This is a genomic window from Lysobacter capsici (assembly GCF_018732085.1).
Lineage (GTDB): Bacteria > Pseudomonadota > Gammaproteobacteria > Xanthomonadales > Xanthomonadaceae > Lysobacter > Lysobacter capsici_A.
This window is the reverse complement of the sequence record NZ_CP076103.1, coordinates 1,610,832-1,668,502: the sequence shown is the minus strand read 5'-3', so window position 1 is coordinate 1,668,502 and position 57,671 is coordinate 1,610,832. Positions and strand designations below refer to the sequence as shown.

Genomic DNA, 57,671 nt, shown 5'->3' with positions numbered 1-57,671 from the left:
GGTTTCGAACGCCGGGTCGAGTTGCTGTCGGGCACGCTCAACGCCGCCGGCAGCGTGATGCGCCGCTACACCGGCGATGGTTCGTACCAGGACTTCGCGTTCGTCAGCGCCGACCTGTACCGCTCGACCACCGGCGATGGCGCGCACGACACGCTCAACCGCGACGGCGCGACCAGCACCTGGACCTGGGTCGAAGGCAGCACCCGCCGCGAGGAGCAGTACGCCAATCATGCCGACGCCACGCTCAAGGGACGGCTGACGCGGATTCGCGATTTGAAGTCCGATGGCGTGTCGGCCGCGACCTGGAATGTCGTGTACGACGCCAGCAACCGCATCAGCGAAGTGCAGGCGGTCGAAGGCGGGCCGCAGGAAGCGCTGATCTTCGGTTACGACGCCAATGGCCGGCTGAGCACGTTGTCGACCCGCATCAATGGCGTGGTCAATGAGCAAGTCACCTACGGTTACGACGGCTCGGGTCGGTTGAGTTCGGTGCTGGTCGACCTGACCCCGGCCGATGCCGCGGGCGATCGCGACGTCTGGGACACCAGCAACTTCGCCAACAACGACGGCTACCGTTTCCACACGGTCTATACCTATGTCGACGTCAGCAGCCTGCAACTGAGCCAGGTACGGCAGAGCGACGGCACGCTGGTCAGCTACACCTACGACGCGCAAGGCCGGGTGCGCACGCTGACCCGCGGCGACGTCAACACCGACGACAGCGACGGCGCCGGCCAGACCCTGACCTTCACCTACGACACCGCCAACCGCAGCACCGAAGTCGCCGACTCGACCGGACGCTCGTGGGGCTATGTCTACGACGCAGCGGGGCAGTTGATCGAAGTGCGTTCGCCGGCGGTGTCGGGCGTGCGCGACCTGACCCAGTACAGCTACGACGCCAGCGGTAACGTCACCCGGGTCAAGGCCGTGCGCGGCAGCGCCACCTTGAGCGAGACCGTGTACCAGTACGACGCCAACGGCAACGTGCTGTGGCAGTGGAATACCGTCAACCCCGCTTCGGGCACGGCAGCGACCGCGGTGCAGCGCACCTACACCGCGAGCAACCAGCTGGCCAGCGAGACGGTCTACACCGGCCTGGACGCCGACCGCGAACTGGGCGCGCAGGCACCCAGCGGCGGCCTGACCACCTCGTATGTCTACGACGCGCAGGACCGCGTGCGCTTCGTGATCGACGCGCTCGGCGCGGTGCATGAGTTCGAGTACGAGACCGTTGGCGCCGGCGCGGGCCAGGTGTCGAAGTCGCGCCAATACCTGGGCGCGGCCTACAGCGGCGTGATGACCCTGGCCGGATTGACCGCCTGGGCCACCACGGCGCAACGCGCGCAGAGCACGCTGAGCGAATCCAGTTACGACCTCAAGGGCCGGCTGTCGGGCACCAAGGTCTATGCCGCGGTCGACGGCTCCGGCAACGGCGTCGAAAACGACGCGACCGAGATCGTCCAGTACCAATACGACGCGCATGGACAGCTGACCCAGCGCCGCGCGCTGCGCAGCTCCACCGTCGCCGCCAACGACGGCCGCGACATCGTCCAGACCACGACCTATCTGTACGACGGCATGGGCCGCCTGCTGTCGGAAGTGATCAGCGAAAAGGTCGGCGCCGGCAGCGACGAGGTACGGCGCACGACCTCGCGATGGACCTACCAGGACTCCGGCGCCAGCGTGCGCATGGTGATCGAGGGCGGCACGGTCAACGACGGGGTGACCAGCAACGACCTGCTGCGGGTCGAAGTGCGCGACAAGGCCGGCCAACTGATCAGCGTCACCGATTCCGCATTCAGCGGCGGCGCGGCGCGGACGGTGTCGAAGAACTACTACGACACCGCCGGGCGCTTGCGCGCGAGCGAGGATGCGGGCGGTGCGCGCAGCTATTTCTTCTACGACGAAGAGGGTCAGCTGGCGGCCCAGGTCGATGAAACCGGCGCGGTGATCGAATTCATCCGCGACGACCTGGGCCGGGTGATCCAGACCAAGGCCTACGCAACCCGGGTCGATGCCAGTACGTGGTTGACGGCCGGCAAGGTCGTGCCCGCGACGGTCGCCGCGATCCGGCCGGCCGCGACCGCCGACGACCGGACGAGCACGAACACCTACGACGCACTGGGCCGCCTGCTCACCCAGAAATCCGGCAGCGACGGCGCGACCACCACCCACAGCTACGACGGCGCGGGCCGCCTGTTGCAGACGACCGCCCAGGACAGCGCCGGCAACACGCGCACGATCCGCTATTTCTACGACGCCAGCGGCCGCCAGACCGGCGCGCTCGACGCCGAAGGCTATCTAGTCGAACACAGCTACGACCCCGCCGGCCGCCGCATCGCCAGCAGGGCCTACGCGACCGTGACCGCGAGCGCGCAGCGCGCCGCCGGCACGCTCACTCAATTGCGCCCGGCGAACGCCGCCGCCGATCAACTCACCCGCTGGTTCTACGATGGCCGCGGCAACGTCGTCGGCCAGTTGAACGCCGAGGGCTACCTGACCGAGTTCGTGTTCGACGAAGCGCGCAACGAACGCGCGGTGCTGGCCTACGCCAAGCAGCTGACCGGCCTGAGCGGCAGCGAAACCCTGGCGACCCTGCACGCGTCGGCGATCACCGGCACGCTGCAGGAAACCCGCCGCAGCTACGACAGCCTGGGCCGGCTGAGCACCGAGCGCAACGCCGAAGGCACGGTGACCCGTTATACCTACGACGTGCAAGGCCACTTGGTCCGCAGCGAAACGGCGGCCGATACCAGCGAGGTGCGCGAAGGGCGCTTTCGCTACAACGTGTTCGGCGAACTGATCGGCGAGCTCGACGGCGAAGGCGCGATCCGCGTCACCGCCGGCATGACCGAGGCGCAACTCGACGCGGTGTATGCGCAGTACGGCGTGCGTCACAGCTACAACACCCTGGGCCAGCGCATCGAAAGCATCGACGCGGCCGGCAACAAGACCTGGTACTTCTACGATGCCAGCGGCCAGCCGACCTTCACCGTCAAGGGCGTGGCCAATGCCAGCGGCGTGGCGAATGCGCTAGGCGAAGTCACCGAGATCCGCTACAACGCCTTCGGCGAAGTGCGCGACACCACCAATTACACCGGCCGCATCACCCTAGCCACCGCCGGCAGCCGCGACAGCGCCGCCACCGCCATCACCACGCTGGCTTACGTGGCCGCCAGCGATAGCCGACGCAGCATCACCTACGACCAGCGTGGCCAGGTCATCGACTCGGTCGACGCCGAAGGCATCGCCACCCGTTACACCTACAACGCGTTCGGCGAGAAGGTCCGCGAAGAGCGCGCATATCCGATGACCGGTGCGCCGACGGTTGAATTCGAATACGACAAACGTGGCCTGCTGATTGCGCGTACCGACTCGCGCGGCCACGCAGTGCAGCGCGGCGAAGCGTGGACCTACGACGCCTTCGGCCGCGTGACCACGGCCGTCGATGCGCGCGGCATCGCCACGACCTACAGCTACGACCGCCTCGGCCGCCAGCTGACCGCAAGCCAGACGGTGATGGGCCGCCAGGAACTGGTCAGCAGCAGCTACGACGCCTACGGCCGCGTGCTGAGCGTCACCGACGCGATGGGCCGCACCACCACCAGCGCCTACGACACCGCCAACCGCACCACCACGATCACCACGCCCGAAGGCGTGAGCGTGACCACGACCTTCAATCGCCACGGCCAGCAGGTCAACGTCGCCACGCCCTTGCCCGGCGGCACCGTCGCCAACACCAGCTACCTCTACGACCGCGACGGCAACCTCAAGAGCACCACCGACGCGCTCGGCCGCGCCGATTCCAACGAATACGACGCGCGCGGCCTGCTCAGCGCCACGGTCGATCGCACCGGGCGCCGGGTCGAGCTGCGCTACGACGCGGTCGGCCGCCTGCTGCAACGGATCGAAGATCCCGCGGGTCTCGCGCTGACCACGACCTACCGCTACGACGGCCAAGGCCGCCAGAGCGAAGTCACCGATGCCAGCGGCCGCAAGACCGCCTACAGCTACGACCGCGAAGGCCGCCTGACCCAGGTCGCATTGGACCCGGCCGGTTTGAACCTGCGCACGGCCTACACCTACGATGCGCTGGGCCGGCAGATCACCGTGACCGAAGGCGCCGGGACCGCGCAGGCGCGCACGATCCAGTACGACTACGACGTACTCGGCCGCCGCACCGCCGAACGCCTCGATCCGTCCGGCCTGAACCTGATCACGAGTTACGCCTACGACGCCAACGACAACGTCGTGCGTCGCACCGACGCGACCGGCAACGTCACCCGGTTCTATTACGACGAAGCCGATCGAGTGATGTATACGGTCGATCCGCTTGGAGTGATGACGCGCAACTGGTACAACCTCGCCGGCAAGGTCGTGGCCACGCGCACTCTGATCGTCGCGACCGACGCATCGACCCTGACCGACGCGACTACCATCGCCCAGTTGGATGCGCGCATCACATGGAACTCGCTCGATCCGGGCAGCTACACCGTCTACGACCGCGACGGCCGTGTACGGCTGGTGCTGAGCACGGCCAGTACGATCCAGGAGTACAGCTACGACGCCGCCGGCCGAGTCTCGTCGATCCGCCACTATGCCGCGCTGTGGCCCGACTTCGGCACGACCATGCTCGGCAAGCTGTTCGACGGTACGGCGCTGCCCAGCGACTTCAATCTGGCGGCGCTGCGCAACGACGCTAGCGACCAGATCACCTATCAAGTCTTTACCTCGCTCGGCGAACTGCGCACCACCGTCGACAATGCCGGCACGGTGATCTCCTACGTGTACGACGCCGCCGGCCGCCAGACCGTGCATAAGCGCTACTCACGCGCGGCCCAGCTCAATCCGACCCTGCGCGCCAAGCTGACCGCCGGCACTGCTTCGCCGCAGGACGTCGTCGACGTCACCGCGGTCGACAACGCCGCCGACCTGGTCGGCTATACCACCTACGACAGCGCCGGCCGCGCGCACTTCAGCGTCGATGCCTATGGCGCCGTGGTCGAATTGCTGTACGACGCCGCTGGCCGCACCGTCGACACGCGCGCCTACGCCAGCGCGATCACCATCGACGCGACCCTCAAGGCGCAATTGATCGCCGGCGATCCGGCCGCTGAAGCGACCCTGCGCTCGCGCACCACGGCGATCGCCAGCGATGCGCGCGATCTGCGCAGTTACCAGGTCTACGACAGCGCCGGCCGCATCGCCGCGACCGTCGACGGCGCAGGCTACGTCAGCACGCGCAGCTACGATGCCGCCGGTCGCGTCACCATGGAGCGACGTCACGCGCAAGCCGCAACGATCAATGCCGCGCTATGGACCAAGCTGGCCGCCGGCACCGCCACGGTTGCCGACATCACCGCCGTCGCTGCCCAGAACGCCAGCACCGACGCGGTCGTGCGCCGCATCTACGACGCCGCCGGCCGCGAGCGCTACACCCTCACCCAGAACAGCGCCAGCACCTATCTGGTCAGCGAACGCCGCTATGACGGCGCCGGCCGGGTGATCGCGCAGTACCAATACGTCGTGCCGATCGCACTCGGCCCGGTGGCGACACCGGCCGACGTCAACGCCGCGCTGGGCGCGGCGGGCGCCTACGCCAGCGCCGACCGATATCGCTCGACCCAGTACGTGTTCGACGCCGCGGGCCGCGTGCGTTTCACCGTCGACGATCTCGGCGCGGTCAACGAACAGCGCTACGACGGTGCCGGCCGCCTCGTCGAGACACGACGCTACGGCGGATACATCTCCATCGTTACGCCGATGAACGAGGCCGCGGTGTCCGCCGCGGTCGCCGGCATCGCCGACGTGCGCAAGACCACGACCGCCTACGACGCGATGAGTCGTGTGGTCCGCGTCACCGACGCGCTGAACCAATACGAGGACTACACCTATAACCCGCTGGGCCAGGTCACCGCCTTCCGCAACAAGAACGGAGCCATCTGGAACTACGAATACGACGCGGCCGGCCGCCGCACCGCCGAGATCAGTCCGGACGTATGGCTCGCCAGCGTCGATTCGGCTGGCAACCACAGTTATGGCGTGCGGCGCGTCATCACCCGGACCGCCTACGACGCACTGGGAAATGTCGTCGCCCGAACCGAGAACGCCGACACCACGCAAAGCCGCATCACCCGCTACGAGTACGACAACCGCGGCAACCAGATCCGCACGATCTTCCCCGACGCCGGCAAGATCGATCCGGCCAACGGACAACTGGTCGCCTCGGGCATCCAGCCGACCATCGAAATCGTCTACGACGCACTCGGCCGCGCCGTGGTGCAGAAGGACGTACGCGGCAACTACAGCTACAAGGTCTACGACGCGCAGGGGCAACTGGCCTACGACATCGACCAGGAAAACTACGTCACCCGCAACAGCTACGACGGTTTCGGCCAGAAGACCCAGCTGCGCCGCTACGAAGCACGCCTCAACACCGCCGCGATGGCGGGATGGGCGGTAGGCCAGCCGATCACGCTGGCGCAGATCGAAACCGCCGGCGCGGTCGTGGCCGGCGCGCAGGACCGCACCATCACCACGCGCTACGACCAGCGCGGTCTCGCCGTGCAGATCGAACAGGCGCAGGTCACCTACTACACCGCCGCCGGCGCCGCCGCGACGGGCTCGCCGACCGTGCGGGTCGAGTACGACGGCTTCGGCAACAAGGTCAAGGAGTCGATCCTGCTGCAAGGCACCGCGGGCCAGGCCGATGCGCGCTGGGCCGACAGCTACACCTATTACGACCTGGTCGGCCGGGTCACGATGACCGTAGACGCCGAAGGCTACGTCACCCGCACCCAATACAACGCCACCGGCGAAGTCACCGAAACCGTCGAGTTCGCCCGCGCCGTGTCGACCATCGGCCTGACCACGCTGGCACCGCCCAACCCGCCGCCGGCCGGCGACGACGTCAGCGGCTACGATCGCGCGATCCGTTACGGCTACGACGCATTGGGCCGCAAGTCGATCCAAGCCGTGGTGCGCCACTTCCAGCGCAACGACGGCAGCTCCGGCGTACGCGATGTGTTCACCCAGTTCCGCTACAACGGCGAAAACCGCGTCACCGAAGTCATCGACGATACCGGCATCACCAAGACCGACTACGACTCGCTCGGCAACGCGGTCAGCGTGACCGAGCCGGTGCGCGCCGTCATCAACGATACGACCTTCTCCTTGCTGGGCAGCGGCACCGATCGGGATTTGACGACGTCGTGGATGTACGAATACGTCTCCCCGTTTACCAACATGATCTACGACGCGTTCGGCAATATCGTGCTGACGCGCCGGTTCGCCAATGGCAAGAATGCCGCCGGGAACGTAATTGCGGACGACAACAAGGACCAGATCGATCGTGTCCGCTACGACTGGCAAGGTCGCGCGGTCGCTACGATCAACAGCAACGATCAGAGCACGTATAGCGACTACGACGCGGCCGACAACGTCGTCCATCGCTGGACCGTCCTGTCCGGCAGCGAAGCCACCTACGACGTGCGCGTCCACTCGTGGTACAGCTACGACAAGGCCGGTCGCCAGACCGGCAGCAGCCAGACCCGCGACCTGCTCAACGGCCTCGGCTCCGGCACCGACACGTCCGAAGCGGTGGTCTACAACGCATTCGGCGAAATCGTCCAGAAGACCTACGCGGGGATCCAGGGCACGTTGAACTACGGCTACGACGGCGCGGGCCGTCTGGTCACGTCTAACGAAGCATTCGTGCCCAAGAACTTCGGCTACAACCTCGCCGGACATCAAGTGCGCGAAACCCACGTGGTCGCCACGTCCGACGGACAGAAAGTAGACGCGATCACCTGGAACACCACCGATCGCCTGGGCCGCACCACCGCCACTCGCCTGCCGTCGCACACCGCCGACCCGAACGCCACATCCAACATCCAGCAACGCCTGGACCGCTGGGGCAACGTGCTGGAAGTGATCGACGCACGCGGCTACCGCACCAACTACCAGTACAACGAAGCCAATCAGGTCGTGCGCGACGAGCGCCCGATCGTCCAGGTCGTGTCCGATACCGGCGCGGTCAGCTGGGTGCGCCCGGTCAACCAGTGGTTCTACGACGCGCTCGGCCGCCTGATCGGCACCCGCGACGCCAATGGAAATACCCGTACCAACGAATACGATGCGGCCGGGCGCCTGATCGCCACGCGCGACGCGCTGGGCCAGACGACCCGATTCGCGTTCGACGCGCTGGGCAACCAACGCATCACCCAGAACCCGCTCGGCTACCTTACCTACCAGGACTACGACCGCCTGGGCCGCGTGGTCGAGATCGGCGACTACCTTGCGAACGGCGCTGGCGGACGCACGCGTTCGGCGCTGCAGCGTTATGTGTTGAACCAGAACGGCGACCGCGTCCAGGTGTTCGACGCGCTCAACAATCTGGCGCGTTACGAGTACGACAGCCAACACCGGTTGCTGCTGTCGCGCACGGCGATGGGCGTAGGTACCGGTTACGTCTACGACACGCAGGGCCGCAAGATTTACGAAACCCTTTGGTCGATCAATGCGGCGACGATCGTCGATCGCGATGGCGAGACGGTGCGTCTGCATCAGTTGTCGTGGGACTACGACGTCTACGGCCGTCTGACCGACCACAACAACCTCAGCGGCCGCGATTTCAACTACGCCTACGACGCCACCACCGGACAGATCACCGCCGAGACCCAATCGGGCGGTCCGGCCGGGGATGCCATCCGCTACACCACCTACTACGCCAATGGCCTGATCAAAGCGCTGCATGAGAACGGCGCCGCCCCGACTTATCGCTACGAGTACGACGCCGCCGGCAATCGCACGCTCGAAGAAATCAACACCACCGACGCCGGCGGCAAGGTCGTGCATACGATCACCCGCACCTGGTACGACAGCAACAACCGCGTCCAGCGCGTGGTGCAGGACGACCTGTCCAACGGCGCGGCCAAGCGCGCGTTCGACCTGACCTACAGCTACGACGCCGTCGGCAACCGGCGCCGCGTGCAGGCCTCGGCCGGTTACGGCGCCGACTCGGCCGAAGTGCCCGCGATCAACACCGCGCCGCAACTGGTGCAGTCGCCGCCTTCGCGCTCGGTCCACAAGGGCGCGACCACCGAGTTCGCGCTGGTGTTCAACGAGATCTTCCTCGATGCCCAGCAGGACCCGCTGACCCTGCAGATCAGCCTCGCCGACGGCAGCCCCCTGCCCGCGTGGCTGACCGCGCGGCGCGACGCCGCCACCGGCCAGATCATCTTCACCGCCCAGCCCGCCGCCAACGCCGCCGACCAGGACCTGTCGATCCGCCTGCTCGCCTCGGAAACCGGCAACCCCGGCAATGCGGCCGCGACCACGTTCACCCTGTACGTGCGCAGCAACGTCGGCCCGCAAGTGTTCAACACCGCGCCGGAGACGATCCCGGTCAAGGTCGGCACGAACCTCACCAAGACCCTGCGCGCCAGCGATTATTTCTACGACCTCGACATTGGCGACCAGCTGCGGCTGAGCATCGACAACCTGAGTTCGCTGCCGGCTTGGTTGCAGATCGATCCGACCACGATGCTGCTGCGCGCCGACCCGACCGCGGTCGGCGTGTTCGCGGTGATGCTGCGCGCGACCGACCAGAACGGCCTGTCGGTGGTCAAGACCATTCACGTCAACGCCGCCGCCAACAGCGCGCCGACCGGTCCGTCGCCGCTGCCGGCCGTGGCCGCGATGCACAACAGCGACTTCAGCTGGTCGAGCCCGCTGGCGCAAGTGTTCACCGACCCCGATGGCGACAGTTTCACCGTCACCGCCAGCGGCCTGCCGGCGTGGCTGTCGTTCCAGCGCATCGACAACCCCGCGCGCCCGGAGCTGCGGCTGATCGGCCGCGTCCCCGGCGACATTCCGTCGGGCACCGTCTACACCGTCAGCTTCACCGCCACCGACACCAGCGGCGCGGTCAAGACCACGACGATGGCGATCACCGTGCGCGCGAACAACCAGGCGCCCAACCCGCCGGCCACGTTCTCGATGCCGTGGGCGGCGGTCGGGCATGGGTACAGCTATCAGCTGCCGGCCTTCACCGATCCCGAAGGCGATGCGATCACCTACCAGCTGACCGGCCTGCCCGCCGGGCTGAGCTTCGACGCGCAAAGCCGCACCATCAGCGGCGTGGCCAGCGGCGCGAGCAACGTGCGCCTGTACTACACCGCCACCGATGCGTTCGGCGCCAGCAAGATCATCGACTTCGGCTTCGGCAGCTACGTCAACCACCCGCCGGTCGCCTCCTCGATCCCCAACCAGACCGCCGGCGTCGGCACCGGCTTCGCCTACCAGATCCCCGCGTTCACCGATGCGGGCGGCGGCCAGGTCGCCACCTACACCGCCACCGGCCTGCCGCCGGGCCTGAGCATGAGCAGCACCGGCGTCATCAGCGGCACGCCGAGCACCGCCGGCAGCTACACCGTCACCGTCACCGGTTCCGATGGCTACGACTCGGCCTCGACCAGCTTCGTGATCACGGTCAATGCGGTCGCGCCGCCCAACCGCGCGCCGATCCGCAACTACACCCCGCAAGACGTGAGCATGTCGATCTCGCCGAGCGAAGGCGCCGCGGGAGAAGCCAGTTGGCCGGTCGATGCCTTCGTCGATCCCGATGGCAATCCGTTGAGCTATCAACTGATCAACTCGCCGAGCTGGGTGTACTACAGCTACAGCAGCGGCACGTTCGGCGGCCACCAGTTCAATCTGTACCCGCCCGGCCAGAACGGAACCTACACCGTCACCGTGCGCGCCACCGACAGCTTCGGCGCGTCCGTCGACATGAGTTTCGTCGTCCGTGTCCACTACAGCCCCGGCGGCGGCGTACCGCTGTCGCAACCCGGCGGCCCGGCGCAAAGCAGCCTGAGCTTCGACATGGCGCCCGAGTCCGAGAGCGCCGCCACCGCAACCACCGCCAGCGCCATGGCGAGCACGCCCACGCCGATCGACGTGCGCGACTACTGGTTCACCTACGACGCCGAGAACCGCATCGCGATCAACAACGGCCGCATGGTCAACGGCCAGATCGTGCTCACCGAGCAAGGCGGCGACTCGTACCAGTTGGGTTACGACGCCGCCGGCCATGCGGTCACCCGCACCTTCTACCGCTTCAACAACCTCAAAGTGCAGCGCAGCGACTACGACCTGCGCGGCAACCGCACCGTCGAGTTCCAGGAGCAACTGGCCGGCAGCAGCTACTTCGGCGGCATCAATCGCGTTTTCAGCTACGACGCCAACAATCGCCAGCTCGGCAGCCGTACCTACATTGCCGCGGGCGATACCTACACCTACACCTCCAATCCCGGCGGCATCCACGAAGAATACGAAACCTACGAAATCGGCGGCTGGCTCTCGCAGGCGGAAAACTTCGCCTACGACGCCGACGGCCGCCTGATCTACCAGGAACAATGGACCCGCAACGGCGACCTGGCCAACTGGGTCCGCCAGGCCGCGCGGAATAACGAGAACGGCCGCCAGGCCACCGACACCAGCGTGCTCGACGTGCGCAAGAGCCGCGTCGACTACCTCGACAACAACAATCAGAGCACCTACGACGGCTCCGGCAAGGCCACGAGCTACCGCACCTTCGCCCCCGGCTACATGCACACCTACACCGTCACCTACGAAGGTTGGGAGAGCTACCAAGAAAAGAGCGTCAGCGGCTCCAGCACCGACAACAACTACAAGGCCACCACCAACACGCTGAGCTACGACGCCTACGGCCGCCTGATCTCGCAGGTCGAAAACACCCGCCTGAAGAACGGCACCCTCGACGACCGCGTGCGCTACTACGCCTACAACGGCGACGGCCAAGTGCAGACCCGCCGCGAAGGCACCCTGAGCAACGGCCAGTTCACCCAGACCGGCACGACCAAACCGAACTACCTGTTCGCCTACGCCGGCGGCCAGCAGATGGCGCAAGTGCGCGAAGGCGCACTCGGCATCGTCAGCCTCAACGGCATGGGCCTATACGAAGCCGGCGGCGGCAAGGTCACCGCGCTGGCCGGCGAAAGCCTGCGCGACCTGGCCCGTCGCGTGTACGGCAACGAACAGCAGTGGTACGTGCTGGCGCAGGCGAACGGCTTGGGCGATCCGGATCAGGAGATCGGTGGCGGTTTGCAGTTGGAAGCGCCGAACGTTGATGTCAGTCGCAACGATGCGGGTACGTTCAAGCCGTATAACCCGTCCGAAGCGATTGGGTCGACTACGCCGAGTTTGCCCCATATACCGCCGCCGAAGGCCGCCTGCAGCAGCGTCGCCAAGGTGATCGTCTTAGTCATCGTTGTAGCCGTTGCTGTCTTTACGGGCGGCACCATCCTGGCTGCGCTGCCTACAGCAGGCACGCTAGGACTAGGTACCGCCATGTTCATTGGCGGCGTCGCTGGTGCAGCTGGCGCTCTGGCTGGCCAAGCCGCCGGCAGCTTCATGGGAATATCCAGTTTCAGCTGGCGGGCGGTTGCGGCCGGAGCAATTACAGGCGCTATTACAGGCGGCATTGCCGAGATCGCTGGTGGAGCCGCTGCAGGATTTGGTAGTACCGTCGATGGCGCAGAGCAGGCGGTCAGTGCAACAGCTGGATTTGGCAGAGTGGCCGCTCAAGCCATCGGTAATCCGCTGGCAGCGTATGCCGGTGACAAGATTGCCGGGCTGGATACCAGCTTCAGTTGGCGAAATATCGTTGCAGGTACCTTTACGAATCTGGTCGCATCTTATGCAGGTCCGGCAATCAGCGATCGACTCAAACTTAATTCGAACTTCAGCAGAAGCTTTACCAAAGGCATGACCGCGGGTGTGGTCAGCGCCGCAACTCGCAACGTTATGGGTATCGGCGATGGGGTCGACCTGCGTTCAATTGTCACCGACGCCTTCGGCAATGCGTTGGGCAGCATGATCGGCGATGCCAGCGCCGTCGCGTACGAAGCAAGCGCGGCGGGCGACAGCGATAGTTCGAACTGGGAAAGCTCGGATTCGTTCTCGACTGAGTCGTGGTTGAATGAGCCCGATTACGCTTCAAGCTGGGATGGCCTCGGACTGGCGCTTGGGTACGGCTTCGAGACAGGCAGCGGCTTGAGCGGTATGGCCGGCTCCACCGTGCAGAACAGTCGCTCTCTCGCGTCCGGCTATGTCGTTGGTGCATACGAGAATGGCGCAGAGAATCTCGACCGTCTGGTGGTAACGACCAATGAGCATTTCAACCGATTCTCCATGGACCTGTGGGATTGGACCACCCGCTACAAACAGACCGGGCTGACCGCCGCCACTTACCAAGGGGTGGCTGGGATGGTCAATTACTGGGCCGATAAGACCGCCTCGATGGCTCCAGCGTATACAGAGTGGCTCCACAGCGCAGCACCGATCCGCATCGGCGGCGGTCCTGTGGAGAGCCAGAATACGCGGGATGCGCGTGGCTTCGAGCAGAGCAGGAACAACACCAAGGAGTATTACGACGGATTCCGAGGTTCGATTTTGGGGGACTTGGGGGCCAACGCCGGCACCATCTTCAGTCACGCCGGCATCGGTATCGCGCAAGGCGCCAATTCCGTCTACAACCTCTTCACCGACAAACGCTCCCGTGATGAGGCCATTGAAGGTGGGGTGCAAGTAGCTTTCAATCCGGGCGATACGTATTGGAAAGCGGTTGGCCTCACTTCTGACTTCATGGGCATGTCCTCCGACGACCAGTGGCGCATTATCGGCACCGGTGCGGTGGCCTTTGTCGCGACAGCAGGCCTGGAGGGCTTGGCCGCGAAGGGCGTCGGCATGGGCGGTCGAGCGCTGACCGGAGCGGTGGATGCGCTCGATGCCGCTTTCGACACGGCCAATGTTGCCGACCGCACTGTCTCCAGGGCATATCAGCGCGCACAGATTCTGGCTAACATAAGGAAGATTCGGGAGGGCAATCTATCAAGCGACTTCGCTGTCCATATCGTTAGCGAGGAACGAGCCCTTGCAGACATTGCTGTACGAGCAAGTGGCAACGCTGACATTTCGGGAGAATTGTTGACCGTGTCGGGTGCGAACGACCTTACGCAACTTATGCGGAAAGGCGGTATGACCAAAGAAATTCACGGAAGGATAGACGAAAGTTTTGTTGATCTTCCGGCGGCAGAAAAGGTGGCTCAGTCCTTCAAGAGCATCGAGCGTGTCTTCGGGAAGAAGTACTCCGACAAGATTTATGAGATCTATAGCTCAGCCCGACACAGCGATTTCGTGGATGGTGATGTGATGGGGGAATTCGAAGTGAGAGGCAAAAGTCCGGCGATTAGCATCGCGAGTAATTTCGGAAATGCCGAACTCCAAGGACTCACAATATTGCACGAAATCAGGCACTTGCGCCATTTCAACAAGGTCATGAAAAAGAGTTTTACCCCGGCTGGCGTAGAGATGAATAGCGCCACCAGAAATCTGGCATTTCATCACGCAAAGAAGTACTGGAACAACCCCACCAATATAAGCACATACGAAAAGGAAGTTTTTGCGGCTTCGACCAATCAGTGGCAAGGGAAGCGATTTGGCTTGACGCCTGATGAAATATCGATATTCGAAAGATACATGAATTACAATCGGAAGCAGTTACACGCGTCGAAATCAAAAAGGGGGTTGTGATGCTACAAGTCAAACGAGTGGACGGCTTCGACTATCGTGCGGGAATTACCGAACTTCCGCTCTTGGTCTCGCTACACTTCAGCGATAAGATGGAAATAGCAAGGACCATCGATGTCAATGTTGTCTATTTTCAGGCGGTCGATGACGAAGGTCCGTCTTTCGGTTTTAACAGAAGTACGTTGACTTCTCCGAAGGCATCGATAGACGTAGGCCCTGATCGAACACACGATATTCTGGTTGATGCCCTGGCGGGAGAGGATGATCATGATTATGTTGAGGCCGGAAGCTACGACCTCACTATTCAGGTCGTGATCTATAAAAAAAAGGAAAATGGTACTTTTGAACCAGTTACGCTCGCGGCGAAAACTTTGTTCACGATAGAGTGAAGGAAAACAGGGGTCAGAGTGGACTTTCCATTCCACTCTCCGAAACAGGGGTCAGAGTGCACTTTCCAAGCTCTATCGAGCCTTAGACGGACGCCCGATCTTTGCCGGACCTGCGCGCCGCTGCAACTGGGTTTCGATCATGGCTCGGAACCGGTCAGTACCGAGTGCGTGTTGGCGCTGCAGTCGCAGCCGAATAAGCGCCACTTCGTCTGGATTTAGTATCTCTGCAACCAAGCCCAAAACAGGGGTCAGAGTGGACTTTTCGCTCCACTCTCCGACCCCCAGCCGATTCTTGCACGGACGCCCTGAAAATAGGCGTCAGAGTGGACTTTTCATTCCACTCCCCGGCCCCGGCCGATCTTTATACGGACGCCCAATCTTTGCCGGACCTGCGCGCCGCTGCAACTGGGCTTCGATCATGGCTCGAAACCGGTCAGTACCGAGTGCGTGTTGGCGCTGCAGCCGCAGCCGAATAAGCGCCACTTCGTCTGGATTTAGTATCTCTGCAACCAAGCGGGCATAAGCGTGTTGACGATATGCGCTGCCCGTACCCAGCGCCAGATAGGTGGGATGCGGAGTGAGCAGAGCACTGGATTGGCCAGACGCATTCGCGTGATAGCTGGACCAGCGATAATCGCCTGGTGTGCTCGCCATCCCTGCACGCACGGGATTGAGTTCTATATACCGATAGCAGTGCAGCAAATAGCTATCTGTGTCGACAGGGCACGCCTTGTACCGCCCTTCCCACAGGGTACCGGTGCGAGGATAACGATCATTAACATAGCGGACATAACGTCGTCCCAGCGCCTGCATGATCGCACTTACCTGCCCCGCCTGAGATGGCGTGAGCAACAGATGGACATGATTCGTCATCAGCACGTAGGCGTGAATCGCGCAGCCGGCCCGCGTGGCCAGTTCGCGCAGTTCACTCAAATAGCGAAGGTAATCTACGTCCTGGAAGAAACACGGACGTCGATCGTTACCGCGTTGAACGACATGTTGCGCGATGTGGGGCGCATCAATTCTAGGCTGTCGAGGCATACTGTGCTTCCTTGCGGGGGACAACACACAGCCTGTTTAGCTTGGCGCCGACCACCATCGGTCCATTACGGATACGGGGCTAAGGAAAGCGCACTCTGCCCCCCTGTTTCTGACCCCTGTTTCTGAATGCCGGCGCCGCCAGATTGGTTAATCGACCTGATGAGAAAGAAACCATGACTCAAGTGGAAGACGCGCTTAATAACTACCAAAGCCTCAGCGATTACGATCGCGACGGGTTATTGGATCTCATTTACAGAAGAATTGAACGGGGCGACTACGAAGAATTAGAAGTAAACAATTTAATATTGAAATTAGACGATCTGGTGATCAACGGAGAAAACCCTGATATTGAATACAGTTATTTTATGGTCCTCGGCTTAGCGGCGACACTAACTACGGCTCAAGCTGTTGCTATAGCCATAACAACGAGGAGGCTTGATAAGCTACATCCAGATTCACTTTATCAAGCCTTGGAAATAATTTCCGAGTCCGACAAAGCGGATAAATTAATAATATTATCCAAGTTCACACACCACAAAGAAGAGTCAATCAGCAATTTAGCAAATAAGCTATTAAATCAAAATAAACATGATCGCTAAAAATGGAGCAGAGATTTCCAAAACACGCAAAACAGGGGTCAGAGTGGACTTTACTTGGAAAGTTCACTCTGACCCCTGTTTTGGGCTGTCGAGGCATACTGTGCTTCCTTGCGGGGACAACACACAGCCTGTTTTAGCTTGGCGCCGACCACCATCGGTCCATTACGGATACGAGGCTAAGGAAAGTGCACTCTGACCCCTGTTTCTCAGCCGGCCCGCGTGGCCAGTTCGCGCAGTTCACTCAAATAGCGAAGGTAATCTACGTCCTGGAAGAAACACGGACGTCGATCGTTACCGCGTTGAACGACATGTTGCGCGATGTGGGGCAGATCAATTCTAGGCTGTCGAGGCATACTGTGCTTCCTTGCGGGGACAACACACAGCCTGTTTTAGCTTGGCGCCGACCACCATCGGTCCATCACGGATACGGGGCTAAGGAAAGTGCACTCTGACCCTGTTTCTGAAAAAGGCAGCGAAACAATGAACAACACGACAAACACCAAGAAAACAGGCGCATTTATATGCTTTTCATGTTTAAAAGAGTCCACAGATCCTAAAATATGCAGCAACTGCGGCGAAAAAATTGAAGAAATAACTCTTGAAAACTCCTTTTTTCTGCCGCCGCAAAAAATAAGCTATAGCGTCCTTCTCTCAAGCATATCTGAGAGCGAGATCATCCAAGCCATTAAGTTTGTGGAAAACAACTTCTCTCAAACATTTAAATATGAAAAAACAAATAATCGACTCAATATTGAATCAACCGATATAGCTCTAACGAAATTGACTGAACAGATTGAATCGATGAAGGGCATTTCCCAACCGGATGTTTTCTCCAGGTTTATAGAGATAAATAACGCAAATAATTCGTAGCAAAAGAGTGCATCTTCCAGCCGTTAAGCTATCTGCTCCATCAAAATGTGAGCCGCTCCATGGCGGCGATGCCGATAAAAACACGGAGCAGAGTGGACTTTCCATTCCGCTCCAAACAGGGGTCAGAGAGTACTTTCATATTCACCCTCCGAACCAGTCGAACCTTAGACGGACGTCCAATCTTTGCCGGACCTGCGCGCCGCTGCAACTGGGCTTCGATCATGGCTCGAAAGCGGTCAGTACCGAGTGCGTGTTGGCGCTGCAGTCGCAACCGAATAAGCGCCACTTCGTCTGGATTCAGCATCTATGCAACCCCAAGCACGCATAAGCGTGTTGACGATATGCGCTGTCCGTACCCAGCGCCAGATAGGTGGGATGCGGAGTGAGTAGAGCATTGCAAAACAGGGGTCAGAGTGGACTTTACTTAGAAAGTCCACTCTGACCCCTGTTTTGCAAAGAATCCGTATTCGATTTTGAAAAGACCGGCGAATATCACATCATATCGAGCACAGGCAAGAGTCGAGATATTTCAAAATTAATGAGACGCCTCTCCAAAATATTACAGCAATCCCATTGACCCCCAGCAAGAATGGGGGCAGCAAGGGGCGAAACAGAACCGCAAACACAGGCCAGGGCGACTTTGCTAAACAAGTACACGCCGCCCCTATTTTCAAGGCCCAAGGAAGCGCGCCCTGCCCGCTTGCTTCACCGCCCCTTGCTTGTCGCAAAATTCCAGAGCTGATATATGTTTGAAAAATTTGATGAATACATCAGCAAGGATTGGGGCATAGATTACTGGTCGGACGTTGGTGTCGATGATGCTGCCCGGATTTTAATTTGCTTCGACGATGAAGACTGGAGCGCATTGGCTGGCAACCTTCCGTCCCGGCCCTTTTACTGGTTGAAAAGGTGCGCTGAGGTACTGGGTCAATTGCCTTGTGACAAATCGCTCAGTGGATTGGTCCACATTGCATTGATGGATGATCATGAGGCCGCTGTCGCGGCTCTTGATTCCTTGAGGGATTTTGAAGCCGAGGGAGTGTCTCTGGCAGGGCATAAGAACATTCTCATTGAGAGAATAGATGCGCTGATCCCGCATGCGGACCCGATAGAGCTAATCGTGCTTCATATCTTCAGGAAAGATCTCTTCGCCTGATGTCTCGGCAAAATCATTGTCCGCAAATATCGATATGTAACTTACCAAGCCTGGGCGCATCGATAAATTCCATGCCTCAAATAAGCGAGTAGATTCATGCTCAAGGAAAAAATAATCTCCGCAGGCCTTGACATCAAACGCCCCATACTTGGGTTGAGCGACGAGGAGATCGAGGAAATAGAAAGGCATCAGGCAGTGAAGCTTCCAGCGCAGTACAAATTATTTCTTAAGGAATGCGGGAAATCGGCAGGCCTACTCTTCAACGACGTTGATTTTTCTTTCCCTTCGTTAAAATACCTAAAGCAAGAACTTAAGGTTGCGATCGAAGAGAATGGCGCCGACTTCCTTATTGCTGACAACGCTTTCGTTTTTTCCGCCTATCAAGGATCGCAATATCTTTATTTTATTTGCGACCAAGACGACCCGCCTACTTTCAGGGTTTATGACGATGGCACGGTCGAATCCGGAGCTGACTCCTTTTCCGAGCTCATTGAGAAGGTCATAGAAGATTGGCGCTCGACTCTTTCAGACGAGCACTTGCCTGAAATTGAGAAGAAAGCGTAATAACCGGGCAGCTTGGCATTTGGTCTTATCCACGCCGCGGACGAGAACTGTCGTATAGGCGCAGTAATCGGCCGAAGGCTGCGCGAGCCCCTCAGCCACGCGCGCGATGCGCCGATTGCCGACCGCAAAGCTCCGAACCTTGCGCGCAAGCTCGCCGGCCTGATCGCAAGGCTCCGAGGCTTGCGATGGCAAGGCAAAAAGCGTCGTGCGCCGGGCTCGCGACTTCGCGGGCCGAGTTCAGAGCTGCGCGCGCAAGGTTCCCAGCCCGGTCGCAAGGCAAAAAGCTTTGCGAGCGCAAGCCTCCGAGCCTCGGGGGCGGAGCTTTTGGCCTTGCGGTCGGAGCATGGGGCTGCGATCGCAAGGTTCCGAGCTTTGCGATCGCGGTTGCGCGCTCGGCGCTTGGCCTCTTGGGGGCTGACCGCGAGCCTTCAAACGCGGGGCGTTGGGCGATGTAAGGCTCCCACCGCCGTTGTCGGTACGCGCGGGGCCTGATTTCGTTCAGGCCTTGGCCAAAACAGCGCGTGCGCGGGCATTGGCGCCTTGCGTGCGTTCGCTTGCTCGGTGCGGCCGCCGTCGCGGTCGACGACGGCCGGGGCGCGACGGTGTTACGCCGGTCGGATCGCCTTGAGGCTGCGATCCATCTGCTCGGCCCATAGCCGGAAGACTTTGGCCAGGGCGCGGCGGCGGGATTGTTCGGCCTTGCGGGCCTTCAGGGTCGGCGGCGTGGCAGGATCGATAGTTCGCGCGAGACTTATCAGCTCGTCGTGGAATGCCCGCAATTCTAAGAATGCATCGACGGGTAATATCAGTTCGCCCACACACGTAGCAGGCGGGGTCTTGCGAGACATAAGCAGTGCTCCAATCCGAGACTTGTGGTCCGCGCCGCGCGCAAGCGCAGGCGGAAACTCCACTCATTTCGGAGGTGGGACCGCTATGTAAGGAGATTCTAGGCTCCGAGGCAAAGATTGCTACCGCCAAATCGGCGTGTCAACTGACCCATTAGGCGTTGTCGCCGCGCAATGGACCGCCACCGGATCGATAGCGATACTGCTTTCAAATGAGCGCACCACTCTTCCCTTCACGCAAGAGCCGAAACCCACCATGGAAACTACCGCTGAAGTGCTCGATCCGACAATCAACTGCGCGATCGTCAAATTGTCAACGCGCGCCTTCCCCGGCGTGCTATTGCAGGGCGACACGTTATATAGCCTGTATCGCGGCGTGCAGAAAACCCTCACGACACTGAATCCGGATGAACAACCAGAGGCTTATGACGAGCTCGAATTCGTTGTCGATTCGCTGAAAGGTTATTTGGATTTGTACGAGAGCGTTCTGACCCGCAATGGCTATTCGCTTCCCTACTTCTAGGGCCGGACTACGGCATGTTGTTTGCCAGAAATCGTTATGCAAGCCCTTCGACAAAAACCCATGCGAGAACGAGCAATGTTCATCGGCGTCACAGTGGACGAGGCATCGCTTCGCTTCTCAAGGAACGTAACCGGCACCGTGTTCTTCGAGTTCGGCGCGTTCCAATTTCCCGAGCGGAACTGGAATGACTTCGTCGTCGTCATTCTCGGCTGGTGGCTCGATGCAACGACAAAGCTCATGTCAGCCGGCGAAGGCGAAACCGAGCTGTATTTCATGGATGGCCCCTACTCATTGCGGATAACCATCGTGGGCGACTCTTTTATAGTCAGGCGCGGACGCGATGACGTCGCAACGGAAGCCGAGTCCTTCGAGCTGGAAGTCGATGCATTGGCCTTTCTACAAGCGATCCGCGATGCATCAAAGTCAGTCCTTTCGGCTTGTGCGAGCCGAGCTTGGGCGACCGCGGACATTGAAGCGTTACGGCTTAAAGTTTCGCGATTGGATGCGCGGCATTGATACGGGCATCGAGTGATGCTCTGGGCGACCATGACGACCTTGAAGTCGTACACTGCGCCCGAGTCTTCAGTGGCCGTAATTGGCCCGATCGCTATGAACCTGGTTGAAGCGCAGAGGGAAGTCGCGCGGCTGGATGGGTTTCTTTACGGAGCCGCAGCGATGGTCGGATGTATCAGGGGATACAGTGGCTCCGCCTATCTCATCGAGGCTAGGGACGACGCTGGTATCGAACAGGCCTTGAAGGGTTTCTACACCTGGAACCCGACCTTGGCATTCGATGGCGTCGAACGCCTTGAACGTGGTTTGGGCAGTCTTGAGTTCGATATCAGGCCGTTTATTGTCAGGCAGACGCCTCGGACCAGCGATGTCGATCTGTCGGATTTGCGGGCCTATCTGTCGTTCAGAGTGATGGACATGCTTTCGCTGATTCTGGATGGAAGACGGCATTTCGAGGTTTTCAGGCTGAACTCCGCGCCCAGGCCGGCAGCGTCTGAATGCGTGTTTTTCTGTATCAAGGCGGATGCTGCGTGGGTGGTGCTGCAGTTCAACGATGACATTCCCTACCTTGAAGGCTTGGCCCGAGAGACGTAAGGCGGGTCGTTGGAATGCGGTTGAAGGCAGTGAATGCGCGGCGCTGCATGACGAGTGATGCTCGTGGCCGATGTATCACGCACGAGCACAAGTGACGACGTGGTTGAGGTGTCGCGGTCGCGGCTTGCGCCGCTCCTACAGGGGGCGGGCGTCGTTGTGGAGCGATCTGGCTAGCTGCAAAAGAAAAGGGCGTCCTTGCGGACGCCCTCTTTTGACTCATGTGTTGCAGCGGTGCGGGTTGAAACCGGCGGTCAGTAGTAACCCGCCAGATTCAGGAACCAGCCCTTGTTGTCGTATTCCAGATCGGTCAGGTCGTCGCTGAAGTCGGTGAAGTTGTAGCCCACGCCGACCTTGAAGTTGTCGCCGATCTGGCGGTCCACGCCGACCAGCCAGCCGCGCTTGTCGCCGCCGTCCTTGACCGCCAGCCAGCGGTATTCGGCCAGGGCGTCCCATTTGGCGATCAGGTGGTAGCGCACTTGGCCGGCGAGGAAGTCGGCGCGGCTGTCCAGCCACAGGCCGGTGCCGCGGCCCATGCGGTAGTCGCCCCAACGGCTCGCGGCCTTGCCGCCCACTTCCCACTTGTCGTCGACGCGGTAGATGCCTTCGAACGACAGCACCTGCGAGCGCTGGTCGTACTGGTTGCCGCCGTCCTGGCCGATGGTGGCCAGGTCGTAGAGGTACACGTACTTGCCGAATGCCGCCCAGCGCGAGCTGTCGTGCGGGCGGTAGGCGAAGCCGAGGTTGCCTTCGACGGTCTTGGCGCCGCGGCTGACGTCGATTTCGTCCTTGATGTCGGAGTACAGGAAGCGCGCGGCGATGCGCCAGTCTTCGTTGACCTTGTAGAACAACCGGTTGCTGGTGACCCAGGCTTCGCGACGCTCGGCGCCGCTGTCCTTGCGGTATTCGATCTTGCTCGACCAGTCGGTGTTGGGATCGACGCGGCCGCCGCTGAGGCTGTAGGCGCGGCGGTCGACGTGGCCGGTCGCCGCTTCCAGGTCGCCGTCCATCACCGCGAAGCCCAGGTTCCAGCCTTCGGCCGGATAAAAGTCCATGCCGAAGGTGTGCATGATCCCTTCGCTGGAATCGCGCGGGTCCTTGAGGAACTGGCTTTCGTTGTACAGGTTGGTCTGGTTGTTCAGGCGCCAGCGCTGGCCGATGGTCCAGCCGGTCTGCAAGGCGCTGTCGAACAGCGGATCGCGCTGCGTGCTGTCGGTGCTGAAGGTGTAGGCGCCGTACAGGGTGTGGTCGGTGTTGAGGCGGTACTCGGCGTCGACCTTGCCGGCTTCGCCGCGGTTGCCGCTGCTGACTTCGGCGCCGACGCTGGAGCGGTCGCCGAACAGGTAGCGCGCGCCCACGGTCAGCAGGTCGTTGCGGTCGTACTTGCCGCCGTCGTCGTCGAGGGTGTACTGGCCGGTCGCGTACAGCTCAAGGGTCGAGCCGATGCGGTGACGGTAGCTCAGCGCGAACAGCATCGCGTCGATGTCCGGGGTCAGCGAACTGGCGTTGCGTTCTTCGCGGATGCGGCGCAGTTCGGCGCCGAGCTGGTCGTCGTTGGTGATGCGCCAGTCGGCGGTCAGCTGGGTCTGTTCGAGCGCTTCGTCGCCGCGTTCGCGACGGGTGTGGCGGCCGAACAGGCTGAAGTTCTCGGTGAAGTACCCCAGGAACTCGGCGCCGTATTCCTGCACCGCTTCGCCGTTGTCGTAGCGCGAGATCGAGAAGCCCTGGTCGATGTCGCGCCACCAGGCGCCCACGCTCCAGTCCAGCTGGGTCCAGCCCAGTTCCTTGAAGTTGGCGCGCGCTTCGACCTTGTCGGCGTCGCCGCGACGCGCGCCGGTGATCGGGTTGATGCGGGTGAAGTCGACGCCGCCGTTGGTCGAGTACCAGATCGGCGCGGCGGTCGATTCGGTGCGGGTCTTTTCCAGTTTCAGGTAGGTGCCGCGGCCGGCCTGCAGGGTCAGGTCGACGCCCTTGAGGCTGTAGTCGTCGCCGCTGCGGTTTTCGTCGACATACGTGCCGCCGACGGCGAAGTGATCGCCGAACCATTGCTTGCCGCGGAAACCGGCGCTGACGTCGTCGACCTGGAAACCGGCCGGGACGTATTCGTAGTCGACCAGCAGGCGCTGGGTGTAGCCGTCCAGCGGGGTGTCGCGGGTCAAGGTGCGCACGTTCTCGCGGGTGATCTGCGACAACGGCCGGCTCAGCAGGATGCGGCCCTGCATGTCGTTGATTTCGTAATCGGCGCCGCGCTTGAGATCGACGCGCGATTCGACCCGGCCGGTGCTCACGTCGCGGATTTCGACGGTGATTTTTTCCGAACCCGGCAGGATGTCGGTGTGGCGCAGCATGTACAGGCTGTTGCCGGTGCCGAGGAATTCGGTGTGGCCCAGCGCGCTTTGCGCTTCGGAGCCGAACAGCTTGAGTTCGCTCTTGGGATCGCCCAGCACGGTGGTGTTGCGGCTGCGCCAGTTCAACGCCGCGCCGTACAGCGAGCGGTTGTACTGGGCGTACTCGGTGCCGGTCATGCCGGTGTTGAAGTTGCCCCACAGCGCCTGGTTCTGGTCCCAGTCCACGCGCAGATACAGCTTGCCCTGGGTGTCGACATCGCGGTAGGTGTTGGAATCGTCGCCGTACACCGGGTAGTACAGGTTCGGGTCGAGGCGACGGAAGATGTCCTGCGCCTGGGCGTCGAAGAAGCCGTTGAACAGCCGCTTGATTTCGTTTTCGTGGGTGTCGGCCTGGGCGGTGATGAGGTACTTGCCCTGCACTTTGCCCTTCAGATAGAACGCCAGGCGGCCTTCGCTGATGAAGCTGTCGTCGTAGCGGCCGTTGTCGCCGGCGGCCAGCGGTTCGATGTTGCCGCTGACGTTGTTCTGCGACAGGGTCACGTCGGCCAGCGCGACCAGGAAGCTGTACTTGCCGGTCACGTTGACGTCGAGGTTCTTCTCCAGCTCGCCGCCGCCGCGGTTCTTGATCTTGACCGCGTAGGTGTGTTGGCCGACCGGTTCGAGGAACTCGGCGGCGAACTTGCGCTCCAGGTCGATCGGGAAGGTCTGGTCGTTGATGGTCAGCTGCGCGTCGCGCGGGATGTCGCGGCCGTAGATGCGCACGCGCGAGCCGTACACCGGGATGTTCTGGATGCGGATCGCGTTGGTGCCATAGATCGAGCTGGTGATCTCCACGTCCTGCGCGCCGCGATCGTCGATCGCCTGGCCCAGGGTGCGCTGCACTTCCTCGCGCTGGATCTGCACGCCGCGTTCGTATTCTTCCGGCTTGACCAGTTGGATGCGCTGCGGATTGATTTCGTCGAACGCGCCGTCCTTGCCGTAGGCGCGGGCGATGTAGATCAGTTCGTCGCCGGCGAGCAGGTTGATGTTGGACGGCAAGGTGCCGTCCCATTCCTGTTCGGACACGTTATCGACCGGCAGGTCGATGGTGGCCAGCGGCGTGACCAGGTCGGTGTCGCTGCCGCGGTACACGGTGACCTGCAACTTGTCGATGAACGACGCGTAGTTGGTGTAGCCGTGGAAACGCAGCGGCTTGGTGATGCGGCCGTTCTCGAACGGCGCGATCGAACCGGCCTGGACGTTGAGCACCGGCGGGCCGAGGGTGGGATCTTCGGTGGCCCAGATCACCCCGCCGTTGGGCAGGTCGATCTGGAACTTGCCGGCGATCTTGGCCGCGCCCGGGGTGAGGTTTTCGCGCACCACGTCAACGCGGCGATTGGCCTGCAGCGCGTTGGCGTCGTCGCCTTCGGCCACCGGCTTGTCTTCGCCTCGGGTGCGCACGCGGAACAACAGGCCTTCGTCGCTGCGGCACTCGCTGCCTTCGCACTTGGTACGCGGCACCGGTTCGAGCGCTTCAGTCTGCGGCTGTGGTTTGTCGAGCGAGCTCAAGTCCACCGGGACCGGCGTGGTGCGCCGGCCGGTGTCGCGGGCCGGCGCGTTCTGGCTCGGGTTGTTGGCGCCGGCTTTCTGCGCGAACGCGGGCGTGGCTGCACCGGCCGAGAGCAGGCCGATCAGGGTCATGTCCAGAAGCTTCATCTTCATCTTCATGGTCATGTCCTCAGCGGTTGCCCACGCCGACTGGCGCCTGGGTGTCGTCAGTGATGTCAACTCGCACTTTCTGCCTCACCTCGGGCTTGAGTTCGGCCGAGATCGCTTCGAACACGGCCTTGGCACGGCGTAGACCCAGTTGCACGTTGTAGGCGGCCGCGCCGCGTTTGTCGGCACGGCCGATCACACCGACCGCCCCACTGCCCTGTTGGTTGAGCGCCTTGGCGATTTCGCTGATCAATGGCTTGTACTGCGGCTTGATCGTGGCCTGGTCGGTGTCGAACAGCACCTCGCCCAGGCGGATCGCCGGATCCAGGCTGACCAGCGCCTGGCTCGCGTCGACACCGGCGACCACGTCGACCTGCACCTTGCGCGCCAGCTCCGGATCGGACTCGAGCTGTCGCATCAGTTCGGTCTGCACGGCGCGGGCGCGGGCGAAGGCGAGTGCCTCCTCTTCGGCCTGCGCGGTGACGGTGACGCTGCCACCGCCGGCGTCGCGCAGCTTGCCGGCGATGTCTTCGAACATCGGCGTGTAGCCGGTCTTGACCTTGGCGCTGCCGGCTTCGAAGAACACCTCGCCCAGTTCGACGTCGGTGTTCGACTTGCTGCTGCCGATCTCGCCCGGCGGCAGCTTGACGCCGAAGTCGAAGCGGGTCGGCACGCCCTGGGTGATGCGGCGCACGCGCGGGTTTTCGGTGGTGAACACCGTGCCCGGCGGCAAGGTGGCTGCGTCGACCTTGAGGATGAAGTTGCGTCCCCGCGCCGAGTTGCCGCCTTCGATGCCTTCCAGGTGGTAACGGCCGTAGGCGTCGGTTTCCATGATCAAGCCTTCGACCGAGGCGATGCGCACGCCCGGGATGCCGCGTTCCTCGACCCCGTTGTTGCGGATCGTGTACGACACGACGTACCCGTTCGCGCCCTGGCTGACCTGGCGGCTGACCTGCAGATCCTGCGCGGTCAGGCCCTTGGCGGCGTCGCCGCGGCTGCGCTCGACCGTGGTCTTGCCGGCCGCGTCCATCCGCACCGTGGTGCCTTCCTCGGTGGTCAGCACGAAGTCGTCGGCGAACTCCAGCGCGCTGAGCGTCTGGCGCACGACCACTTGATGCTGCTCGGCCGAGACCGCGTCGGAGCTGCGGCCTTCGATCCGGCCCAGCGCGATGCCGTGCAGCATCGGTGCGCTGGCGTCGGGTTCGGCGACCGGGCCTTCGCCGCGATCGACCGTGGTCGAGCCGGCGACGTAGGCACCCGGGGCGAAGCCGCCCTGCACCTTCACGCCGGTGGCCTTGGCCGGGTCCTGCCAGCCGTCGCTGTCGCGGTCGTCGAACACGCTGCCGACGATCAGGCTGTCCTCGAGCAGCGGATCGCCCGCCATCACCACTTCGGCGGTCGCATCGTTACTGATCTTGGTGCCGTTGCCGTCGTAGCCGGCGACCTGGTTCTTGTGCACGCCCTTGCCGACGCCGGCGCCGACGCGCAGGAAGTAGCTGACCGTCGCCTTGCCGCCGATGCCGACATCGATGCCGGTGATGCGCAGCGGGTTGGCGCTGGCGATCACGCCGTTCTTGTTGTCGTCGTCCACCGTCAGCGAGTTGTCGACGAAGGTGAAGCCGGCCGGCGGGATGTCGACCAGGGTCGCGTTGACCGCGGGCGAATCGCCGACGTTCTCGATCTGCACGGTGTAGCGGACCAGGTCGCCGATCTTCACTTCGCGGGTGGCCGAGGTCTTGACCAGGCGCAGCACCGGGGCGTTGGCGATCACCGTGATCGTCACCGAGGCGGTCGCACACACCGGGGTCGGCGACGAGGTGTCGCAGACGCGGTAGGTGAACGTGTCGGTGCCGGCGAAGAACTGGTTCGGCGTGTAGGTGCACGAACCGGCCGCGCAGGTGACGGTGCCGTGGCCCGGCTGGTTGACGATGGTCAGCGAGCCCGGATCCAGCGGCGCACCGGTCACGGTGTCGTTGCCGATCACGTTGATCGTCACCGGCGTCTGCTGGTTGGTCTGGGCGGTATCCGGCGTTGCGGTGACCGTGTTCGGCTGCACCGTGACGGTGACCGTGGCGGTCGCGCAGTTGGTCGGATTGAGCTTCTCGCAGATCGTGTAGACGTAGCTGTCGGTGCCGCTGAAGTTGGCGCGCGGCGTGTAGGTGATGGTGCCGTCGGTGTTGACCACCACGGTGCCGTTGCTCGGATCGGTGCTGACCGTGATCGTGACCAGGGCCGGATCGATCGGCGCGCCGTTGAGCGTGTCGTTGGCGATCACGTTGGTCGTCACCGGCGTGTTCTGCGGGGTGACGCCGGTGCCGCCGGCCGGATCGTCGGTGGCGGTGATGGCCGGCGCGCTGACGGTGATGGTCACCGTGGCGGTGTCGCAGTTGCTCGGGTTCAACACCTCGCACAGCTGGTAGGTGACGGTGTAGGTGCCGGCCGGGGTGCCCGGTGCGACATCCACGCCGCCGCCGGCCTTGACCGTGAGCGGGCCGCTGGTGACCGGGGTGACGGTGACGTCGGCCGGATTCACCGCGCTGCCGCCGAGGGTGTCGTTGGCGAGCACGTTGATGACGTTGGTGCCGCCGGTGCTGCCGTTGACCGGGGTGGCGACCACGTCGTCCACCGCATCGATCGCCGCGGCATTGACGGTGACGGTGACGCTGGCCTGGCTGCAGTTGGTCGGATCGGCGATTTCGCAGATCTGGTAGACCAGCGTGTAGCTGCCCTGCGCCGTGCCGGGCGCGACGTTCACCGCGCCCGTGGCCGGATCGATGGTCACGTTCGGGTTGCTGGTCGAGACCTGGCTGATGGTCACCGTCGACACCGTGGCCGGCTGGCCGTTGAGGGTGTCGTTGACCAGCACGTTCGCCACCGCCTGGCCGCCGGCCGCGCCGTTGGTCACCGTGCCGTTGTCGCCGGTGGCGACGATCGCGCGGCGCGCGGTCGGCGTGGTCACGCTGGCGCTCTGCGGGGTGTTCTGCGCGGAGTCGGCGGTGGCGGTGTTGACGATCTGGTTGGCGGTGACGTCCTGCAGGGTCACGGTGTGGGTACCGGTCAGCACGCAGGTCGCGTTCGGGGCGAGGGTCGCGCAGGTCTGGCTGGCCGGAACGGTCTGGGTGTCGTTGATCACGACATTGGTCAGGGTCACGTTGCCGGTGTTGGTCGCGGTGATGGTGTAGGTCAGCACGTCGCCGATCGTCACCGAGCCGCTGCCGTCGTTGTCGGCGTTGCTCGGGGCCGGCTTGACCAGCGCCAGCGCCGGGGTGCGCACCGGCACCGGGGTGCTGGTACCGGTGTTGTTGCCCGGGGTCGGATCGCTGGTGGTCGAGCTGCCGGTCGCGGTGTTGGTGTACGAGCCGGTTTCCAGCACGGTGGCTACCACGGTCAGGGTCGCATCCGCGCCCAGGGCCAGGGTGCCGACGGTCCACACGCCGCTGCCGGCGTTGTAGCTGCCGATGCTCGGGGTGGCCGAAACCAGGGTGTAGCCGCTCGGCAGGGCGTCGTTGACGACCACGCTGTCGGCGCTGGACGGGCCGGCGTTGGCGACGGTCACGGTGAAGGTGACGTTGCTGCCCACCGGCGGCGCCGCGTTCGACACCGACTTGGTCACGCTGATGTCGGCCGAAGCCACCGGCGACGGGTTGCTGGTGCCGGTGTTGTTGCCCGGGGTCGGATCGCCCGTGGTCGAGGTCGCGGTCGCGGTGTTGAGGTACGGGCCGGTCGCGAGCACGGTCGCCACCACGGTCAGCGTGGCGTTGCCGCCCGAGGCCAGGGTGCCCACCGTCCACACGCCGGTGCCGGCGTTGTAGCTGCCGACGCTTTCGGTCGCCGAGACCAGGGTGTAACCGGCCGGCAGCTGGTCGGTGACGCTGACCGCATCGGCCGCGGACGGGCCGTTGTTGCTGACGGTGACGGTGAAGGTGACGTTGGTGCCGACCGTCGGGTTGGCGTTGTCGACGGTCTTGGTCACGGCCAAGTCGGCCGAGGCCACCGGCGTCGGCGTGTTGGTCGCGGTGTTGTTGCCCGGGGTCGGATCGCTGGTGGTCGAGGTGGCCGTCGCGGTGTTCGCGTAGGAACCGGTTGCGAGCACGGTCGCCACCACGGTCAGCGTCGCGTTGCCGCCCGAGGTCAGGGTACCGACCGCCCACACGCCGGTGCCGGCGTTGTAGGTGCCGATGCTCGGCGTGGCCGAAACCAGGGTGTAGCCGCTCGGCAGCGGGTCGGTGACGTTGACGCCGTCGGCCGAGGACGGGCCGTTGTTGCTGACGGTCACAGTGAAGGTCACGTCGGTGCCGACGGTGGGCGTCGGGTTCGATGCGGTCTTGGTCACGGCCAGGTCGGCCGAGGCCACCGGCGACGGCGTGCTGGTCGAGGTGTTGTTGCCCGGGGTCGGATCGCCGGTGGTCGAGGTCGCGGTCGCGGTGTTCGCGTACGAACCCGTGGCCAGGACCGTGGCGACCACGCTGAGGGTTTCACTGCCGCCCGAAGCCAGGGTGCCGACGGTCCACACGCCGGTGCCGGCATTGTAGGTGCCCGCGCTCGGCGTCGCCGAGACCAGGGTGTAGCCGCTCGGCAACTGGTCGGTGACGTTGACGCCAGCCGCAGCCGACGGACCGTTGTTGCTGACGGTCACGGTGAAGGTGACGTTGGTGCCGACGACCGGGTTCGGGTTCGATGCGGTCTTGATCACGGCCAGGTCGGCCGACGCCACCGGCGTCGGGGTGCTGGTCGCGGTGTTGTTGCCCGGGGTCGGATCGCCGGTGGTCGAGGTCGCCGTTGCGGTGTTCGCATACGGACCGGTCGCCAGGACGGTGGCCACGATGTCCAGGGTCGCGTTCGCACCCGACGCCAGGGTGCCGACGGCCCACACGCCGGTGCCGGCGTTGTAGGTGCCGACGCTCGGGTTGGACGAGACGAAGGTGTAGCCGGCCGGCAGCTGGTCGGTGACGTTGACGGCATCGGCCGACGACGGACCGTTATTGCTGACAGTCACGGTGAAGGTGACGTTGGTACCGACGACCGGGTTCGGGTTCGACGCGGTCTTGGTCACGGCCAAGTCGGCCGACGCGACCGGCGTCGGCGTGTTGGTCGCGGTGTTGTTGCCCGGGGTCGGATCGCCGGTGGTCGAGGTCGCGGTCGCGGTGTTCGCGTACGAACCCGTGGCCAGAACCGTAGCCACCACGGTCAGCGTTTCGTTGCTGCCCGCGGCCAGGGTGCCGACCGCCCACACGCCGGTGCCGGCGTTGTAGGTGCCTGCGCTCGGCGTGGCCGACACGAGGGTGTAGCCGCTCGGCAGCTGGTCGGTGACGTTGACGGCATCGGCCGACGACGGACCGTTGTTGCTGACGGTCACGGTGAAGGTGACGTTGGTGCCGACGGTCGGGGTTGCGCTCGACGCGGTCTTGGTCACGGCCAGGTCGGCCGACGCCACCGGCGTCGGGGTGCTGGTCGCGGTGTTGTTGCCCGGGGTCGGATCGCCGGTGGTCGACGTCGCCGTTGCGGTGTTCGCATACGGGCCGGTCGCGAGCACGGTGGCGACGATGTCCAGGGTCGCATTCGCACCCGACGCCAGGGTGCCGACGACCCACACGCCGGTGCCGGCGTTGTAGGTGCCGACGCTCGGGTTGGACGAGACGAAGGTGTAGCCGGCCGGCAGCTGGTCGGTGACGTTGACGGCATCGGCCGACGACGGACCGTTGTTGCTGACGGTCACGGTGAAGGTGACGTTGGTACCGACCACCGGGTTCGGGTTCGACGCGGTCTTGGTCACGGCCAGGTCGGCCGACGCGACCGGCGTCGGGGTGTTGGTCGCGGTGTTGTTGCCCGGGGTCGGGTCGCCGGTGGTCGAGGTCGCGGTCGCGGTGTTCGCGTACGAACCGGTTGCGAGCACGGTCGCCACCACGGTCAGCGTTTCGTTGCTGCCCGCCGCCAAGGTGCCGACGGCCCACACGCCGGTGCCGGCGTTGTAGGTGCCTGCGCTCGGCGTGGCCGAAACCAGGGTGTAACCGCTCGGCAGCTGGTCGGTGACGTTGACGGCATCGGCCGACGACGGACCGTTGTTGCTGACGGTGACGGTGAAGGTGACGTTGGTGCCGACGGTCGGGGTTGCGCTCGACGCGGTCTTGGTCACGGCCAGGTCGGCCGAAGCGACCGGGACCGGCGTATTGGTCGCGGTGTTGTTGCCCGGGGTCGGGTCGCCGGTGGTCGACGTCGCCGTTGCGGTGTTCGCATACGGGCCGGTTGCCAGGACGGTGGCGACGATGTCCAGGGTTTCACTCGCACCCGAAACCAGCGTGCCGACGGCCCACACGCCGGTGCCGGCGTTATAGGTGCCGACGCTCGGGTTGGACGAGACGAAGGTGTAACCGGCCGGCAGCTGGTCGGTGACGTTCACGCCGGCCGCGGCCGACGGACCGTTATTGCTGACGGTCACGGTGAAGGTGACGTTGGTGCCGACGATCGGCGCGGCGTTCGACGCGGTCTTGGTCACGGCCAGGTCGGCCGAGGCCACCGGGACCGGCGTATTGGTCGCGGTGTTGTTGCCCGGGGTCGGGTCGCCCGTGGTCGAGGTCGCGGTCGCAGTGTTCGCGTACGAACCCGTAGCCAGCACAGTCGCCACCACGGTCAGCGTTTCGTTGCTGCCCGCAGCCAGGGTGCCGACGGCCCACACGCCGGTGCCGGCGTTGTAGGTGCCCGCGCTCGGCGTGGCCGACACGAGGGTGTAGCCGCTCGGCAGCTGGTCGGTGACGTTGACGCCGGCCGCGGCCGACGGACCGTTGTTGCTGACGGTCACGGTGAAGGTGATGTCGGTACCGACCGTCGGGGTCGCGGTCGACGCGGTCTTGGTCACGGCCACATCGGCCGACGCCACCGGCGTCGGCGTATTGGTCGCGGTGTTGTTGCCCGGGGTCGGGTCGCCCGTGGTCGAGGTCGCGGTCGCGGTGTTCGCGTACGAACCCGTCGCCAGGACGGTCGCCACCACGGTCAGGGTCTCGCTGTCGCCCGCGGCCAGGGTGCCGACGGCCCACACGCCGGTGCCGGCGTTGTAGGTGCCCGTGCTCGGCGTGGCCGAGACCAGGGTATAGCCGCTCGGCAGCTGATCGTTGACGTTGACGCCCGCGGCCGACGACGGACCGTTGTTGCTGACGGTCACGGTGAAGGTGATGTCGGTGCCGACGACCGGGGTCGCGGTCGACGCGGTCTTGGTCACCGCCAGGTCGGCCGACGCCACCGGAACCGGCGTGTTGGTCGCGCTGTTGTTGGCGCTGTTCGGATCGCCGGTGGTCGAGGTGGCCGTCGCGGTGTTCGCGTACGGACCGGTCGCGAGCACGGTGGCGACGATGTCCAGGGTTTCGCTCGCACCCGACGCCAGCGTGCCGATGGCCCACACGCCGGTGCCGGCGTTGTAGGTGCCGACGCTCGGGTTGGACGAAACGAAGGTGTAGCCGGCCGGCAGCTGATCGTTGACGTTGACCGCATCGGCCGACGACGGGCCGTTGTTGGTCACGGTCACGGTGAAGGTGACGTTCGTGCCGACGATCGGCGCGGCGTTCGACGCGGCCTTGGTCACGGCCAGGTCGGCCGACGCGGTCGGCGACGGCGTGCTGGTCGCGGTGTTGTTGCCCGGGGTCGGATCGCTGGTGGTCGAAGTCGCGGTGGCGGTGTTCGCGTACGAACCCGTCGCCAGGACGGTCGCGACCACGGTCAGGGTCTCGCTGTCGCCCGACGCCAGGGCGCCGACGGCCCACACGCCGGTGCCGGCGTTGTAGGTGCCCGCGCTCGGCGTGGCCGAGACCAGGGTGTAACCGCTCGGCAGCTGATCGTTGACGTTGACGCCGGCCGCGGCCGACGGACCGTTGTTGGTCACGGTCACGGTGAAGGTGATATCGGTGCCGACGACCGGGGTCGCGGTCGACGCGGTCTTGGTCACGGCGAGGTCGGCCGAGGCGACGGGCACCGGCGTATTGGTCGCGGTGTTGTTGCCCGGGGTCGGGTCGCTGGTGGTCGAGGTGGCCGTCGCGGTGTTCGCGTATGGACCGGTCGGCAGCACGGTCGCGACGATCTGCAAGGTCGCATTAGCGCCCGAGGCCAAGCCGCCGACCGCCCACACGCCGGTGCCGGCGTTATAGGTGCCCACGCTCGGCGTGGCCGAGACGAAGGTGTAGCCCGCCGGCAGCTGATCGTTGACGTTGACGCCGGCAGCAGCCGACGGACCGTTGTTGCTGACGGTCACGGTGAAGGTGACGTTGGTGCCGACGATCGGCGCGGCGCTCGATGCGGTCTTGGTCACGGCCAGGTCGGCCGAGGCCACCGGGACCGGCGTGTTGGTCGCGGTGTTGTTGCCCGGGGTCGGGTCGCTGGTGGTCGAGGTGGCCGTCGCGGTGTTCGCGTACGGGCCGGTCGGCAGCACGGTGGCGACGATCTGCAAGGTCGCGTTAGCGCCGGACGCCAGCGCCCCGACGGCCCACACGCCGGTGCCGGCGTTATAGGCACCCACGCTCGGCGTGGCCGAAACGAAGGTGTAACCCGCCGGCAGCTGATCGTTGACGTTCACGCCCGCCGCAGCCGACGGACCGTTGTTGCTGACGGTCACGGTGAAGGTGACGTTGGTGCCGACGATCGGCGCAGCGTTCGATGCGGTCTTGGTCACGGCCAGGTCGGCCGAGGCCACCGGGACCGGCGTGTTGGTCGCGGTGTTGTTGCCCGGGGTCGGGTCGCTGGTGGTCGAGGTGGCCGTCGCGGTGTTCGCGTACGGGCCGGTCGGCAGCACGGTCGCGACGATCTGCAAGGTCGCATTAGCGCCCGAGGCCAGGCCGCCGACCGCCCACACGCCGGTGCCGGCGTTGTAGGTACCCACGCTCGGCGTCGCCGAGACGAAGGTGTAACCGGCCGGCAGCTGATCGTTGACGTTGACGCCGGCCGCAGCGGACGGACCGTTGTTGCTGACGGTCACCGTAAAGGTGACGTTGGTGCCGACGGTCGGCGTCGCGCTCGATGCGGTCTTGGTCACGGCCAGATCAGCCGAAGCGACCGGGACCGGCGTATTGGTCGCGGTGTTGTTGCCCGGGGTCGGGTCGCTGGTGGTCGAGGTGGCCGTCGCGGTGTTCGCGTATGGACCGGTCGGCAGCACGGTGGCGACGATCTGCAAGGTCGCATTAGCGCCCGAGGCCAGGCCGCCGACCGCCCACACGCCGGTGCCGGCGTTATAGGTGCCCACGCTCGGCGTGGCCGAGACGAAGGTGTAACCGGCCGGCAGCTGATCGTTGACGTTCACGCCCGCCGCAGCCGACGGACCGTTGTTGCTGACGGTCACGGTGAAGGTGACGTTGGTTCCGACGATCGGCGCAGCGCTCGATGCGGTCTTGGTCACGGCCAGGTCGGCCGAGGCCACCGGGACCGGCGTGTTGGTCGCGGTGTTGTTGCCCGGGGTCGGGTCGCTGGTGGTCGAGGTCGCCGTTGCGGTGTTCGCGTACGGGCCGGTCGGCAGCACGGTCGCGACGATCTGCAAGGTCGCGTTCGCACCCGACGCCAGGCCGCCCACGGCCCACACGCCGGTGCCGGCGTTGTAGGTGCCCACGCTCGGCGTCGCCGAGACGAAGGTGTAGCCCGCCGGCAGTTGATCGTTGACGTTGACGCCCGCCGCGGCCGACGGACCGTTATTGCTGACGGTCACCGTAAAGGTGACGTTGGTGCCGACGGTCGGCGTCGCGCTCGAAGCGGTCTTGGTCACGGCCAAGTCGGCCGACGCAACCGGGACTGGCGTATTGGTCGCGGTGTTGTTGCCCGGGGTCGGATCGTTGGTGGTCGACGTGGCCGTCGCGGTGTTCGCGTACGGGCCGGTCGGCAGCACGGTCGCGACGATCTGCAAGGTCGCATTCGCGCCGGAAGCCAGACCACCCACGGCCCACACGCCGGTGCCCGCGTTGTACGTACCCACGCTCGGGTTCGCCGAGACGAAGGTGTAACCAGCCGGTAGCTGATCGTTGACGTTCACGCCAGCCGCAGCCGACGGACCGTTGTTGGACACGGTCACGGTGAAGGTGACATTCGTACCGATGACCGGCGTCGCGCTCGACGCGGTCTTGGTCACCGCCAAGTCAGCCGAAGCGACGGGCACCGGCGTGTTGGTCGCGGTGTTGTTGCCCGGGGTCGGATCGTTGGTGGTCGACGTCGCAGTCGCGGTGTTCGCGTACGGACCGGTGGCGCGCACGGTCGCGATGATCTGCAAGGTCGCGTTCGCGCCCGAAGCCAGGCCGCCCACGGCCCACACGCCGGTGCCGGCGTTGTAGGTACCCACGCTCGGCGTGGCCGAGACGAAGGTGTAACCGGCCGGCAGTTGATCGTTGACGTTGACCGCAGCAGCCGCCGACGGACCGTTGTTGCTGACGGTCACGGTGAAGGTGATGTTCGTGCCGACGGTCGGCGTCGCGCTCGAAGCGGTCTTGGTCACGGCCAAGTCGGCCGACGCAACCGGGACCGGCGTATTGGTCGCGGTGTTGTTGCCCGGGGTCGGATCGCTGGTGGTCGAGGTCGCCGTCGCGGTGTTCGCGTACGGGCCGGTCGGCAGCACGGTGGCGACGATCTGCAGAGTCGCGTTCGCGCCCGAGGCCAGCGCACCAACCGCCCACACGCCGGTGCCCGCGTTGTACGTACCCACGCTCGGCGTGGCGGAAACGAAGGTGTAACCCGCCGGCAGTTGGTCGTTGACGTTGACGCCAGCCGCAGCCGACGGGCCGTTGTTGCTGACGGTCACAGTAAAGGTGACGTTCGTGCCGATGACCGGGGTCGCACTCGACGCCGTCTTGGTCACCGCCAAGTCAGCCGAAGCGACGGGCACCGGCGTGTTGGTCGCGGTGTTGTTGCCCGGGGTCGGATCGCTGGTGGTCGACGTCGCGGTCGCGGTGTTCGCGTACGGGCCGGTCGGCAGCACGGTGGCGACGATCTGCAAGGTCGCATTCGCGCCCGAGGCCAGACCACCGACCGCCCACACACCGGTGCCGGCGTTGTACGTACCCACGCTCGGCGTCGCCGAGACGAAGGTGTAACCCGCCGGCAGTTGATCGTTGACGTTGACCGCGGCCGCGGCCGACGGACCGTTGTTGCTGACGGTCACGGTGAAGGTGATGTTCGTGCCGACGGTCGGAGTTCCGCTCGAAGCGGTCTTGGTCACCGCCAGATCGGCCGAGGCCACCGGGACCGGCGTATTGGTCGCGGTGTTGTTGCCCGGGGTCGGATCGCTCGTGGTCGAGGTCGCCGTCGCGGTATTCGCGTACGGACCGGTCGGCAGCACGGTAGCGACGATCTGCAGAGTCGCGTTCGCGCCCGAGGCCAGCGCACCAACCGCCCACACGCCGGTACCGGCGTTATAGGTGCCCACGCTCGGCGTGGCAGAAACGAAGGTGTAACCGGCCGGCAGCTGATCGTTGACGTTCACGCCGGCTGCAGCGGACGGGCCGTTGTTGCTGACGGTCACGGTGAAGGTGACGTTGCTGCCGATGATCGGCGTCGCGCTCGACGCGGTCTTGGTCACCGCCAGATCGGCCGAAGCGACCGGCACCGGCGTATTGGTCGCGGTGTTGTTGCCCGGGGTGGGATCGTTGGTGGTCGACGTCGCCGTCGCAGTGTTCGCGTACGGACCGGTGGCGCGCACGGTCGCGACGATCTGCAAGGTCGCGTTAGCGCCCGAGGCCAGGCCGCCGACGGCCCACACACCAGTACCGGCGTTGTAGGTACCCACGCTCGGCGTGGCCGAAACGAAGGTGTAACCCGCCGGCAGCTGATCGTTGACGTTGACGCCGGCCGCAGCCGACGGACCGTTGTTGCTCACCGTCACGGTGAAGGTGATGTTGGTACCGACGGTCGGAGTTCCGCTCGACGCGGTCTTGGTCACCGCCAGGTCGGCCGAGGCCACCGGCACCGGCGTGCTGGTCGCGGTGTTGTTGCCCGGGGTCGGGTCGGTCGAGCTGGAGGTCGCGGTAGCGGTGTTCGCGTACGGACCGGTCGGCAGCACGGTGGCCACGATGGTCAGGGTCGCGTTCGCGCCCGAGGCCAGGGTGCCCACCGCCCACACGCCGGTGCCGGCGGTGTAGGTGCCCACGCTCGGCGTCGCCGAGACGAAGGTGTAACCGGCCGGCAGTTGGTCGGTCACGTTGGTGCCGACGGCCGCGGACGGGCCGGCGTTGGCGACGGTCACGGTAAAGGTGACGTTGGTGCCCACCGTCGGCGTCGGATTCGACACCGTCTTGGTGACGCTCAGGTCCGACACCGCTGCCAGCGTGTTCGAGTCCGTCGCCGAGCAGGCGCCGGTGGTCGCATTGAAGGTGCCGCCGTTCGCGGTACAGGCCGTGTCGACGTTGGTCACGTTCGTCGGCGGCGTGATCGTCGCGGTGTTGCGCAAGGGATTGGCGAACTGCGCCAGGGCCGGCAAGGCGGCCAGCGCCAGCACGGCGGAAAGCAATACACGCGCCCCGGTTCGAGCGATGCGGGATCCAGCATGGGAGTCGTGACGAGCTGACGACTGGCTGGCCGGGGTGCGGGTAGTGACGATATTCATGCGGTAGCCCAAACAGGAGTTCGGTAAGCGCCGGGAACAACGGCGACAGTCACCGGTGCGGTGAGGTGTCGTCGGCGCCAAGCGGCTGGTCGACGTGCTTACTGCTGGCAATGCCTTGTGCTGCGAGTTCGTACGGGTACGGCGAGTGCTTGATGCCTGGCTTCCATGCGTCTCGCATACCGCTGGCGACACGCAACAAATCCACAAAACATGCATCCGCTGGCGCAGACGCCCGTCAGGGAACCGCCTGGCTATCCGTCTGCTGCGCGCAAGGCCGCTTCGCCCCGCACGCCAGCGCCGAAATGGCTTGGCCGTTCACATCGACTACCAGGTAGGAACTGCTCGCCCCCAGCCGTCATGCGACGGCCATGCGACACGCAGACGGAGTCCGCCCATAAGGCGGCAGGAACAGCGACATCCCCATGGATACCGAGTCTTAGCCCCTGACACGTCATACGTGCCCCCCTTTTTCCACCCCTGTTACACGCCCCACTACGACTAAGCGCAGCGTTCAGATGCAACAGATCCTCTGTGGAACCCCCTACCGCAATACGCAGTACGTACTGCTTAATAGGACACGGCTGCAAATAGTGTGCCATCCATCACATTGTGATTTCAACACAGTTCACATCAAAAACGAGATACCGCGTGCAATAACCTGCCCCTGGAAGGCACCTAACTGACAAATCTCGGCAGTTTGTCGACCTTGGCACCGACCGCTGGAGCCTCCCGGCGATGCGGCACATCAATCCAGTCCCGATGGCAAACTTATTTCCACTTTCGATGTCGGACACTAGCGCCAGTCACGCAGATAAAGCGTGAAAATACAGCGCGATGAGCTTCACGTTTAGACGTAAAAAGGCTGCAAATTATGAGTTATTCGACGAAGTTCTGAATTCAGCTGCTTCAGTCAGAAGCGCGTCCAACGTCTCGTTCGCGGCCGCTTTTGTGCGGACTGAGACAGAAACCACACAAGCCCTATAATTCCTGTCCCCACGACCCGGCCGCCTCATGTCCTCCAGCGTTACGTCTGCGTCCATCCCCGATCTGGCAAGCATCCAGGCCCTGGCCCACAACGACATGGCGGCCGTCGACGCCCTGATCCGGCGCCGCCTGGCCTCGGACGTGGTGCTGATCAACCAGGTGGCCGAGTACATCGTCGGCGCCGGCGGCAAGCGCCTGCGGCCGATGCTGCTGCTGCTGGCGGCCGGCGCCCTGAACCACCGCGGGCCGGACGCGCACCAGCTCGCCGCCGTGGTCGAGTTCATCCACACCGCCACCTTGCTGCACGACGACGTGGTCGACGAGTCCGACCTGCGCCGCGGCCGCAAGACCGCCAATGCGGTCTGGGGCAACGCCGCCAGCGTGCTGGTCGGCGACTTCCTGTACTCGCGCAGCTTCCAGTTGATGGTCGAACTCGACCGCCTGGAAGTGATGAAGATCCTCGCCGACACCACCAACGCCATCGCCGAGGGCGAGGTGCTGCAACTGCTGCACGTGCGCAACCCCGACACCGACGAGGCCGCCTACCTGCGCGTGATCGAGCGCAAGACCGCGGTGCTGTTCGCCGCCGCGACCCGCCTGGGCGCGGTCCTGGCCGGCGCCGACGCGCAGGTGCAGCAGCGCCTGCACGACTACGGCATGGCCCTGGGCTACGCGTTCCAGATCGCCGACGACGTGCTCGACTACGCCTCCGACGCGCAGACCCTGGGCAAGAACCTCGGCGACGACCTCGCCGAAGGCAAGGCCACCTTGCCCCTGATCCACGCCATCGCCCACAGCGACGACGCCACCCGCGCGCGCCTGCGCGCGGCGGTCGAACACGGCGACACCGACGCCATGCCCGAGGTGCTCGCCGCGATCCGCGCCACCGGCGGCCTGGATTACAGCCGCCGGCGCGCCGAGGACTACGCCGACGCGGCGGACGCCGCGCTCGAAGGGCTCGAAGACAACGACTACACCGCGGCGCTGCGCGGGTTGGCGCGGTATGCGGTGAGTCGGGATCACTGAGGGCTGCGCGCGCTGCGGCGCGCGTGCTTCGATCGCGTGTTTGCGACGGCGGCCTTGGGCCGCCGTTTTTGGTTGTGGTGAATGGTGCCTCTGTCGGCGCGATGGGCGATGGGCGATGGCGCCGCTTTGTTGTTGCCGTTGTCGTTGCCGTTGTCGTTGTTGCTGTTGCTGTTGCTGCTGTTGCTGTTGCTGCTGTTGCTGTTGTTGTTGTTGCTGTTGTTGCTGTTGTTGCTGTTGCTGCTGTTGCTGCTGTTGCTGCTGTTGCTGCTGTTGCTGTTGCTGTTGCTGTTGTTGCTGTTGTTGCTGTTGTTGTTGTTGTTGTTGCTGTTGTTGTTGTTGTTGTTGCCGTTGTTGTTGTTGCCGTTGTCGTTGCTGACGCCCCTGAGCATCAAGGCAACCATCCATGCAACCTATGCCTCGCCTCTCCCAGCCGTCATTCCCGCGAACGCGGGAATCCAGTGACTTCAAGCGTTCTCGCACGAAGAGCCCTGGATCCCCGCCTTCGCGGGGATGACGTTCTTGAGGTTTCTCGCACGAAAGGCACTGGATTCCCACGTTCGCGGGAATGACGTTCTTCAGGTTTCTCGCACGAAAGTCGCTGGATTCCCGCGTTCGCGGGAATGACGGCCTTGAAGATTCGTAATCCGATTGGGCAATCCGCGACTACGGGCGGAGCACTCGCAATACAGCCGGCACGTTGCCGGGTTCAGTCCTTAGTCCTCGACTTCAAACCAGAACCCACAACGCGCTAGTCGCTAGTCGCCAGCCGTAGCCCGTAGCCCGTAGCCGTAGCCAAAGCCCCAAATCCTCGACCCGCAACCCGAACCCATCAATCCTCCTTCCCAAACCGCTCCGCAAAGAACCCCCGCATCGCCGCGAACGAGCGCTTCGACGCACGTTCGTCATACCGGCAATTGTCCTCGGGCGGATTGTTGGCATTCTCGATCTCGGCGAAACAATGCCGCGCGCCGCTGTAGTTGACCAGCTGCCAATCCGCGCCGGCCTCGTCCATTTCCTTTTCGAAACCGACGATATCCTCGTTCGGCACCGACTTGTCGGCCGCGCCGTTGAGCACCAGCACCGAGGTGTTGACCTTGACCCCGTTGCTCGGCAGATGCGCCTTGAGCCCGCCATGGAAGCTGACCACGCCGGCCAGGTTGGCGCCGGTGCGCGCCAGTTCCAGCACCGTCGAGCCGCCGAAGCAGAAGCCCAACGCGCCGATCTTGGCCGCGTTCAACGGCGCGGTCTTGTCCTGCGCCTTCAACACCGCGACCGCCTCGCTCACGCGCTTGCGCAAGGTCGCGCCGCCATCGGCGTAGGCCTTGCCGACCGCCGCCTTGGCTTCGTCCTTGTTCTTGGGCCGCACGTTCTTGCCGTAGACATCGGCGACCAGCACGACATAACTGTCGCCGGCGATGTCCTTGGCATGCTGGATCGCGTTGTCGGTGATGCCCATCCAGTTCGGCACCATCACCAGGCCTGGACGTTTGATCGCATTGACGTCGTCGAACACCAGCACACCGCTGAACGTGTCTTCGCCGATCTTCCATTCGACCGGTTTGGCCTGCATGGCCGCGAACGCGGGCGAGGTACACAACACTAGCGACAGGGCAGCGGCGAGACGGCGCATGACGAAACTCCGGATGGGCGATCGCCGCAGACTAACCGGTTCGGTGAGCCGTTTGCGTGACGGAACGCGAGCGCCACACCCTAGGTCTTTGTAGGAGCCCCTTCAGGCCCGCGCGTTCGACTAAGGCCGAAAGAAAAGCGCCTGACTCGAAGCCATCCCAAACAATGCGCCTCAAGCGATGCCACGGGACAGGAACACCATGCCCGAAGTCTTTTGTGGGAGGGCCTTCAGGCCCGACGCCTTTGGCTCAGATCGAAACGAAAAACACCCGGCTCGACGCCATCCCAAACAAGGCGCCTCAAGCGATCCCCAAGCCATCGATGGCGACGATCGCGTCAGGATCGAAGCCGGCCAGTTCAGCGAAATGGCGGCCGCGCGCGACGTAGTCCCGATACGGGCCAAAACTCGGCGCCCCCGGCGACAACAGCACCGTGCCACCGGCCTCGCCCAGGGCCGCGCGCGCCTGCGCCATCGCATCGGCGAGGTCCTTGGCCGCGCTCAAACGAAAATCCGACTGCGCCGCGATCGGCGCGAGCAAGGCATGGATGCGCGGGCCGTTCTCGCCCATGGTCACGATCGCGACCGGCGCGCGCCGACGCATCGCATCGGCGAAGGCCTGCCAGTCGATGCCGCGATCATGGCCGCCGACCAACAAGGCGATGCGCCGGTCCGAATAGCAATCCAGCGCCGCGAGACTCGCATGCGGCGTGGTGCTGATCGAATCGTTGACGTAAGCAATGCCGTCGCGCGTACCGAGCGGCTGCAGCCGGTTCGGCAACGGCCTGAAACTCGCGGCGTGCGGCGCCAGCGGGGCCGCGTCGATGCCGAGCGCTTCGATCGCGGTCAACACGGCGCACAGATTGCCGCGATTGTGGCGTCCGGGCAGCGGCAAGGACGCGGTGTCCATGATTTCGCGATCGCCGCGCCACAGCGCGTCGCCGCGCAGATGCCAACCGGCCTCGTGGCCGAACCAAAGGATCTCGCTGTCGGGCAACTTCAAACCCGAAAGTGTCGCGTCATTGGCGTTCAACACCGCAATGCGCGGCTTGCCTTCGGTCAACAAGCGCAGCTTGTCCTCGACATAACGCGCCTGCGAGCCGTGCCAGTCGAGATGTTCGGGATAGATGTTCAGCGCGACCGCGACCTCGGGCCGCGCGCCGCTCGCACCGACATCGCCGGTCTGATAGCTCGACAACTCGATCGCCCAGAACTCCGGCGGTTGCGGCGGATCGAGCACTTCCAGCAAGGGCAGCCCGATATTGCCGGCCAGCGCAGTGCGATGACCGCCGGCGCGCAGCAGATGCGCGAGCAGCGAGGTCGTAGTGCTCTTGCCCTTGGTGCCGGTCACGCAGACCGTGCGCGCGTCGCCGTGTTCGCCGAACCACAACGCGGTGCCGCCGAGAAAGCGCGCGCCCTGCTCCACCGCCGACAAGGCTTCGGCGCGATACGGGCTGATGCCCGGCGATTTGACGATGATCTCGAACGCGCCCAGCCGCTCGGCGGTGGCCGCGGTTTCGATCGCCAGGCGCACATCGCCGAGCGCGCGCGCATCGGCGGCTTCCTCGTGCGAACAGAACAGGGTCAGCGCGAGTTCGGGCAATCGCGAGCGGATCGCGTGATAGGCCGCGCGGCCTTCGCGGCCCCAGCCCCACAGCGCGACCGTGCGAGCGTCAAGCTGCGAAATACGCACGCAACCGCTCCCACAGCCGCGGCGGCAGGCGCTGTTCGTCGTCCAGCGTCAGCAGCGGCTCGATGCGCAGATCGTCGTCGCCCAGTTGCGGACGGATTTCGCGCGCAAACCGTTCGACCAGGGCGTCTTCGCGCCATTCCGGACGCTCGCTCAGCGCGGCCATCGCCGCGCGCGATTCGCGGCCTTCGCCGACGCATTCGAACGGTTTGTGATTGCGGTATTCGAGCAGCGCGTCGTAGCCGTCGGTCTGGCCCGGATCGTCGAGCAGATTACGGCCGAAGATGCCGACCAAGCGAGGCTTGGTCATGAACGGCGCCAGCGCCAGGAACACGAAGTGGCACTTGGGACATACCCCGCACCAGCGACTGGCCGGCCGCTCGCCCAAGATGTGGAAATTGCGATTGCAACTGCTGAAATGCGCGTCGTAACGATCGCTGCGGGCGAACTGCCGCGCCACCGCCAGTTCGCTGAGCGGACGCAGCAGCGAGTAGTAATGCAGATCGGCCGCGACATGCCGCTGTACGTAATCGCCGAACGCCTGCTCGCAGGCCCAGCCCTTCGACCACTGGTGATTCACCTCGCCGGTGCCTTCGATCAGGCTGCCGTAGCTGGCCGAGCGTTCGTTGGAGAACACGACTTGATCGACGCCGTGCAGCAGCGCCGCCAGCACCATGATCGCCGAGTTCACCACCGTGACCGGGATATGCCCGTTGTAGGCGCCCTGGCGATTAAGTTCGAACAACTGCGGCGCGAGCGCGCGTCCGAGGTTGAGAGTCGGCAGATCGGTGCGCGCGGCGCAGGCCGCGATCAGCTGCGAACCGCCGATCCAGGTGACCGTCTGTTCGATGCCGAGCGCGCGCAGGGCTTCGATGCTGACCAGCGAGTCCTTGCCGCCACCGATCGCGACCAGGGCGTGTTCGCGCAGACCGAGCGCGGGGGCCCGGCCCTCACCCCGGCCCTCTCCCGCAGGCGGGAGAGGGAGACCATCAAGAGCAGACTCACTGGCAAGGGCAGAGGCGTTGGGGAGGGCATCAAGAGCGGACGCATCAGCGCTGTTGCTCCCTCTCCCGCTGGCGGGAGAGGGCTGGGGTGAGGGCCCCACCGGAAACTTGATCTTCCCGTGCAGATTCAAGCCATTGCGATACGCGAATTCGCCCAGCCCGTTGACGTAGATCAATTCCAGCAACGCCGCCGCATCGGCATCGATCGCATACGAATCGATGCGGATCTCCTCGGGCACCGCCGCCTTGTAGTAACTCACGCCGGCGATCAGGTGCAGCAGACGCAGCGCCTGTTGCACCGCCTGCTCGCGCGCGCCGTCGAGCACGAACGGCGCGCCCGGGACGGTGATGGTTTCGATCAGCTCCGGACCATCGTCGAAGGCGTAGACCAGTTCGGCGATGCCGGTGGCGGCGTCGAGGTGGCAGCGGACGAAACGGAAGGCGCGAACCGCGTCGCGTTGGAATTGGGCACTCACAAGCGTTTTCCCGAAATCAGAGCGAATCGCGCGCAGGGTTTGGATGCGATCGAGGAAGCGGTCGATGTCATTCGATCACCTCCTCGGCCGGCAGCGCGCGCAGGTTGTAGGTATTGGCCATCGCCATGCCGTAGGCGCCGGTGTCGGCGACGAGGATGACGTCGCCCTCCTCGGTCGCGATCGGCATCGGCCGGCCGCGGCCGAGCACGTCGCTGCTCTCGCACACCGGGCCGACCACGTCGAACGCGGCGACCGCGCCATCGTCGAAGCGGCTCAGGTTGTGGATGCCGTGATACGCCTCGTACATCGCCGGACGCATCAGCGCGTTCATGCCGGCGTCGCAACCGATCCGGCGCACGCCGTCCTTTTCGATCACTTGCGTAACCGCGAGCAGCAGCACGCCGCTTTCGGCCACGAGGTAACGACCGGGTTCGATGATCAGCCCGTAGCGCGGATACGCGGCCTTGATTTCATCCAGGCCCGCGCGCCATTGCGCCAGATCGAACAGCGGCGCTTCCGGCGTATAGGCGATCGGCAGGCCGCCGCCGATGTCGATGGTCTCGATCGTGCCGACGCTGTCGGCCAGCCCGGCCAGGCTGGCGTACACACCGCGCCAGTGCTGCGGATCGTCGATGCCGCTGCCCAGGTGCGCGTGCAGGCCGCTGATGCGGATGTCGAGCTTGCGCGCTTGCTCGACGAACGCATCGAAACGCGACAGCGGCAGGCCGAACTTGGCCGCGACGCCGCCGGTGCGGACTTTCTCGTGATGGCCTTCGCCGTGGCCCAGGTCCAGGCGCAGCCACAGGGTGCGGCCGCGGAACAACTCGGGCCAGCGCTGCAGCGCTTCGATGTTGTCGAGGGTGACGATCACGCCGCGCTTGAACGCGGCTTCGTATTCGCGCCGCGGCGCGAAGCTCGGGGTGAACAGCACCCGCTCGGGCGCCATGTGCGGGATCGCGGCGAATACCCGCTCGATCTCGGCCAGCGACACGCATTCCAGGCCGAAACCTTCGCCGACGATGGTCTTGAGTACGGCCGGATGCGAATTGGCCTTCATCGCGTAGAAACAGCGATCGACCGCGTCGGTGCCGATCAGCGAGCGAGCGCGTTCGCGCACAGTGGCCAGGTCGTAGACGTAGCGCGGGGTGCCGGCATCGGCCATCGCCAGCAAGCGTTCGCGCCGCCCCTGCCACCACGCCGGCGCGCGCTGCGGCTTGCCGTGCGCGATCTCGCGCCAGCTCGGGCCGAACACGCTGTCGTCGCGCACCGGCATGGCGCCGCCGCGGATCAGTTCGTGATGCAGATGCGGCAACAGGCCGTCGGCATCGGCCTCGTCGATCACGAAGGTCAGGTTGAGGTCGTTGGACGATTGCGAAATCAGATGCACGCGCTCGCGCCCGAACGCGGCCCAGATGTCGGACAACCGATGCAGCAGCGAACGCATGCCGCGGCCGACCAGGGTGATCGCCGCGCACGGCGCGATCACCTTGACCCGGCACACCTCGGCCAGGTCGGCCGACAGCGCTTCGAGCACATTGCTGTTGACCAGGTTCTCGCTCGGGTCCAACGAGACCGTCACGTTGGTTTCCGACGAACCGATCAAGTCGATGGAGAGTCCATGGCGCTTGAACCGCTCGAACACGTCGGCCAAAAAGCCGACCTGCTGCCACATGCCGATGCTTTCCATCGACACCAGCACGATGCCGTTGCGGCGGCTGATCGCCTTGACCCCGGGCACGGTCGCCGCGCTGGCGTCGATGCGGGTGCCGGGCAGATCGAAACGCTCGGTGTCGAGGATCGCCATCGGCACGCCGGCGTCGCGGCACGGCGCGATCGAACGCGGGTGCAGGACCTTGGCGCCGGTGGTGGCGATTTCCTGGGCCTCGGCGTAATCCAATCGCGCCAGCAGCCGCGCGTCGGGCACTTCGCGCGGATTGGCACTGAACATGCCGGGCACGTCGGTCCAGATTTCCACTCGCTGCGCTTTCAGCAGCGCGCCGAAATACGCGGCCGAGGTGTCGGAGCCGCCGCGGCCGAGAATCGCGGTGCCGCCGTCGCCGTGACGGGCGATGAAGCCCTGGGTGATCAGCATCGCGGTCGGCTGCGCGTCGAAGCGCTCGGCGAAACCCGGTTCGGCCTGGTGTCGGCAGTTCACCGACAGGCGCTGCGCCCACTCGCTCGCGTTCGGCAACGACACCGCGTCGAGCCAGTCGCGCGCATCGCACCACCCGAAGTCGAGCCCCTGCGAGCGCAGGTAGGCCGCGCCCAAGGTGGACGACAGCAGTTCGCCCTGCCCCAGCACCTCGGCCTGCCAGTCCAATGCGCGGCTCGGCGCGCGCGGATCGGTTTCCAGCGCAACCAGTTTCGCCAGGCGTTCGCCGAGCACCGCATCGGGATTCAAATCGAGTTCGGCACAGAACGTGCGGTGACGCTCGACCAGCCCGGCGAAACGCGCGGCGATGCCGTCGTCCTGCCCGGGCGCGGCATACGCGATCGCCTGCAGCTCGTTGGTCACGCCCGACAACGCCGAGACCACCACCAGCACGCGCCGGCCGTCGTCTTTCAGGCGTTTGGAGGCCAGGCGTCCGATCGTGTCCCAACGGTTGCGGCGGGATACCGAAGTACCACCGAACTTGAGCACCACCCAGCCTGTCGCTTGCGCCACCACGTCTTCCTCGGTTGTCGTTACGGGTTTCAAGCCCCGGCGACGGCCGGGACAGGTCGATCGGCCCGCCACGCCGCATCGATGCGGGGCCGCGGGGTTGCACACTTGCCGGTCCTGCGCGCCTAGAATCGCGTGCCTGCCATCGCGCGCGGTTGGAGTCCGGGCATGAGGCGACGATTCTAGTCGAAGCGGCCGGTTTCCGAACGAAGGGGCCGGGCCGGTGGTTTCGGCGGTTCGCTTCGGCGGGTTGCCCGGTCGCTCGTTTTCATCCGTTCTATGTGACGTTTCTCACTGCTCCCCAATCGTTCCTGTCCATGGCTCGCCCGGCTGATCGTTTCCTCCGCTCTATCTGACGTTTCTCACTGCTCCCCTGCTCTTTCCTCACTCATGGTCCCGCCCTTGTACCGCCACCTGCACGGGCCTCTTGGAAGCCCACCCGAATGACGCAACGCCGCTATCTGCAACTGGACGTGTTCGCCGACCGGCCCGGCGCCGGCAATCCGCTGGCCGTGGTCCTCGACGCGGACGGCCTGGACGACGCCGCCATGCAGGCCATCGCCCGCTGGACTCGCCTGCCCGAAACCACCTTCGTGTTTCCGCCGAGTCAGGCCGGCGCCAGTTACCGCATCCGCATGTTCAGCCCGCGCCGCGAGGTGCCGTTCGCCGGCCATCCCAGCGTCGGCACCGCCTGCGTGGTGCTCGAGGCCGGGCTGGCGACGCCGGTCGACGGCGTGCTGGTGCAGGAAGGCGTCGCCGGGTTGCTGCCGCTGTCGGTGACCGGCGAAGGCGAGTCGCGCACGATCGCGGTGCGCACGCCGCGCGCGCGGGTGGTCGAGACCGCGAGCGCCGGCGATCCGCGCCTGGCCGACACTTTGCGCAATCTGTCCCTGGGCGCGCTGCCGCCGGCGCTGATGGACGGCGGCCGCCGCTGGTGGCTGGCCGAACTGCGCGACGAAGCCGCGCTGCGCGCCGCCAGCCCGGACTGGGCCGCGATCGGCGCGCTGGCCGAAAGCACCGAGAGCATGGGCCTGTGCGCGTTCGCGCGCGCCGACGCCGGGCAGGACTACGACTTGGTCGTGCGCGCCTTCGTCGGCGCCCCGGCGCAGTTCGAGGACGCCGCCTCCGGCGCCGCCAACGCCACCCTGGCCGCATGGCTCAACCACAACGGCGCCCTGCCCGGCCGCGACGGACGCTACACCGTCAGCCAGGGCCGCGAAGTCGGCTTCGACGCGCGGCTGGAGTTGCGCGTGGATGGCGATGGGGAGGTGTGGTCGGGGGGGCGGGTCAGCAATGTGGTGCGTGGGTCGATCGATTGGCGTTGACCCTCACCCCAACCCCTCTCCCGCAAGCGGGAGAGGGGCTTTAATGCAGTTCTTCTCCCGCTTGCGGGAGAGGGGCTAGTGCAGTTCTTCTCCCGCTTGCGGGAGAAGGTGGCCCGAAGGGCCGGATGAGGGCGCGGGCAAGCAGCAATCATTCACGCCAGATCCGCGAGCAGGTGTAACCACTTTCAAACCACCGCCCCGCGGGCTTGTTCGCGCGCCACCGCCCGCCGCCCCAGCATCACCACCGCGAACGCCGGCAGGTACATCAGCAAGCCGTACATCGCCGCCGGCACCGCGACCTGCGGCGAGTTCAACAAGGTCAACGCGATCACGATCGCCAAGGTGCTGTTCTGCACGCCGACCTCCATCCCGACCGTGATCGAATCGCGCAAGCCCAACCCGCTCACCCGCGCCAGCGCGAAGCCGCCGCCGATCGCCGCGCTGCACATCAGCAACGCCGCCGGGCCGAGTTCGGGGAAGGTGCGCAGCAGCAGGTCGTGCTGGGTGACGCTAATCGCGACGATCAGCAACAACAGCAGCAACAAGGCGAAGCGGCTGACCCACGGCTCGATGCGCTGGGCCAGCGCCGGCGCGAAACGCCGAAGGCCCATGCCGAGCAACACCGGCACCAGCACCAGCGCGGCCAGGTGCATCACGGTCTGACCGATCGGCAGGCGGATCTGGCGGGTTTCGCCGCCGAACCAGTCCAGCGCCAGATTGACCAGCAACGGCACGCTGATGAACGTGACCAGCGCGCTGATCACCGTCAAGGTCACCGCCAGCGCGACGTTGCCGCGGGCGAGAAACGTCAGCGCATTGGAGCTGCTGCCGCTCGGACATGCCGCGACCAGCACGAAGCCCACCGCGAACTCCAGCGAATTGGGAAACAGCCACGCCACCGCGAAGCCGAGCAGCGGCAGCACCAGGTAATGCCCGATCAGCCCGACCACGACCGGTTTGGGATGCTGGCCGATGCGGCGGAAATCCGCGCCGCTCAGGGTCAGGCCGATGCCGCACATGATGATGGCGATGGCGATCGGCAGACCGATCTTGAGCAACACGCTGTCCTGCACGAAGGATCTCCCGACTACCGGCTGCATGGGCCGGCGCGATCCCGGCGGCTGGAACGTTACGGCGCACAGCGGTCGCGGCGCGAAGCTGCCGCAGCGCAAAGCCGACTCAGCGATCGTAGCCCGGATTGTGCCGCTGCAATCGCCGCAACAGCGACGGCCACGCCAACGCGCCGCCGAGTCCGCGCGTGACCTGCGCGGCCTGGGCCTGGATGCCGGCGAGAATCGGCGCGGGGATGCGCAGCAAATCGCCGCCGCCGGCCATCGCCCGCACCTGGATCGCGCACGCGGCTTCGAAGATGTACATCGCCAGGAACGCATCGGCGACGCTCGCGCCGACCGTCAGCAGGCCATGGTTGCGCAGCATCAGGAAGGTATTGCGTCCCAGATCGCGCACCAGCCGCGGTTTTTCCTCGTCGTTGAGCGCCACGCCTTCGTAGTCGTGATAGCCCAGCGCGGCCAGCACGAACAGCGACTGTTGCGAGATCGGCAGCACCCCGTCGCGCTGCGCCGACACCGCGATGCCGTTGAGCGAATGGGTGTGCATCACGCACAAGGCGTCGTCGCGCGCGGCATGCACCGCGCTGTGGATCACGAAGCCGGCCGGGTTGACCGGGATCGGCCGCTCGCTGCGCGCTTCGCCCACCGGCAGGCCGTCGAGGCCGATCTTGACCAGCGAGGAGGCGGTGATTTCGTCGAAGCCCATGCCGTAGCGATTGATCAGGAAATGGTGGTCGGGGCCGGGGATGCGCGCGGTCAGATGGGTGAACACCAGATCGTCCCAGCCGAACAGCGCGACCAGCCGGTAGGCCGCGGCCAGATCGACCCGCAACGCCCACTCGGCCTCGGCCGTGGCTGTCTGCGTATCGCCATCGTGACTGCTCATAGACATGGTCGCTCCCCGCCGTGGTCCAACGGGCACAATAGCCCCGCGCCCCGGCGCCGACCGTCGGCTTGCCGACAGTCGAACCCTTCGCAGCCGCCGAACCCTCCGCACAGGCCCGCCATGCAGGATCGCCACGCGCCCGCTCGCCACGCCGACATGACCGACCCCGCGCTGAGCGCCGATCCGTGGCTGCGCGACCTGTCGCCGGAACTGGTCGCGCACCTGCAGGCGATGTCGCTGCGCCGGCGCCTGCGCGACGGCGAACGGCTGTACGCGCGCGGCGATGCCGCCGAAGGGCTGTACGGCGTGGTCCGCGGCCGCATCCGCCTGAGCGTGCCTACCCCGAACGGGCGCGAGGTGCTGTTCGTGTTGTTCGAACCGGGCAGTTGGTTCGGCGAGGTGTCGATGTTCGACGGCGAACCGCGCCCGCAGGACGCGCGCGCGATCGGCGACAGCGAAATCCTGCTGCTGCCGCGCCTGCGTTTTCTCGCCCTGCTCGACGAACACCCCGAGCTGTATCGCGGCTTCACCCGCCTGCTGTGCCGCAAGCTGCGCACGGTGCTCGATTACGTCGAGGACGCGCTGACCCTGCCGTTGGCGGCGCGGCTGGGCAAGCGCCTGCTGCAACTGGCGCAGGTCTACGGCGTCGACGAGGCCGACGGCCGCTTGATCGACCTGGCGCTGCCGCAGGACGATCTGGCGAGCATGCTCGGCGCGACCCGGCAAAGCGTGAGCAAGGAACTCAAGGCCTGGGAACAGCAGGGCTGGATCGGCCTGCGTTATCGCCATGTGGTGTTGCGCGACGAAGCGGCGCTGGCGCGGATGGTGGCGCGTGCTTCGGGGTTGCCGGAGCCCTGAGCCGGCGGGCCATTGGATTCGTCGCGCGCAAACGAGGCAGAAACATCGCGATTTCAAGCATCGCGATCTCGAGCCGCCACAACGACCTCACGATCACGACGCAAGCGCTGTGGCGCGGTCGCGGCTCGCGCCGCTTCTACAAACAGAAACGAAGCTGCGACCGCTCCCTGTAGGAGCGGCGCGAGCCGCGACCGCGACATCACGACCGCGTCGCAAGCAAGGACGCCAGTGATCGCAACAACGACTCCAACCGGATCAACCACTCCAGCGCGCAACAAGGGAGGCCGGAACCTCGTGCTCCCAAGCCTCCGCCACGACCGCGCCGTCACGACGCAAGCGCCGTGACGCGATCGCGGCTCGCGCCGCTTCTACAGCGAGAAACGAAGCTGCGACCGCTCCCTGCAGGAGCGGCGCGAGCCGCGACCGCGACATCACAACCACGCCGCAAGGAACAACGCCGGCGACCGCGACAACGACTCCAACCGGATCAACCACTCCAACGCGCAACAAGGGGACGCCGGAACCTCGTGCTCCCAAGCCTCCGCCACGACCTCGCCGTCACGACGCAAGCGCCGTGACGCGATCGCGGCTCACACCGCTCCTACAAGGGAAAACGAAGCTGTCGAACCGATCAGTCCGGCCGCACGTCCACGCGCACGCGGATGCGGTCGCCGGGGTGGTGATCGGTGCGGGTGCGATAGGTCTTGCCGGCGTATTCGTACGTCACGTCGTAACCGCTGACCGAACGCTCGCCGTTGTTGCCGGTCGGGTAATAGTTGCCATTGTCCTGGACCGGATCGCAGACCCGCACCATGCCGCTGCGCGGCGGCTGCTGGCTGCGCTTGTTCTGTTCGTAGATGCTCTTGCCGGCCATGCCGCCGACCATCGAGCCGATCGCCGAGGTCGCGTAGCGCGCGCTGCCGCCGCCGACCTTGCTGCCGAGCACCGCGCCGACAATGCCGCCGACCACGGTCGCGGCCATGCGGCCGCCTTCGGTGCCGGTGCTGCGGCGCTCGCCGCCGTTGGGGTCGTAGTAGGAATCGCCGTTGCGGTTGTCGTCGCCGTAGTAGCTGTCGCCCTGCACGTAGGCCGGACGCTCGTAGCAGCGCGGGCCGGTGCTGGCCGGCTGGGTCCGGTATTCGTCGAACACCGGATCGACCCGGATCACCCGCGCGAAATCGATCTGCGAGCTGTAGCCGGCGTTGCCGGTGTTCTGCGGATACGTGCTCTGCGGGTAGTTGTTCTGCGGGTAGCCGTACGACGACTGCGCCGAAGCGATGCCGGTGGCGGCGGTCAGCGCCAGGCCCAGGACGGTGACGAGCGAGCGATTCATCGTGGACTCCAGACGCCGGGATGGCGCGATGCGGATCGTCGGGCCGCGGCGGTCAACCCGGGCTGAATGCGGCCGGCCCGGGCCCGCACGGGCGCGCGGCGTTTACCTCGCCGACAGCCAGTCGGCGGCGGCCGCGGCGGTGCGGGCGGCGTCGCGGCCGAGCAACGGACCGACGTGGCTGCTGTGCGGGTACCGCCACAAGGTCGCACCGAGCGCGTGAGCAAACTGTGCGGTGGTTCGCGCGGCGACATCCTGGTCGCGCTCGGACGCGATGCACAGCACCGGGCCGGCCGGCGCGGGCGCCTCGACGCCGGCATACGCCTGGCGCAGGACCCGGCCGGATTCGTCGCGCCAGCGGCGCAGCGCATACAAGGCCGCGGCCTCGTCGGCGTCGGGCATGGCGCGCCGGGTCGAGGCCAGGCGCGCGTCGCGGCGCCACGGCACGAGTTCGGGCCACTCGCGGGGCGGCAGTTGCGCCGCCCACGGGGCCGGCGGCAAGGGGTTGATCAGGATCAACGCGTCGGCGCGATCCGCGCATCGCATCGCCAGCAGGCCGCCGAGGCTGGCGCCGATCAGCGCGCACGGGCGTGGCAAGCGGGCCAGCGCGGCCAGGACCTGATCGCGGTAGTCGTCCAACGAGGTCGCGGCCAGGCCGCCGGCCGCGGCTTGCAGGTCCGGCGCAAGGGTGGTGAAGCCGCGCGCGTGCAGGACCTCGCGCCACAGGTTCCATTCCCAGCCGCCGGCGCCGGCGCCGTGGATCAGCAGGGCGTGGCGGATGGCGCGGGTGCCGGGGGTCTTGGCGGGAGGATCGAGCACGGGCGGAGTTTCGTCGTGGATGACGGGAGTTTCGGCGTAGATGAAATGTCGCGGTCGCGGCTTGCGCCGCTCCTACAGGTAGGCCATGTAGGAGCGGCGCGAGCCGCGACCGCGTGGTTTAACGGTCGAACGTATCCTTCACGAAGGCCGAATCGCCCCCGAACCCATCAGGCCAGCTTGGCCTCCAGGCTGATCGGCACCGCGCTGAGCGCCTTCGACACCGGGCAATTGGCCTTGGCGTCCTCGGCGATCGCCTGGAACTTGGCCGCATCGATCCCCGGCACCTCGGCGGTCACCTTGAGCCGGATCTGCGACAGCGTCGGGCCGCCTTCCATCGACAGGTCGACCTCGGCGCGGGTGTCGAGCCTGGCCGGCGGATGCCCGGCTTCGCTGAGCTTGGCCGACAAGGCCATGGTGAAACAGCCGGCGTGGGCCGCGGCGATCAGTTCTTCGGGATTGGTGCCCTTCTCGTCGCCGAAGCGGCTGTTGAAACCGTAACGGGTGTTGTCGAGCAGACCGCTCTGCGGCGTGCTCAGCTTGCCCTGCCCGCTCTTGAGATCGCCTTCCCAATGTGCGGTGGCGTGACGCGAGATACCCATGGTGCGACTCCGGTGCGATGAGGGGAGCCATAGACTAACGGCGCGGATGTTATGCGGCCGGGAATGGGTGGGGCCGGGAATCGGGAATCGGGAATCGGGAATCGGGAATCGGCAAAAGCATGCGGGCTTTCGCGTCGGCACGCCGCGTCGTTTTACGATTCCCTATTCCCCATTCCCCATTCCCCATTCCCGGCCCCATCCCCTGCCGCAACGCAACACGCGCAACCGCCAAGCAGTGCGCGCTTCGCGCGACCGGGCTTGACCCACCCTGCCGCCTGCGGGAGTCTGTGATTCCCGGCGACCCGCCGGCCCGCCATGACCGCCCGCCGAGCGCCACGCTCGGGCGCGCAGCGCGGACAGCCATGACGGCCTTCCCACCCTTTGCCCGCGGGCAATCAACAGGGAGAAGTCCGCTCATGTCCTACAGCACAGAATCGATTCGCAACGTGGCCCTCGCAGGCCACCCCGGCGCCGGCAAAACCACGCTCTTCGAAGCCCTGCTGCAGGCCGGCGGCGCAGTCCAGACGGCAGGCACCATCGAACGCGGTAGCACGGTGTCGGATTTCGACCCGATCGAGAAGCAGCGCGGCCACTCGATCGACGCGGCGATCGCCAGCACCGACCACGCCGGCATCCACGTCAACCTGATCGACACCCCCGGCTATCCCGATTTCCGCGGCCCCACCCTGTCGGCGCTGGCCGCGGTGGAAACCGTGGCGGTGGTGGTCGATGCCGACAGCGGCGTCGCCTACGGCACCCGCCGGATGATGGAACACGCCAAGGCGCGCGGCCTGTGCCGGGCGATCGTGGTCAACAAGATCGATCACGAAGGCGCCGACCCGGCGCGCGTGCTCGACGCCATCCGCGAAAGCTTCGGCCCCGAGTGCCTGCCGTTGAACCTGCCGGCCGAGCGCGGCCAGGCGGTGATCGACTGCTTCGGCGCGAACCAGGGCGACAGCGATCTCGGCCCCGTCGCCGACTGGCATCAGAAGATCATCGACCAGGTGGTCGAGATCAACGAGACGGTGATGGAGCATTACCTCGACCTCGGCGAAGGCGGGCTGTCCGGCGAGGAACTGCACAACGCCTTCGAACAATGCCTGCGCGAAGGCCATCTGGTGCCGGTGCTGTTCTGTTCGGCGCGCAGCGGCGTGGGGGTCAAGGAGTTGCTCGATGTCGCCGAACACTTGTTCCCGCATCCGGGCGAGGCCAACGCGCCGCCGTTCCTCAAGGGCGTCGGCGAGCAGGCCAAGCCGATCCTGGCCGTGCCCAACGCCAAGGCGCACGTGATCGCCGACGTGTTCAAGATCGTCAACGATCCCTTCGTCGGCAAGCTCGGCGTGTTCCGGGTCTATCAGGGCACCGTGCGCAAGGACACCCAGTTGTTCGTCGACGACGGCAAGAAGCCGTTCAAGGTCGGGCATCTGTTCAAGCTCAAGGGCAAGGACCACGTCGAGATCGAACAGGCGATTCCCGGCGACATAGCCGCGGTGGCCAAGGTCGAGGAGCTGCATTTCGACGCGGTGCTGCACGACAGCCACGACGAAGACCACATCCACCTGGCGCCGTTGAATTTCCCGCGGCCGATGTTCGGCCTGGCGGTCGAGGCGGCGAGCAAGGGCCAGGAACAGAAACTCGCCACCGCGCTGCACAAGCTGGCCGAGGAAGATCCCTGCTTCCATGTCGAGCACGAAACCGAAACCAACGAAACCGTGATCCGCGGCCTGTCGGACCTGCACCTGCGCATCAACATCGACCGGCTCAAGGACAAGTACAGCGTGGAGGTCAAGGTGCGGCCGCCGCGCATCGCCTACCGCGAAACCGTCGCCGGCAAGGCCGAAGGCCATCATCGCCACAAGAAACAGACCGGCGGCGCGGGCCAGTTCGGCGAAGTGTTCCTGCGGGTCGAACCCTTGCCGCGCGGCGGCGGTTTCGAATTCGTCGACGAAGTCAAAGGCGGCACCATTCCGGGCCAGTTCCTGCCGGCGGTGGAGAAAGGCGTGCGCCAGGTGCTGCACGACGGCGCGGTCGCCGGGTATCCGCTGCAGGACGTGCGGGTAATCGTGTACGACGGCAAGTACCACAGCGTCGACAGCAAGGAAGTGGCCTTCGTCGCCGCCGGCAAGAAGGCCTTTCTCGATGCGATCGGCAAGGCGCGGCCGCAGGTGCTCGAACCGATCGTCGAACTGGAGGTCAACGCGCCCGAGCAGCACATGGGCGACATCAGCGGCGGCTTGGCGAGCAAGCGCGCGCGCATCAGTGGGACCGACAGCATGCGCGGCGGCGAGATCGTGGTGCGCGCGCAGGTGCCGCTGTCGGAACTGGAAGGTTATGCGGCCGAACTCAAGTCGGTCACCGCCGGGCGCGGCCGCTACTCGCTGGATTTCAGTCATTACGAACCGGTGCCGGGGCATGTGCAGCAGAAGCTGGTCGAGGCCTATAAACCGCGGCACGAGGAGGACTGAAGCCCGGTGGCAGGGGCTTGCGCCGTGCTGCCGTGCAGGTCCGATCGCCGCGACGGGCGATCGGACCTGAGGATTCGCCCCACAAAGACTTCGATATCCGCGCAATCTTTTGTGGGAGGGGCTTGAGCCCCGACGCCTTCCGATCCGACGCGGCGAACTGAGCGCAGAGCGTCGGGGTTGAAACCCCTCCCACAACCGACCTCTCGGCGGCCCATGGCTCCGGCGAGCTCCGAGCGAGAACCCAATGGCCCACTCGCATCCCGATAACCGCTCATTACGCTGCCACCAGATCTTTTGTGGGAGGGGCTTCAGCCCCGACGCCCTCCGATCCGAAGCGGCGAACTGAGCGCAGAGCGTCGGGGTTGAAACCCCTCCCACAACAGACCTCTCGGCGGCCCATGCGTCTTGCGAACCTCGAGCGAGAACCCAATGGCTCACTCGCATCGCAATAACCACTCACCCCGCCGCAGCCAGATCTTTTGTCGGAGGGGCTTGAGCCCCGACGCTCTGCGCTCAGCTCGCCACGCTACCCCCACGCGAATCCCAC

General features: G+C 65.2%; 27 protein-coding genes (1 of these 27 only partly in view). 14 read left to right on the top strand and 13 right to left on the bottom strand.

All coding sequences use genetic code 11. The annotated features are described in order from the left end of the window. Together KME82_RS06725 and KME82_RS06720 are read left to right on the top strand one after the other, a co-directional pair. Positions 1–14,616, top strand: the 3' portion of a protein-coding gene (locus KME82_RS06725; protein WP_215497836.1) for a putative Ig domain-containing protein. It extends 252 nt beyond the left edge of the window; the window shows 14,616 of its 14,868 coding nt (coding positions 253–14,868); its start codon lies beyond the left edge, outside the window; the stop codon is at positions 14,614–14,616. Then, on the top strand, positions 14,616–15,002 hold the full coding sequence (locus tag KME82_RS06720; RefSeq protein WP_215497835.1) for a hypothetical protein: 387 nt from the start codon (positions 14,616–14,618) through the stop codon (positions 15,000–15,002). The genes KME82_RS06725 and KME82_RS06720 overlap by 1 nt, the downstream gene beginning before the upstream one ends. Positions 15,003–15,320: 318 nt before the next feature. On the opposite strand, the gene KME82_RS06715 is transcribed toward KME82_RS06720, so the two are convergent. After that, positions 15,321–16,043 carry a transposase gene (locus tag KME82_RS06715; protein ID WP_215497834.1) on the bottom strand — a complete coding sequence of 241 codons (723 nt, stop codon included), beginning with the start codon at positions 16,041–16,043 and terminating at the stop codon, positions 15,321–15,323. Positions 16,044–16,216: 173 nt separating this feature from the next. Between KME82_RS06715 and KME82_RS06710 the strand changes: the two genes are divergently transcribed. From KME82_RS06710 to KME82_RS06695, 4 genes are all read left to right on the top strand, one after another. Then, complete coding sequence (locus tag KME82_RS06710) at positions 16,217–16,642, top strand: hypothetical protein (protein ID WP_215497833.1); 426 nt, start codon at positions 16,217–16,219, stop codon at positions 16,640–16,642. Between the two features lie 441 nt (positions 16,643–17,083). Next, on the top strand, positions 17,084–17,512 hold the full coding sequence (locus tag KME82_RS06705) for a hypothetical protein (protein WP_215497832.1): 429 nt from the start codon (positions 17,084–17,086) through the stop codon (positions 17,510–17,512). 745 nt (positions 17,513–18,257) lie between these two features. Beyond that, on the top strand, positions 18,258–18,668 hold the full coding sequence (locus KME82_RS06700) for a hypothetical protein (protein ID WP_215497831.1): 411 nt from the start codon (positions 18,258–18,260) through the stop codon (positions 18,666–18,668). A gap of 96 nt (positions 18,669–18,764) precedes the next feature. Further along, complete coding sequence (locus tag KME82_RS06695) at positions 18,765–19,232, top strand: SMI1/KNR4 family protein (protein WP_215497830.1); 468 nt, start codon at positions 18,765–18,767, stop codon at positions 19,230–19,232. A gap of 605 nt (positions 19,233–19,837) precedes the next feature. On the opposite strand, the gene KME82_RS06690 is transcribed toward KME82_RS06695, so the two are convergent. Continuing rightward, positions 19,838–20,080: an XAC0095 family protein gene (locus KME82_RS06690; RefSeq protein ID WP_215497829.1), complete on the bottom strand. Its 243-nt coding sequence runs from the start codon at positions 20,078–20,080 to the stop codon at positions 19,838–19,840. 253 nt (positions 20,081–20,333) lie between these two features. Between KME82_RS06690 and KME82_RS06685 the strand changes: the two genes are divergently transcribed. The 3 genes from KME82_RS06685 (at position 20,334) to KME82_RS06675 (ending at position 21,707) form a co-directional block, all read left to right on the top strand. Then, complete coding sequence (locus tag KME82_RS06685) at positions 20,334–20,600, top strand: DUF6959 family protein (protein ID WP_215497828.1); 267 nt, start codon at positions 20,334–20,336, stop codon at positions 20,598–20,600. Between the two features lie 75 nt (positions 20,601–20,675). Next, positions 20,676–21,116, top strand: a complete 441-nt coding sequence (locus tag KME82_RS06680) for a hypothetical protein (protein ID WP_215497827.1) — start codon at positions 20,676–20,678, stop codon at positions 21,114–21,116. A 93-nt stretch (positions 21,117–21,209) separates the two neighbouring features. Then, positions 21,210–21,707 (top strand): hypothetical protein, encoded by a 498-nt coding sequence (locus KME82_RS06675; protein ID WP_215497826.1) that lies wholly within the window; start codon positions 21,210–21,212, stop codon positions 21,705–21,707. A gap of 251 nt (positions 21,708–21,958) precedes the next feature. On the opposite strand, the gene KME82_RS06670 is transcribed toward KME82_RS06675, so the two are convergent. Next, entirely contained in the window at positions 21,959–25,759 is a 3,801-nt protein-coding gene (locus tag KME82_RS06670; protein WP_215497825.1) for a hypothetical protein, read from the bottom strand. Between the two features lie 10 nt (positions 25,760–25,769). Beyond that, positions 25,770–38,207 carry a CARDB domain-containing protein gene (locus KME82_RS06665; protein ID WP_215497824.1) on the bottom strand — a complete coding sequence of 4,146 codons (12,438 nt, stop codon included), beginning with the start codon at positions 38,205–38,207 and terminating at the stop codon, positions 25,770–25,772. Positions 38,208–39,314: 1,107 nt separating this feature from the next. On the opposite strand from KME82_RS06665, the gene KME82_RS06660 reads away from it, so the two are divergent. Both KME82_RS06660 and KME82_RS06655 read left to right on the top strand, forming a co-directional pair. Continuing rightward, entirely contained in the window at positions 39,315–40,313 is a 999-nt protein-coding gene (locus KME82_RS06660; protein ID WP_215497823.1) for a polyprenyl synthetase family protein, read from the top strand. Between the two features lie 81 nt (positions 40,314–40,394). Continuing rightward, a complete protein-coding gene (locus tag KME82_RS06655; protein WP_215497822.1) occupies positions 40,395–40,775 on the top strand; it encodes a hypothetical protein in 381 nt (126 codons plus the stop codon). 367 nt (positions 40,776–41,142) lie between these two features. Here KME82_RS06655 and KME82_RS06650 read toward each other — a convergent pair whose 3' ends face one another. The 4 genes from KME82_RS06650 to KME82_RS06635 form a co-directional block, all read right to left on the bottom strand. Next, on the bottom strand, positions 41,143–41,943 hold the full coding sequence (locus KME82_RS06650) for a dienelactone hydrolase family protein (RefSeq protein ID WP_215497821.1): 801 nt from the start codon (positions 41,941–41,943) through the stop codon (positions 41,143–41,145). Between the two features lie 298 nt (positions 41,944–42,241). Further along, positions 42,242–43,633, bottom strand: coding sequence for a UDP-N-acetylmuramoyl-L-alanine--D-glutamate ligase (gene murD, locus KME82_RS06645; RefSeq protein WP_215497820.1), 1,392 nt, complete (start codon positions 43,631–43,633; stop codon positions 42,242–42,244). Continuing rightward, positions 43,614–45,110, bottom strand: coding sequence for an endonuclease domain-containing protein (locus tag KME82_RS06640; protein WP_215497819.1), 1,497 nt, complete (start codon positions 45,108–45,110; stop codon positions 43,614–43,616). Before KME82_RS06640 ends, murD begins: the two co-directional genes overlap by 20 nt. A gap of 67 nt (positions 45,111–45,177) precedes the next feature. Continuing rightward, positions 45,178–47,775: a bifunctional aspartate kinase/diaminopimelate decarboxylase gene (locus tag KME82_RS06635; RefSeq protein WP_252255644.1), complete on the bottom strand. Its 2,598-nt coding sequence runs from the start codon at positions 47,773–47,775 to the stop codon at positions 45,178–45,180. A gap of 440 nt (positions 47,776–48,215) precedes the next feature. Between KME82_RS06635 and KME82_RS06630 the strand changes: the two genes are divergently transcribed. Further along, complete coding sequence (locus tag KME82_RS06630; RefSeq protein ID WP_215497818.1) at positions 48,216–49,097, top strand: PhzF family phenazine biosynthesis protein; 882 nt, start codon at positions 48,216–48,218, stop codon at positions 49,095–49,097. 185 nt (positions 49,098–49,282) lie between these two features. On the opposite strand, the gene KME82_RS06625 is transcribed toward KME82_RS06630, so the two are convergent. Further along, positions 49,283–50,197 carry a bile acid:sodium symporter family protein gene (locus tag KME82_RS06625; protein WP_215497817.1) on the bottom strand — a complete coding sequence of 305 codons (915 nt, stop codon included), beginning with the start codon at positions 50,195–50,197 and terminating at the stop codon, positions 49,283–49,285. Between the two features lie 79 nt (positions 50,198–50,276). Further along, the gene (locus KME82_RS06620; RefSeq protein ID WP_215497816.1) at positions 50,277–51,053 is read right to left on the bottom strand and encodes a class II aldolase/adducin family protein; all 777 of its coding nucleotides are present in this window, start codon (positions 51,051–51,053) and stop codon (positions 50,277–50,279) included. Between the two features lie 156 nt (positions 51,054–51,209). On the opposite strand from KME82_RS06620, the gene KME82_RS06615 reads away from it, so the two are divergent. After that, positions 51,210–51,911: a Crp/Fnr family transcriptional regulator gene (locus tag KME82_RS06615; protein ID WP_215497815.1), complete on the top strand. Its 702-nt coding sequence runs from the start codon at positions 51,210–51,212 to the stop codon at positions 51,909–51,911. Positions 51,912–52,542: 631 nt separating this feature from the next. Here the strand turns inward: KME82_RS06615 and KME82_RS06610 are convergent. The 3 genes from KME82_RS06610 to KME82_RS06600 form a co-directional block, all read right to left on the bottom strand. After that, positions 52,543–53,244, bottom strand: coding sequence for a glycine zipper 2TM domain-containing protein (locus KME82_RS06610; RefSeq protein WP_215497814.1), 702 nt, complete (start codon positions 53,242–53,244; stop codon positions 52,543–52,545). A gap of 102 nt (positions 53,245–53,346) precedes the next feature. After that, the gene (locus KME82_RS06605) at positions 53,347–54,060 is read right to left on the bottom strand and encodes an alpha/beta hydrolase (protein ID WP_215497813.1); all 714 of its coding nucleotides are present in this window, start codon (positions 54,058–54,060) and stop codon (positions 53,347–53,349) included. 167 nt (positions 54,061–54,227) lie between these two features. After that, complete coding sequence (locus tag KME82_RS06600) at positions 54,228–54,659, bottom strand: OsmC family protein (protein ID WP_215497812.1); 432 nt, start codon at positions 54,657–54,659, stop codon at positions 54,228–54,230. 416 nt (positions 54,660–55,075) lie between these two features. On the opposite strand from KME82_RS06600, the gene fusA reads away from it, so the two are divergent. Continuing rightward, a complete protein-coding gene (fusA, locus tag KME82_RS06595) occupies positions 55,076–57,124 on the top strand; it encodes an elongation factor G (RefSeq protein WP_215497811.1) in 2,049 nt (682 codons plus the stop codon). The last annotated feature ends 547 nt before the right edge of the window (positions 57,125–57,671 follow it).

What these genes read in the sequence shown, in the direction of transcription:
- KME82_RS06600 (WP_215497812.1), bottom strand. Translation starts at nt 54,659, where the DNA reads ATGGGTATCTCGCGTCACGCCACCGCACATTGGGAAGGCGATCTCAAG.
- KME82_RS06685 (WP_215497828.1), top strand. Translation starts at nt 20,334, where the DNA reads ATGGAAACTACCGCTGAAGTGCTCGATCCGACAATCAACTGCGCGATC.
- KME82_RS06715 (WP_215497834.1), bottom strand. Translation starts at nt 16,043, where the DNA reads ATGCCTCGACAGCCTAGAATTGATGCGCCCCACATCGCGCAACATGTC.
- KME82_RS06625 (WP_215497817.1), bottom strand. Translation starts at nt 50,197, where the DNA reads ATGCAGCCGGTAGTCGGGAGATCCTTCGTGCAGGACAGCGTGTTGCTC.
- KME82_RS06690 (WP_215497829.1), bottom strand. Translation starts at nt 20,080, where the DNA reads ATGTCTCGCAAGACCCCGCCTGCTACGTGTGTGGGCGAACTGATATTA.
- KME82_RS06660 (WP_215497823.1), top strand. Translation starts at nt 39,315, where the DNA reads ATGTCCTCCAGCGTTACGTCTGCGTCCATCCCCGATCTGGCAAGCATC.
- KME82_RS06710 (WP_215497833.1), top strand. Translation starts at nt 16,217, where the DNA reads ATGACTCAAGTGGAAGACGCGCTTAATAACTACCAAAGCCTCAGCGAT.
- fusA (WP_215497811.1), top strand. Translation starts at nt 55,076, where the DNA reads ATGTCCTACAGCACAGAATCGATTCGCAACGTGGCCCTCGCAGGCCAC.
- KME82_RS06700 (WP_215497831.1), top strand. Translation starts at nt 18,258, where the DNA reads ATGTTTGAAAAATTTGATGAATACATCAGCAAGGATTGGGGCATAGAT.
- KME82_RS06630 (WP_215497818.1), top strand. Translation starts at nt 48,216, where the DNA reads ATGACGCAACGCCGCTATCTGCAACTGGACGTGTTCGCCGACCGGCCC.
- KME82_RS06610 (WP_215497814.1), bottom strand. Translation starts at nt 53,244, where the DNA reads ATGAATCGCTCGCTCGTCACCGTCCTGGGCCTGGCGCTGACCGCCGCC.
- KME82_RS06670 (WP_215497825.1), bottom strand. Translation starts at nt 25,759, where the DNA reads ATGAAGATGAAGATGAAGCTTCTGGACATGACCCTGATCGGCCTGCTC.
- KME82_RS06675 (WP_215497826.1), top strand. Translation starts at nt 21,210, where the DNA reads ATGAACCTGGTTGAAGCGCAGAGGGAAGTCGCGCGGCTGGATGGGTTT.
- KME82_RS06655 (WP_215497822.1), top strand. Translation starts at nt 40,395, where the DNA reads ATGGTGCCTCTGTCGGCGCGATGGGCGATGGGCGATGGCGCCGCTTTG.
- KME82_RS06650 (WP_215497821.1), bottom strand. Translation starts at nt 41,943, where the DNA reads ATGCGCCGTCTCGCCGCTGCCCTGTCGCTAGTGTTGTGTACCTCGCCC.
- KME82_RS06695 (WP_215497830.1), top strand. Translation starts at nt 18,765, where the DNA reads ATGCTCAAGGAAAAAATAATCTCCGCAGGCCTTGACATCAAACGCCCC.
- KME82_RS06620 (WP_215497816.1), bottom strand. Translation starts at nt 51,053, where the DNA reads ATGAGCAGTCACGATGGCGATACGCAGACAGCCACGGCCGAGGCCGAG.
- KME82_RS06720 (WP_215497835.1), top strand. Translation starts at nt 14,616, where the DNA reads ATGCTACAAGTCAAACGAGTGGACGGCTTCGACTATCGTGCGGGAATT.
- KME82_RS06615 (WP_215497815.1), top strand. Translation starts at nt 51,210, where the DNA reads ATGACCGACCCCGCGCTGAGCGCCGATCCGTGGCTGCGCGACCTGTCG.
- KME82_RS06680 (WP_215497827.1), top strand. Translation starts at nt 20,676, where the DNA reads ATGTTCATCGGCGTCACAGTGGACGAGGCATCGCTTCGCTTCTCAAGG.